35 protein-coding genes, 1 tRNA gene and 2 rRNA genes (1 of these 38 running past the window's edge) are annotated in these 57,671 nt (G+C 64.5%); 20 read left to right on the top strand and 18 right to left on the bottom strand.

Going from position 1 to position 57,671, the window contains the following annotated elements; genetic code table 11:
• From KF688_00190 to KF688_00170, 5 genes are all read left to right on the top strand, one after another.
• Positions 1–2,399 carry the 3' portion of an aminotransferase class I/II-fold pyridoxal phosphate-dependent enzyme gene (locus KF688_00190; protein MBX3424069.1) on the top strand. 1,111 nt of this gene lie to the left of the window's left edge, so the window shows 2,399 of its 3,510 coding nt (coding positions 1,112–3,510); its start codon lies beyond the left edge, outside the window; it ends in the stop codon at positions 2,397–2,399.
• Positions 2,400–2,629: 230 nt separating this feature from the next.
• Positions 2,630–2,902 (top strand): WXG100 family type VII secretion target, encoded by a 273-nt coding sequence (locus KF688_00185; protein ID MBX3424068.1) that lies wholly within the window; start codon positions 2,630–2,632, stop codon positions 2,900–2,902.
• A gap of 157 nt (positions 2,903–3,059) precedes the next feature.
• Complete coding sequence (locus KF688_00180; protein MBX3424067.1) at positions 3,060–3,605, top strand: hypothetical protein; 546 nt, start codon at positions 3,060–3,062, stop codon at positions 3,603–3,605.
• Positions 3,606–3,774: 169 nt separating this feature from the next.
• Positions 3,775–4,011, top strand: coding sequence for a hypothetical protein (locus KF688_00175; GenBank protein MBX3424066.1), 237 nt, complete (start codon positions 3,775–3,777; stop codon positions 4,009–4,011).
• A 48-nt stretch (positions 4,012–4,059) separates the two neighbouring features.
• Positions 4,060–8,016 (top strand): AAA family ATPase, encoded by a 3,957-nt coding sequence (locus tag KF688_00170; protein MBX3424065.1) that lies wholly within the window; start codon positions 4,060–4,062, stop codon positions 8,014–8,016.
• A gap of 21 nt (positions 8,017–8,037) precedes the next feature.
• Here the strand turns inward: KF688_00170 and KF688_00165 are convergent, their stop codons facing one another.
• Entirely contained in the window at positions 8,038–8,868 is an 831-nt protein-coding gene (locus KF688_00165) for a hypothetical protein (protein MBX3424064.1), read from the bottom strand.
• A gap of 13 nt (positions 8,869–8,881) precedes the next feature.
• Here KF688_00165 and KF688_00160 point away from each other — a divergent pair, with 13 nt between their 5' ends.
• Complete coding sequence (locus KF688_00160; protein MBX3424063.1) at positions 8,882–9,046, top strand: hypothetical protein; 165 nt, start codon at positions 8,882–8,884, stop codon at positions 9,044–9,046.
• Positions 9,047–9,317: 271 nt separating this feature from the next.
• On the opposite strand, the gene KF688_00155 is transcribed toward KF688_00160, so the two are convergent.
• The 6 genes from KF688_00155 to KF688_00130 form a co-directional block, all read right to left on the bottom strand.
• On the bottom strand, positions 9,318–11,162 hold the full coding sequence (locus KF688_00155) for a hypothetical protein (GenBank protein MBX3424062.1): 1,845 nt from the start codon (positions 11,160–11,162) through the stop codon (positions 9,318–9,320).
• Positions 11,159–13,150, bottom strand: a complete 1,992-nt coding sequence (locus tag KF688_00150) for a hypothetical protein (GenBank protein MBX3424061.1) — start codon at positions 13,148–13,150, stop codon at positions 11,159–11,161. The genes KF688_00155 and KF688_00150 overlap by 4 nt, the downstream gene beginning before the upstream one ends.
• A 337-nt stretch (positions 13,151–13,487) precedes the next feature.
• Positions 13,488–13,596: ribosomal RNA gene (gene rrf, locus KF688_00145) — 5S ribosomal RNA — on the bottom strand.
• 151 nt (positions 13,597–13,747) lie between these two features.
• Positions 13,748–16,675, bottom strand: a 23S ribosomal RNA gene (locus KF688_00140).
• Positions 16,676–17,571: 896 nt separating this feature from the next.
• Positions 17,572–18,036, bottom strand: a complete 465-nt coding sequence (locus KF688_00135) for a hypothetical protein (protein MBX3424060.1) — start codon at positions 18,034–18,036, stop codon at positions 17,572–17,574.
• Between the two features lie 161 nt (positions 18,037–18,197).
• The gene (locus KF688_00130; GenBank protein ID MBX3424059.1) at positions 18,198–19,691 is read right to left on the bottom strand and encodes a GGDEF domain-containing protein; all 1,494 of its coding nucleotides are present in this window, start codon (positions 19,689–19,691) and stop codon (positions 18,198–18,200) included.
• A gap of 402 nt (positions 19,692–20,093) precedes the next feature.
• Here KF688_00130 and KF688_00125 point away from each other — a divergent pair, with 402 nt between their 5' ends.
• The 3 genes from KF688_00125 (at position 20,094) to KF688_00115 (ending at position 25,846) form a co-directional block, all read left to right on the top strand.
• Entirely contained in the window at positions 20,094–22,370 is a 2,277-nt protein-coding gene (locus tag KF688_00125; protein MBX3424058.1) for a polysaccharide biosynthesis tyrosine autokinase, read from the top strand.
• Between the two features lie 99 nt (positions 22,371–22,469).
• Positions 22,470–23,255 carry a hypothetical protein gene (locus KF688_00120; protein MBX3424057.1) on the top strand — a complete coding sequence of 262 codons (786 nt, stop codon included), beginning with the start codon at positions 22,470–22,472 and terminating at the stop codon, positions 23,253–23,255.
• Between the two features lie 35 nt (positions 23,256–23,290).
• A complete protein-coding gene (locus tag KF688_00115) occupies positions 23,291–25,846 on the top strand; it encodes an O-antigen ligase family protein (protein MBX3424056.1) in 2,556 nt (851 codons plus the stop codon).
• Positions 25,847–25,958: 112 nt separating this feature from the next.
• Here the strand turns inward: KF688_00115 and KF688_00110 are convergent, their stop codons facing one another.
• From KF688_00110 to KF688_00085, 6 genes are all read right to left on the bottom strand, one after another.
• The gene (locus KF688_00110) at positions 25,959–27,953 is read right to left on the bottom strand and encodes a PEP-CTERM sorting domain-containing protein (protein ID MBX3424055.1); all 1,995 of its coding nucleotides are present in this window, start codon (positions 27,951–27,953) and stop codon (positions 25,959–25,961) included.
• Between the two features lie 598 nt (positions 27,954–28,551).
• Entirely contained in the window at positions 28,552–30,183 is a 1,632-nt protein-coding gene (locus KF688_00105) for a TIGR03790 family protein (protein ID MBX3424054.1), read from the bottom strand.
• A gap of 47 nt (positions 30,184–30,230) precedes the next feature.
• Entirely contained in the window at positions 30,231–32,048 is a 1,818-nt protein-coding gene (locus tag KF688_00100) for a tetratricopeptide repeat protein (GenBank protein ID MBX3424053.1), read from the bottom strand.
• Between the two features lie 162 nt (positions 32,049–32,210).
• Positions 32,211–32,933, bottom strand: coding sequence for a hypothetical protein (locus KF688_00095; GenBank protein ID MBX3424052.1), 723 nt, complete (start codon positions 32,931–32,933; stop codon positions 32,211–32,213).
• A gap of 425 nt (positions 32,934–33,358) precedes the next feature.
• Positions 33,359–34,714 (bottom strand): polysaccharide biosynthesis/export family protein, encoded by a 1,356-nt coding sequence (locus KF688_00090; GenBank protein MBX3424051.1) that lies wholly within the window; start codon positions 34,712–34,714, stop codon positions 33,359–33,361.
• Positions 34,715–34,783: 69 nt separating this feature from the next.
• The gene (locus tag KF688_00085) at positions 34,784–35,638 is read right to left on the bottom strand and encodes a hypothetical protein (GenBank protein ID MBX3424050.1); all 855 of its coding nucleotides are present in this window, start codon (positions 35,636–35,638) and stop codon (positions 34,784–34,786) included.
• Between the two features lie 355 nt (positions 35,639–35,993).
• Here KF688_00085 and KF688_00080 point away from each other — a divergent pair, with 355 nt between their 5' ends.
• Positions 35,994–37,016 carry a hypothetical protein gene (locus KF688_00080; GenBank protein MBX3424049.1) on the top strand — a complete coding sequence of 341 codons (1,023 nt, stop codon included), beginning with the start codon at positions 35,994–35,996 and terminating at the stop codon, positions 37,014–37,016.
• A gap of 141 nt (positions 37,017–37,157) precedes the next feature.
• Here the strand turns inward: KF688_00080 and KF688_00075 are convergent, their stop codons facing one another.
• Both KF688_00075 and KF688_00070 read right to left on the bottom strand, forming a co-directional pair.
• Entirely contained in the window at positions 37,158–38,594 is a 1,437-nt protein-coding gene (locus KF688_00075) for a Gfo/Idh/MocA family oxidoreductase (protein ID MBX3424048.1), read from the bottom strand.
• A 247-nt stretch (positions 38,595–38,841) separates the two neighbouring features.
• Entirely contained in the window at positions 38,842–39,654 is an 813-nt protein-coding gene (locus KF688_00070; protein MBX3424047.1) for a hypothetical protein, read from the bottom strand.
• A gap of 530 nt (positions 39,655–40,184) precedes the next feature.
• Here KF688_00070 and KF688_00065 point away from each other — a divergent pair.
• The gene (locus KF688_00065) at positions 40,185–40,976 is read left to right on the top strand and encodes a hypothetical protein (GenBank protein MBX3424046.1); all 792 of its coding nucleotides are present in this window, start codon (positions 40,185–40,187) and stop codon (positions 40,974–40,976) included.
• A gap of 201 nt (positions 40,977–41,177) precedes the next feature.
• On the opposite strand, the gene KF688_00060 is transcribed toward KF688_00065, so the two are convergent.
• Complete coding sequence (locus KF688_00060) at positions 41,178–42,587, bottom strand: hypothetical protein (GenBank protein MBX3424045.1); 1,410 nt, start codon at positions 42,585–42,587, stop codon at positions 41,178–41,180.
• A 1,083-nt stretch (positions 42,588–43,670) separates the two neighbouring features.
• Here KF688_00060 and KF688_00055 point away from each other — a divergent pair.
• Entirely contained in the window at positions 43,671–45,497 is a 1,827-nt protein-coding gene (locus KF688_00055; protein ID MBX3424044.1) for a PQQ-dependent sugar dehydrogenase, read from the top strand.
• Between the two features lie 59 nt (positions 45,498–45,556).
• Here the strand turns inward: KF688_00055 and KF688_00050 are convergent.
• Positions 45,557–45,629: transfer RNA gene (locus tag KF688_00050), tRNA-Ala, on the bottom strand.
• A 784-nt stretch (positions 45,630–46,413) separates the two neighbouring features.
• On the opposite strand from KF688_00050, the gene KF688_00045 reads away from it, so the two are divergent.
• From KF688_00045 to KF688_00025, 5 genes are all read left to right on the top strand, one after another.
• Complete coding sequence (locus KF688_00045) at positions 46,414–47,958, top strand: arylsulfatase (GenBank protein ID MBX3424043.1); 1,545 nt, start codon at positions 46,414–46,416, stop codon at positions 47,956–47,958.
• Between the two features lie 243 nt (positions 47,959–48,201).
• Positions 48,202–49,128, top strand: a complete 927-nt coding sequence (locus tag KF688_00040) for a haloacid dehalogenase-like hydrolase (GenBank protein MBX3424042.1) — start codon at positions 48,202–48,204, stop codon at positions 49,126–49,128.
• 145 nt (positions 49,129–49,273) lie between these two features.
• Entirely contained in the window at positions 49,274–50,611 is a 1,338-nt protein-coding gene (locus tag KF688_00035; GenBank protein ID MBX3424041.1) for a SpoIID/LytB domain-containing protein, read from the top strand.
• Positions 50,612–50,995: 384 nt separating this feature from the next.
• Positions 50,996–53,893 carry a hypothetical protein gene (locus KF688_00030; GenBank protein MBX3424040.1) on the top strand — a complete coding sequence of 966 codons (2,898 nt, stop codon included), beginning with the start codon at positions 50,996–50,998 and terminating at the stop codon, positions 53,891–53,893.
• Positions 53,890–54,588 carry a hypothetical protein gene (locus KF688_00025; GenBank protein ID MBX3424039.1) on the top strand — a complete coding sequence of 233 codons (699 nt, stop codon included), beginning with the start codon at positions 53,890–53,892 and terminating at the stop codon, positions 54,586–54,588. Before KF688_00030 ends, KF688_00025 begins: the two co-directional genes overlap by 4 nt.
• 184 nt (positions 54,589–54,772) lie before the next feature.
• Here KF688_00025 and KF688_00020 read toward each other — a convergent pair whose 3' ends face one another.
• Positions 54,773–55,189 carry a hypothetical protein gene (locus KF688_00020; GenBank protein MBX3424038.1) on the bottom strand — a complete coding sequence of 139 codons (417 nt, stop codon included), beginning with the start codon at positions 55,187–55,189 and terminating at the stop codon, positions 54,773–54,775.
• A 2-nt stretch (positions 55,190–55,191) separates the two neighbouring features.
• Here KF688_00020 and KF688_00015 point away from each other — a divergent pair, with 2 nt between their 5' ends.
• The 3 genes from KF688_00015 to KF688_00005 form a co-directional block, all read left to right on the top strand.
• Complete coding sequence (locus KF688_00015) at positions 55,192–55,596, top strand: adenylosuccinate synthetase (GenBank protein MBX3424037.1); 405 nt, start codon at positions 55,192–55,194, stop codon at positions 55,594–55,596.
• 631 nt (positions 55,597–56,227) lie between these two features.
• A complete protein-coding gene (locus KF688_00010) occupies positions 56,228–57,304 on the top strand; it encodes an ATP-binding protein (GenBank protein ID MBX3424036.1) in 1,077 nt (358 codons plus the stop codon).
• 178 nt (positions 57,305–57,482) lie between these two features.
• Positions 57,483–57,671: DDE transposase (locus KF688_00005; protein ID MBX3424035.1), on the top strand; the 189-nt coding region annotated here is incomplete at its 3' end.

The raw sequence follows: 57,671 nt of genomic DNA, 5'->3' as shown, positions 1-57,671 counted from the left end.
CGCGGCAGTTGGTCGGCAGCGGCGGCAATCTGCTCGACCAGACGATCGTCATCGCCGATCCCGACACGTTCGCCCCGCTGGGACAGGACCAAGTCGGCGAAATCTGGGTCTCCGGGCCCAGCGTGGCCGTCGGCTACTGGAAGCGGCCCGAGCAGAGCCAGGAGACCTTCGGCGCCAAGCTGCGCGACGGCCGCGGGCCGTTCCTTCGCACGGGCGACCTCGGCTTCTTGCGCAAGGGGGAGCTGTTCGTCACCGGGCGACTCAAGGACCTGATCATTCTCCGCGGGGTGAACTACTACCCTCAGGACATCGAGCAATCGGTGCAGGCGGCTCACGAGGCGATCGCCCCCGGCGTCGGGGCGGCGTTCGCGGTCGGTCCCGAGGGGGCGGAGCGGCTGGTCGTCGTCAACGAAACGATCCGCCGGCGCGATCTCAACTTCGCCGAGATTATCGCCGCGGTCCGCAAGCAGGTGTCGCGAGACCACGAACAATCGGTCGCCGCGGTGGTGCTGCTCAAGGCGGGCAGCATCCCCAAGACCTCCAGCGGCAAGATCCAACGTCACGCGTGCAAGGACGGGTTCGTGGCCGGCACCCTGGCCATGGTCGCCAGTTGGTCGGCTGAGACGGGGGAGGTGGTGATCGCCCCCTCGCTGCGGCGCCGCACGCGCGAGGAAGAAGCTCGCCTCGACAGCGACGGCATGGAAGCTGCTCTCGACGGAGACGATTCCAGCGTGCTGGCCGAGGAAACGACGCTGGAAACCCAGGCCGCCGAGGACGCCCTGGCCCGCGCCTCCGACCGCACCGCGGCGCAAGGCAAGCTCGCCGCGGGCCAACTCGCCGAGATCGTCGACGTGGTTTACGCCAAGGTTCGCGAGATCGGCCGCGAGCGCGTCCAGGAACTCGAGTGGGACACGAACATCGTCGAGCTGGGGCTCGACTCGCTGGAACGGATGGAGATCATCGCGGCGCTTGAGGACCACTTCGGCGGACGGTTCCCCGACCACGTGCTCCCCAACATCGAGACATGCGGCGAGGTCGCCGAAGCGATTCGGTTGCATCTGGGAGGCCGGATCGAGCGGACCGTCGGCGGTTCCGACGCCGCCGAGGTCCCCGCAGAAGACTACCAGTTCTCCAAGAGCCCGGAGTACCTTCGGCTGCTGGAAAACAAGTCGCTGACGACCAAGGCGGGGCTCCCCAACCCGTTCTTCACCGTCCATGAAGGCCTGACCAACGATCGCACGACGATCGCCGGGCAGGAGTACGTCAACTGGTGCAGCTACAACTACCTGGGAATGTCAGGCGATCCGGCCGTGGTCAAGGCGACCCAGGACGCAGTCGCGCGATTCGGCACCAGCGTCTCGGCGAGCCGAGTCGTCTCGGGCGAGAAGACAATCCATCGCCAATTGGAACGGGCGATCGCCGACTTCATCGGCACGGAGGACTCGATCGTGATGGTCGGCGGTCACTCGACGAACGAGTCGATCATCGGCCACCTGTTCGGCCCGGGAGACCTCATCTTGCACGACGCACTGTCGCACAACAGCATCATGCAAGGAGCGATTCTCTCGGGCGCCCGCCGCCGTCCGTTCGCTCACAACGATTGGCGCGAGTGCGGAAGGATTCTCGACCAGATTCGCCACGAATACCGCCGCGTGCTGATCGTCGTCGAGGGCGTGTACAGCATGGACGGCGACTATCCCGACCTGCCGCAGTTCGTCGAACTCAAGAAGAAACACAAGTGCTACATGATGGTCGACGAGGCCCACTCGATCGGCACGATGGGCCTGCACGGCCGAGGAATGAGCGAGCACTTCGGCATCGTCCCCCGCGACGTCGACATTTGGATGGGCACCCTGAGCAAGTCGATGGGAAGTTGCGGCGGATACATCGCCGGCTGTCGCGAACTGGTCGAGTATCTCAAATACACCGCCCCGGGGTTCGTGTACTCGGTCGGCCTCTCGCCGGCGAACACGGCTGCGGCGCTCGCGTCGCTCGAACTGTTGCAGGAAGAGCCGGAGCGCGTCGCTCGGCTCGCCGAGAACTCGCGGTTGTTCTTGCGGCTCGCCAAGGACGCGGGTCTCAACACGGGCCACAGCAACAACACGCCGGTCGTCCCCGTGATCACCGGCAACAGCGAGCATGCCCTGCGACTGTCGCACCAGTTGTTCCAACGCGGAATCAACGTGCAGCCGATCCTGTACCCGGCCGTTGAGGAACGCGCCGCCCGGCTGCGATTCTTCATCACGGCCACCCACACGCCGCAGCAAATCCGCACCACGGTGCGGGCCGTCGCGGAAGAGTTGGACCGGATCGACCCCTCCTGCCGCGGCGCCGATCGGCCGCTTCCCCCGCTGGAAGAGCGCGTACCGGCCCCGGAGACAAGCCTGCCGCCTCGTTAGGTGCGCAGAAGCGGGCATCGAGCGAACGAGCGCGACTGCCGGCGCGGCGGGCGACCGTTTCTTTACCGCCGCCCCATGCGCGATTAGAATCAGTTGCAGCGGGGGGATAGGCAATTCGACGCGGTCGGCGCCCGGAACCGGCGGCTGCGGGGCGGGTTGCATAGAATCGGACGACGGCGTCGCGCGTCCGGCGCGTCCGTCGTGCCACACTCCTGCGGAGGCCCGCACCTATGTCTCAGGCGATCGTCGACCCCGCCGAGCTGCGTCGGTTTGCGCACCAGCTCAAGACGTTCAACGCCGAGCTGGAGGAGCGCATGAGCGCGCTGTGCAATCAGCTCCATTCGCTCAGCGTCACGTGGCGCGATCAGGAACAGAAGAAGTTCGCCGAGGAGTTCGAGCAGCACCTGAAGCTCATCAACCGCTCGATCGAAGCGACCAATCAATACGCCCCGTTTCTCTTGCGAAAAGCGGAGCGGATCGAAGAGTATTTGCAGCAACGGTGATCGCGGCGTTTCGGGCGAGCGCGCTGCTCGACAAGTGGGACGAGAAGCCGGCAAAAAGACGACGCAACCGAGCCTGCTTGCCCCGCGGCGAAATCCCCCTGCCTAGCTCTCGCGGTCCCGTAGTCCCATCGTCCTTCAGTCCCCTCGCGAGTCGATCGTGGCTGGTCCCGCACAGGTTCGCTCGATCGAAGCCGTCGCCCGGTTTCGCGCGGCCTTGGCGCGGTTCATCGAGCGCATGCAGGGCGCGGTGGAAGGGCTCGACGGCCAGTTGCGCCGTGCGGTCGATTGGATCGAGCACGACCAACCCGCGTATTGGAAACTCAAATCGCGCGAGGCCGAGGACGCGGTCCACAATGCGAAGCTCGATCTCGAGCGATGCCTCGCCTTTCCGCTGGTCAGCGGCGAACGGCCAAGCTGCCGGGCCGAGAAGGCGCTCCTCAATCGTTGCAAGGCCCGGCGGGAGTTTTGCCGCGGACAGGTCGATAAGGTCAAAAACTGGAAGCGCACCCTCAACCATGAAGTGTTCGAGTATGAAGGACGCCTGGGCGCGCTCCGCACGCTGCTCGAATCGGACCTCGCCCTGGCCGAAGCGGCCCTGGTGAACATCCTGCGTCGGCTGGAGGACTATCAAATCGAACAAGCCCCCGTGACCGAGGACCTCCCCCCCGTCCTGGGCGACGCCCCGCCGACTACGCCGGAGTAGCGGGGGCGAAGACCGTGGAGTGACGGGGCTTGGGGATGATGGGGCAGACGAACAAAGCGGGGAATCGTGCGGGAACAGCCTTCTCACTGCTTGATCTTTGACTCTCTCGACTGTTTTCGTCCTCTTCATGCCTCCGTGGTAGAATCGCCCGCGTTCTGAGACGTAGCCCATGCGAACTTGCGATCTCGACACCGACGCCGCTCGATTGCGCGACGCCGCCGACGAACTGCGGATCGCCTGGGCAGAGGTCAGCGAGTCTTGGAACGACTCGGTCAGCCAAGCGTTTTGCGAGCGATACCTCGAACCGCTGGGGCCGGCGCTCAAGTCCGCCATGGACGTGATCGCCCACATGCGGCAATTGGTCGATTCGATGGAACGCGATTGTCGCGACGAGTTTGAAGGCTGATTTCGTTTGCCTCCCTGGCCGTTTCTTTCCCTCCAATCCCGAACCGCCGTGCCGCACACGCCGCTGTCCACCCGCCGTCAGATGGAGTTGCTGCACGAACTGCAGCAACTGGCCGACTGGCGCGCCACGGAGGAAGCGAGAATCGCCGCGGCGCTCCGCAAGGAATCGGCGGCGGCGGCAGAAGAGTTCGAGTCGACGGCTCAATCGCTCCACAAGCAGTATTCGACCCAGCGGCGTGACTTGGAAACTCAGTTCGCCGAAGCGAAGCAGGCGGTCGAGGCGGGATTGGAACAAGACCGAGCCCTCGCAACCCGAGAGTTGGCTGCGGCGATCGACCGACTCGACGCCGAGGAATCGGACGCGCTCGCCGCCGCCAAGCAGCGGGCCCAAGAGGCTCAATGGGAGGCAATGGCCGTCTTCGACGCCTCGAAGGACAAGCCCGAGCAACACTGGGCCAAGGCGAGCAAGCTCGTCGCCGTCCAGCGGCAGCAGTTGGAGGGTCTGCAGCGAGACGCCGATGCGCTGCTGGGGATGCGGCGGCTTAAGCGGCCTGAGGCGTCGTTCGAGGAAGCCCCCGACGAATCCGCAGACCAGGACCCCGCGTCCGACGCCGCCGAGCGACTCCGCGCCCTGCTCTCCGAACTGCGCGAAGCGGTCCTCGCGATGCAGGGGCAGAAGCTCCCTACGCTGTTCTTGGAAGGGGGAGGCCCCTGGGGCTGGCTGGTCGGCGCCGTCGCCATTGGGGCCGTCATCGCGGCGTTTCTGGGCGAGTCGTTCTCCGCCGCCGGCATCGGCGCCGCGCTCGGCGGGCTGGTCGTCGCCGGGATGCTGTGGGGCTGGCTCCTGCCGAAGAGCCGCCGGCAAACCTACGACAAGTACCGCGAAGTTGTCCGCGGGGTCGCCACGGGGCTGACCCTTGCCCAACAGGCCCTGGCCGATGCGAAGGCCGCCTCTCAGGCCGAGGCTGCGGCCATTGTTCGCCGCCGGGACGAGGATGTGCGGACCGCCGACGTGGAGCGCGATCGGGCCGTCAACGCCTCCCGAACGCACCGCGCTGACGAGGTCGCCCGACTCGAAGCGGAGACTGTCCGGCGAATCGCCGAGTTGGAGCAGAAGTGCGAAGCCGATCTGGCCGCCGTCGACGCCAAGTATCCCCCGCTGCTCGCCGCGAACGAAGCCGACCGCGACGCCGCCGAGCATGCCAACAACAGCCAGTACGAAGCCCGGCGAGCGGAGGCCCAGCGGCTGCACGACGCCGAATTCGCCGCGTTGGCCGAACGCTGGCTCGGCGGGTTTCGACAGATCGCCGACGAGTTGCGCGGCATGGCCGCCCGCGCCGCGGAGCTGTGCCCCGATTGGAACGAGACTCGGTGGGACGACTGGAACCGCCCGACCGTCCCCCCCGAGGGAATCGCGCTCGGGCGGTTCGAGTTGCCGTTGTCGGTCGTCAAACATGGCGTGCCGAGCGATCCCGCGCTGGCCTTGCCGACCACGTGGCTGCCGCTCACCGCGGCGATTTCGATCGCCGAACATCCGCGGCTGGTCGCCACGGCCGACGGGCCGGGGCGGGCTGCGGCGGTCAAGGTGCTGCAACTGGCGATGCTGCGAACCCTCGCGGCGCTGCCGGCGGGGCTGCTGCGATTCACGCTCATCGACCCTGCGGGACTAGGCGAAAACTTCGGCCCCTTCATGCACTTGGCCGACTACGACGAGCAACTCGCTCCCAAGCAGGTGCTCACCGAGCCGAAGCGGATCGAGGAGCGGCTGACCATCGTCACGGCCCACATGGAGAAGGTGCTGCAGAAGTATCTGCGGAACGAGTTCGCGACCCTCGCCGAGTACAACGCCCAGGCGGGCGAAGTCGCCGAGCCGTACCACGTGGTCGTGGCGGCCAACTTCCCCGCGGGATTCAGCGAGATCGCGGCGCGGCGGCTCCTGGCAATCGCCGAGGCGGGCCCGCGCTGCGGCGTGTATGTGCTGATGAGCGTCGACCGCTCGTTGCGGCTGCCGTACGAGATCAAACTCGAGCCGTTCCTGCACAACGCGATGCACCTCGATTGGCACGAGGGCCGGTTTGTGTGGCAGTATCCGTTGTTCGAGAAGCTGCCGCTGGAGCTCGACGAACTCCCCGCCCCGGAGCGGCTGAACGAAGTGCTGCGGCGGGCGGCGCAGGATTCGAAGACCGCCAGCCGGGTCGAGGTCGCCTTCGACCGGGTCGCCCCGGCCCCCGAGACCGTCTGGACCGGCGACACGGGGCGCGAACTGGTCGTCCCCATCGGCCGCGCCGGCGCCAAGGAGATGCAATCGCTGCGGCTGGGCCGCGGCACCGCCCAGCACGCCCTGATCAGCGGCAAGACCGGCTCGGGCAAGAGCACGCTGCTCCACGCGCTGGTCACCAACGCGGCGCTCCACTACGGCCCCGATCAGGTCGAGTTTTACCTGATCGACTTCAAGAAGGGGGTCGAGTTCAAGACCTATGCCGCCGAGCGGCTCCCCCACGCCCGGGTCATTGCGATCGAGAGCGAGCGGGAATTCGGCGTCAGCGTCCTGGAGCGGCTCGACGCCGAACTGCGCCGCCGCGGCGAGCTCTACCGGGCCCACGCGGTGCAGGATCTAGGCGGCTTCCGCGCCGCGGCGCCCGACGTGCCGATGCCTCGTACGCTGTTGATCATCGACGAGTTCCAGGAGCTGTTCGTCGCCGACGACAAGCTCGCCCAGGACGCGGGGCTGCTTCTCGACCGACTGGTGCGGCAAGGGCGAGCGTTCGGCGTCCACGTGATCCTCGGCTCGCAGACCTTGGCCGGGGCCTACTCGCTGGCGCGCAGCACATTGGGACAAATGGCCGTGCGGATCGCGCTGGAGTGCAGCGAGGCCGACGCCCACCTGATTCTCAGCGACGAGAACCCGGCCGCTCGGTTGCTCACCCGTCCGGGCGAGGCGATCTACAACGACCAGAACGGCCTGACCTCCGGGAACCAGCCGTTCCAGGTCGCGTGGCTCCCCGACGACCAGCGGCGACAATACCTCCACGAACTGCGCGATCGCCCCGTGCCGCGCGCAGCCGCGCTCGAACCGGCAATCGTGTTCGAAGGGAACATGCCGGCCGACGTTCGTACGAACTCGGAGCTCGCCGCCGCTGTGGCCGGCCGGGTCGAGGCGCTTGAGCCGACGTTGTGGCTGGGCGCCGCGGTGCGGATCGAACCGCCGACCAGTCTCGTGCTGCGCCGGCAGAGCGGCCAGCATCTCGCCATTCTCGGCAACGACGAGGCCTCGGCGCTGGGGATCATGTCGACCGCCGCGGCGGCGATCCTCGGCCAACTCGGCGACCGGGGCGCCCAGATCGTCGTGCTCAACGGCGCCCGTCCCGAAAGCGATCATCGCGACGCCTGGCGCACCATCGCCGCTGCGCTCGGCGCTCTCGGGGCGGGCGCCAACGGCGCGGCAGTCGACGCCGCGACGACCGGCGGCTCGCCGTTGACCGGGCAGGCGATCCAGGTCGTCGCGCCCCGCGACGCCGCGGCCGTGGTCGTCGCCCTGGCCGACGAGGCCCAACGCCGCGCCGCCAGCAGCGAAGAATCCCCCCCGGCGCGATTTCTGTTCATTCACGACGTATCGCAAATCCGCGACCTGCGGGTCGTCGAGGACGACTTCAGCTTCTCCAGCGCCAAGAAAGCCCCCGGCGCCGATCGCCGGTTCCGCGAATTGCTGCGCGAAGGTCCCGCGGTCGGCATCCACGTCGTGCTGTGGTGCGATTCCTACAACGCGCTCTCCCGAGCGATCGACCGGATCACGCTCCGCGAGCTCGACTTCCGGATCGCGCTGCCAATGAGCGCAGCCGACTCGACGAGCTTCATCGAATCCCCCGCCGCGGGCCGGCTGGGGGAACACCGCGCACTGCTCTACCGCGACGACTTGGGGACCCAGACCAAGTTCCGCCCCTACGGCGCCCCGACCCCCGAGCGATTGGCCTGGCTGGCCAAACGCAGCGGCTTGGCGGTGGGGTGAACGGTCGGAGCAGAAGCTCCTTCAAATATCGTCGCTCCGCTGCGGCGCTCGGCCCATCGCCGAGCGGTGGTAGGCGTGGTGCACGGCGTGCAACAGCGAGGGTTTGCGGGGGCGGATCGCTCCGCGCACCAGTTGCAGCGCGCTGACGCCGTTGTCCCACACGTGCGCCGCCGGTTCTTGCCGCTCGCTCGTCGGCGGGCCGTACTTCTTGACCAGCGCCTCGCGGACGAGATGGCACTCCTCGGTGTCGAACATCGCCGTGATGCGAAACAACCGTCCGTCGACGAACTGGTACAGCAACAGCTCGGTCTTCACCCCGGCGATCGTCGGAGGATCCCCCTCCGAAGGAAGATCGATCCGCCCGTGGACCAGTCCCGCGGCCGAGTACCACCGCTCGACCCGGAGCGCCTCGATCGCTTGCCCCGGGGAGCTGTCGGAGCAATACGGCAGCTGAAACGACCCGACTTTGCGGGCGTACTTGGCCTTGAACTCGTCGAGGGTCGAACCGAGACGATCCCCCTTGAGCTCGAACGGCGTCGGGCCCCCCTCCCCTTCCAAGTGGAGCCCCCCCTTGGCGTCGCGGACGCCGCGGGTCATGGCGCCTGTCTCGGCAAGGACCTGCAGCATCTGGTCGTCCGACATGTCTGGCGTGCGGTAGCAGCGGACGTTGGCGCCCTCCTGGCTGCTGAGGCGGTAATCGCCGTCGGCGGGGGGCTCGAACACGACCAATACGGCGCTCTTGCCGCGGCGAGCGAGCTCGGCCAGCATCTCCGCAGCAGGCGCTTGCGACAGCGGCAGCGTCCCGGCCGCCGAGCGCGACGAGGACCCCGCGGCGCCCTTCAGCCCGATCATCGACGGCGAGGCGATGATCGTCGAAGACGACCCTGAGAACGATTCCGGCGGCGGGGGAGCCGAGGACGCCGCAGGCGACGCGCTCGTCCCGGAGGCCGGGATGGCCAAGGTGGCGCCGCATTTGGGGCACCGCCCCTGCATGCCGGCCAGTTCGGCCCGTACCTGGAGCACGGCCTGACACCCGCTGCACTGCAATCGCAACATCGACATCGCGGCGATCCCGGCGACATAGGACGGACGCTGACTATTGTAAGCGGCGACACGTCCCGGCGCCTCGGCAATCAACCACGGGAACCGAAGAACTGAGACGCCTGCTGGCGGAGAAGGAATCTCACGCAGAGGCGTCGAGTACGCAGTGCAGGCGGGGAGGATCGCTTGCCGCTTGCCCCTCCGCCTCTCCGTGGCAAGAAACGGAAGCGCCGCCGCGATGGGGGGGGCGGCGGCGCGCCTCACGGCGTCGCGTTGACCGTGGGAGCCGATGTCGACTGCCGGAGCGAGTACTTCAGGTGGACCCAGTGGTCGGCCAACTGGGCGTCGGCGGCCTCGAAGCCGGCCAGCCCGTCGAGCTCGCCCCCCGCGGGGAACTGCAGCCCCAGCAGGTGGTACGGCTCGTCCAGCGGACGGGCGAATCGCGATTGCAGCAGCTCGACGACCTCGCCTGGGACCGGCCGCTGCGGGTCGACGCTTTCGACCACGACCGGCCCGCGACGGCGCAGTTCGTGCCCCAGCGGCGAGACCGCGACCGTCATGTCGATGCAGACCCGACAGGGGACGTCGAAGCGGCGATTGCCGACGTCGACGCGCTGGAACTGGTACGCCAACTCCGCGCCGTCGGGGCGGAACCGCAGGCGCACCGGCAACCGCCAGCTCCATTGCACTCCCCAGCGGGGCGGATCGAGGCCGATCATCAGCGGTTCGGTCACGGCGCCGGTCAACTCCCGCTGGAGCTTGGAAAAATCGAGATCGCGCCACTCGGCGCCGGCGACCTGGGCGCCGAGGATCCCCTCGATCGCCCCGTCGTGGAACGACAGCCCCGCCATCTCGGCGCCGACAAGCGGAGGGAGCTCGCACGACAACGAGCCCAGGCCGCTCCCCGAGGGGGGGCGATAGCCGATGGCGACGGCCGTCTCGGTCTGCAGCGTTCGCCACTCGGCGGCCGGAATCCCCGCGCGGGCCAGGAACCCCAAGAAGTTCGCGGAACGCCGGTTGAGATTGTCGACCGCCGTCGTCAGCCGTGCGTTCATCGACTCGGTCACCTGCCGCGCAATGTGGGCCGCCGAGTCCTGTTCCATCTCCTCGCGAGACTCGTTGACTCGCTTGACGGCTGCATAGCGAATCGTGCCCGGGGCGTCGACCTCGTGGATCGTCGCCGCGGTCTTGGCCTCGACCTGGGGTTCCGTCGAGGCGAAGCTGGCGCCGTCCCAGTACAACTCGGCTTGGCCGCTGAAGTGCGACTTCGACGCGCTGGTCACCTTGACGCTCCCCTTGTACGAACGGTTCTGAGGCGCGTCGACCGTGCCGGCAATCGTCACCTGCATGCGGACTTCGCCCGGAGAGCCGCCGAGCCGAGCGCGCGTCTGAGACTTGACGGTCGCCTGTCCCACGACGGTCGCCCCCTGCACGCGCCGGCGGGTCTGGCGGACCTCCTCGGTCTCGTTCTCAAAGTCCGCCAGCTTCGTTTCGACAAGACCGCGATGGATCTGGCCGACGATCGCCGGGCCGTTAAAGCGGCCCCGGACTTGCGCGACCAAGTCCGGCGCCTCGCTCGTAGCCGCTAGCCACCAAGCGGCCGCTTCGACGACGGCAAAGTCAAGAACCTCGGCAGTTGCCGCAGGGCCTGCGGGATCCGTCGCCAAGGCGCGCTCGAGCGCCGCGACATGGCGGACACGAGCTTGTTCGTAGCCGGCCCCGGCCAGCCGCTCGGCCTCGTCCAGGTCGAGATACGCGACCAGAGCTGCGCGCAGTTCGACGACCGGCGGGGCGTCGAGCCCGTCGCGAGCCGAGACGAACTCGCGGGAGATGCGCTGGAGAATGAGCGCGTCGACGTCGCCGGCATCGATCAGCCGCGGCGCCCAGGACGCCCAGACCAGACGGTCGCGCCACTCGGAACGGTCGTCGTGAATACGGGACGACGGGTCGGAAAGCGCCGCATCGAATGCGATCGTCGCGGCGCGAAGCCGCTGCAAACTGGCCGCTCGTCGCTCGCTCGCCGACTCGGCTCCCTGCAACTGCGACGCCGTCGCCAAGAACAAGGCCATGCCGATCAGGCTCGGCAATCCAGAGTGATTCTTCATCGCCGCGCCTCCGCAACGGCCTGCCCGACGGCGCCTTGCGCTCGCGGGTCGTCGGGATCGAGCGGCTCGTACAGCAAGAGCGTGTTGAACATCTCCTGGATTGTTTGCTGTCCCCACGGGGCGTCGACGTTGGGATCGGGGTTGCGGGGATTGTGCCGCGTGTTGTCCCAGTACGCGGTGGCCAACAGCGCCTGATCGGGACGCACCAGGATCGGCTCCTCGAACTGGTAGAACCGCTGCCAGTTGAAGTCCCACACCGGCACCGACAGGACCGTCTCCCCCCGCACCAGACCGTGCTGGGAAAAATCGTGGAGCACCTGTTGCGTAAGCCCCCGGGGATCGACCAACTCGACGCGAAAGCTCTTGCCGCGGGAGTGCATGTGAGGGCGAATCGCGTGCACCAGCACCGCCTTGCCGTCGGTCGCCCGGCCGAAGTGGTACAGGTCCTGCAAACTGTGGTTCTGCAAGTTCGCAGGGATCAGCATGTCGGCCCGGCTGCGAAAGGGAAACCACGAATCGAGCTTCACGTCGGGCTCGCGATCGGCGAACCGGATCGCCACCTCCGACTGATCGATCGTCGCCTTGCCGTTGGTCGTGTAGTGGACCTCGAACATCAGGTTCGCGCCCTTGGAGAGCTTGATCCCCGCGGTCTTGCCCTCGGCCGCGGCCGCGGGGCTCAAGTACCGGTTCAGCCGCAGGTTGTTCCCCTCCTCGTTGCCGGGGGTGTACCCGCCCAGCAGCCGGGCGCTCTCGATGCCCAAACCGTAGATGAGTATCTGGTCGAGCGCCGTCGGATCGCGATCGATCGGGCCGAAGTACTCGTGGACCTGGACGTGATGAACGACCTGCGGGTCGCCGGGATGCGTTTCGATCGCCTCGATCCACCGATCCTCCGGAAAACCCTTTCCGCCGTTGACCGGCACGGCGATGTAGTAGTAGTTCAGCACGCCGGTCGCGGGGATCTCCAGCGGCTTGGGCATGCGGAACACGAAGTCAGGCTCGCCGATCTGCCAGCGATCTCGGTCGGGCCAGCCGAGCGGCGCCGGCGCGTCGGCCGGATCGCCCGCCGCTCGTCCCCCCCGCAACCAATCGAGGAGCGTCCGGCGTGCGGCGTCGGGCAGCCGCTCGTCGTGGGCGAACCGACGGGACGATTCGCCGGGGAACGGAGGCATCCGCTCGTGAAGAACCACCTCTTCGATCATTCCGGCGTAGGCGTTCACATCGGCGTACGTGAGGAACTGCATGGGGGCGACCTCCCCCTCCCGGTGGCACGCTTGACAATGCTTCTGCAGGATCGGCAGCACGTCGCGGTGAAACGTGAGGTCCGCCCCTTGCGGCGCCGGCGGATCGAGAGCGATCTTGCAGCCGACCGCCGGCCGACGACCAATCGTCGGGGCGCCCCCGGCGAGAACCGCGTCGATCGCTTCAGCCAGATAATGGGCGGTCGCCCCAGGCCGGCTGGCCCCCTGGACGTTTTGGTCGTCAATCGGACCGCGATAGTGAACCTGCCAATCGCGATCGAGAACTGCGGTCTCCGAGAGCCGCGTCAGGCCAAGTTGCTTGACAAGCGCAAGCTGCGAATCGTGGAGCACGCGAAACGGGATCCGCATATCGGACGCGTGGCCGGCCATTCGCTTGGCGCCCATGTCGGGTTTCACGTAGACCCCCAAGAACAACACCCGATCGCCGGGGTGCTTGGCAAGCTGCGTGGGCCGGCCGAGGCCGTCGCGTTCGAACCCGTTGTAGCGCTGGTCGAGTTCCCGCAGCGTCGGCACAATCTGCTGAACGACCGGGCAGGAGTCGTCGAGCAAGACGACGACGATTGCTTCAGTCCTGGGCTCGACAAAATCCTCCGGGTAGTGCGTCACCCCGAAGATGTCATAAAGCTCGGCCGCGGGAGGGACGGCGTTCGCAGGCGAAGCGACCAGCCCCAGAGCCAAGAGCGCGACTGCCCAAAATTGCCGGCACGCAAGGACATGTAAGTGCATCGGCTCCATCCCGCGGGCTCGAGCGATGAAATCAGACGCAGCGCGACAAAGTGCGCCGCTTCCGCACAGTATAGAGGTGCTGGCGCTGAGTGCCAAATAATCGGCGCTGTGACGCAGGACAACTGCGAAGGCCGGGAAGACTTTGGCGCTTCCGCAACAGAGACGCCAGAAGCGATTCAGAGGACCAAATCGGCACGACGAGGCGCCGAAGCGATTTGGATGTGACGTCGCGTCAGTCGTGTCGTCGTCGTGAGAAAATCCTCCCCTGACGCAGGACACCTCAGACGCAACAAAAGCCAAGAGCCTCGTGGAGTTGTCTCCACGAGGCTCTTGAAAAACCTGGCGATACCTACTTTCGCGAGTGATCTCACTATCATCGGCCCGAAGTGCTTAACTACTGTGTTCGGAATGGGAACAGGTGTTTCCACTGCGGTATGGTCGCCAGAAGAAGCGTCCGGGACCTGTCGACCCGCGGACGCTTGACGTTTTGGCAAGTAGCAAGAGCGGGGCCGGGCTCCGCACGGGAGCCGGCTCGCGAGACGTCGCAACGACGCGTCGCGTCTGTCTTTGTCTTCAACGGGAAAGCGTTGAATAAATGTGGCCAAGCGTTCGACCCATTAGTACCGGTTAGCTGAATGCATTGCTGCACTTACACATCCGGCCTATCAACCTGATCGTCTTTCAGGGGGCTTTCGGCTATTAGCCTACGAAACCTCATCTTGGAGCGGGCTTCACGCTTATATGCCTTCAGCGTTTATCCGTTCCGGCCTTAGCTACCCAGCCGTGCCGCTAGCGCGACAACTGGAACACCAGAGGGCCGTCCTTCTAAATCCTCTCGTACTAAAGAAGAACCTCCTCAAGTTTCGTGCGCCCACAGTAGATAGGGACCGACCTGTCTCACGACGGTCTGAACCCAGCTCACGTACCACTTTCATTGGCGAACAGCCAAACCCTTGGGAGCTTCTCCACCCCCAGGATGTGATGAGCCGACATCGAGGTGCCAAACCGCTCCGCCGCTATGGACGCTCGGGAGCGATAAGCCTGTTATCCCCGGAGTACCTTTTATCTGTTGAGCGATGGCCCTTCCATACGGGACCACCGGATCACTAAGCCCTGCTTTCACACCTGCTCGACTGATAAGTCTCGCAGTTTAGCACACTTCTACCTTTACGCTCGATGCCTGATTGCCAACCAGGCTGAGTGCGCCTATTGGGCTCCTCCGTTACTCTTTGGGAGGAGACCGCCCCAGTCAAACTGCCCAACTGACACTGTCCGCTGCCTGGATTCACAGGAATCAGCGTTAGAACTTATGCATTAAAAGGGTGGTATTTCACCAATGGCTCCCCCCGACCTGGCGGCCGGGGTTCAAAGCCTCCCACCTATCCTACACAGTCAATACACGAGCCCAATATCAGCCTACAGTAAAGGTTCACGGGGTCTTTCCGTCTAGCTGCGGGAACGTGGCATCTTCACCACGACTACAATTTCACCGGGTTGGTGGTTGAGACAGTTTTCCTCTCGTTACGCCTTTCATGCACGTCGGAACTTACCCGACAAGGAACTTCGCTACCTTAGGACCGTCATAGTTACGGCCGCCGTTTACTGGGGCTTCGGTCGTGAGCTTCGCACTAACGTACTAACCCTCTCCCTTAACCTACCAGCACCGGGCAGGCGTCAGTCTCTATACATCCTCTTACGAGTTAGCAGAGACCTGTGTTTTTGATAAACAGTCGGAGGAATCGATTTACTGTGGCCCCCAGCAGCGTGAACCGCCAAGGGCACCCCTTATCGCGAACTTACGGGGCCATTTTGCAGAGTTCCTTAACCACCATTCTCCCGAGCGCCTTAGACTACTCGTCTCGCCTACCTGTGTCAGTTTTAGTACGGTTAACTGTGCTTCAACCCTTAGAAGCTTTTCTTGGACGCCCTGCTGATGACTTCGCGAACGTAAACGCGCTCGACCCGGTCGCTTGAATTCCGCAGGCGGATTTTCCTACCTGCCATCTTGCAACAAGGTACGGACATTTCTAGTCGTACCGCTCACCTTTCGGGCGCCGTCCCTCCATCGGTCCACACAGTTAGCGCAGGAATATTGACCTGCTGTCCATCGTCTACGCCTTTCGGCCTCGACTAAGGCACCGGCTAACCCTGGGCGGAATTACCTTCCCCAGGAAACCTTAGGCTTTCGGCGGGCAGGATTCTCACCTGCCTTATCGTTACTCATTCCGGCATAATCACCTGTACGCCCCGACACGGCTCCTTACGGTACCGCTTGTATCTGACGTACAGCGCTCTCCTACCAATTAGATCACCCGAAGGATCACTAATTCTACTGCTTCGGTGTTACACTTACTCCCGTTCATTATCGGCGCAGAATTGCTCGACCAGTAAGCTGTTACGCACTTTTTAAATGGTGGCTGCTTCTAAGCCAACATCCTGGTTGTCACAGCAATTCAACTTCCTTAGTGACTGAGTGTAACTTCGGGACCTTAGCAGATAGTCTGGGTTGTTTCCCTCTCGACCGCGAAGCTTATCCCTCGCGGACTGACTCCTGAGATAGTCGCACCGGTATTCGGAGTTTGGCTCAGCAGGGTACCCCGGGAAGGGCCCCAAACCAAATCAGTCTCTCTACCCCCGGTACGTAGTGGCTCAAGGCTAGCCCTAAAGCTATTTCGGAGAGAACGAGCTATCTCCAGGTTTGATTAGACTTTCACTCCTCCCCACAAGTCATCCCCTCGGTTTTCAACCCAAGTGGGTTCGGTCCTCCACGCGGTATAACCCGCCCTTCAACCTGCTCATGGGTAGTTCACCTGGTTTCGCGTCTACCGCCAACGACCAATTGTCGCCCTATTCAGACTCGGTTTCCCTGAGGCTTCGGCCCGGAAGGCCTTAACCAAGCCGCAGACGGTAACTCGCCGGATCATTATGCAAAAGGCACGCCGTCACCCATTCCCTTGCGGGCATAGGGCTCCGACCGCTTGTAAGCGTATGGTTTCAGGTTCACATTCCTCCCCTAGCAGGGGTTCTTCTCATCTTTCAGTCGCCATACTGAGTTCACTATCGGTCATCAGGGAGTATTTAGCCTTACGGGATGGTCCCCGTCGATTCAGTCGAGATTCCACGTGGCTCGACCTACTCAGGTATCCTTCGAGAGACTGCCGACTTTCGCGTACGGGACTGTCACCCTCTGTGGTCAACCTTTCCAGGTTGTTCTGCTAGTCAGCAATTTTGTGACTCTCATGTGAAAGACCCTACAACCCCGCGGGGGAAACCCCCACGGTTTGGGCTATTTCGCTTTCGCTCGCCGCTACTGACGAAATCGATTTTTCTTTCTTCTCCTGCAGGTACTGAGATGTTTCAGTTCCCTGCGTTTGCCGCATATGGCTATGGATTCACCATATGCTGATTCGGGAATCCCGGGATCATCACTTGTTTGTCAGCTCCCCCAGGCTTTTCGCAGACTTCCACGCCCTTCATCGCCTCCTGATGCCAAGACATCCCCCATACGCCCTTCGTAACTTGGCCACATTTATTCAAAGCTCTCGCCTTGGACAACTGTTGTCACGAAGCGAAGTCTTGCGGCTGCCGGAGTCGAGAGCAATTCGGCTTACGCCGAACTGTCCTCCACCTTGGCAATCGCGAGGCTGCAACCCCTCGCGACGATCGCCGCAAGCTTCCGAGTAACGCTTGATCCAATCTAAGACAAAGAAATTACGCACAGGTCGCCTGCTCGCCTGCCTGACGAGAGACCAAAGTCTCCCGCAAGCCGCGCGGCCGACTTCCCGTGCGGAAATCAGATGCCACTCTTGCTACTTCACCAAATTGTCAAAGATCGCCGACCGACGACAGCCCGCGAGGGCGACGCCGACCGCGGCCCCAGAGGGGCCATTCCGCTCCTGCGAGCAGAGGCTGAACGAGGGCCGTCGAGAGCACTCGCACAGCCTGCACTCGCGAGCAGGCGGGAATCCTAGATCTTAGCGATTTCGAATCCCCTGTCAAAGGGCGGCTGGCAAATTTTTAGAAGCGATTTTGATCGCTCCGCCAGTCGCTTCCCGCCTGCTGCAGACCCTCTCGGATTGTCCGCTAGCAGGAGGTCCCCCTGACATCGGCCCGAATTGTAAGCCCGCTTGAATCGACGACAAGGGGGCGTTCGACGACGAACTTGAGAATTCCATCCATCGACCGCCGCAACCGATTCGCTCGACCGAATCCGGGGATTTTGCTCAGGTCGCGGCGGTCGTCCGTCCCGTTGGCTCCGGACGATCTCTCCCTCTTCCCCGTCGCCCCCCTGCTCCGATGTCGCTTGGCGGCACGTATGCAATCCCGCGACTTTCCGCCAGGACGCATAGGAGAAGGAGCCCGCCAAACCGGCCGAGGCCCTGGCCTCGGCGAAACCCGCAAGCGAACTCACAACGACCGCCTCACCGGGTCTGGAAGTAGCGGCGCGCACGAACGCCCAGCCAGCCGTTGGCCGCCACGGCCAGGGTCACGATTGCCAGTTCCAGCCACGCCGTTGTCGGGGTCCCTAAGTCAAAGGCTCCCCAAGGACGAAACAGCATCCGCACCCCTTCCAGCATCCGCCCGCCGGCCTGGGTCCACATGCTCAGCACGACGACCGAGCCGCCGATGCAGAAGGCCTGAACGTCTCCCCGTGCAAAGACGACTCCAGCGGCAAGCCACCCGGCGCCGACGATCCACAGCGCTCCGGTCGCCAGCAGCGTGAGCGAGTACGGCAGGACGACCGCCGCGCCGCAGGCAACGGCCGTCAGGGTCATCGCCTTCAGCAGAGTGAGCAAGCTGAACTGCCAGCGAGCCGCCCCAACCGGCCGCGAATCCCCCGGGGGAGGCGCGACGGGAGGCGGCGGGGGTTGAGGGATCTCAGCCATGGCACCGGCGAAAAGGCAAGCGACTCCGCAGAGGGGCTTGCGGCCTCTCGAACGGAGTCCTGACGCTGCAGGGGCAGTTCCCTGGTCGAGGATACCGGCACGAGCGCAACCCGGCCAGTCGAGCAAGTCCGCTCCGGCCCGCCGGCATGGCCGACAAGCCGTCAAACGCCCGCGGGAACGAGCGTCTTGGAATCCATCGCGAGCGCAGCCCGGTCGAGCAGCGACGCCGCGTCGTCGCCGGCTTTGGCGTTGGCGATTCCCGACTTGAGTTTGAGCACCAACTGCTTCCCCCCGATGGGGACCGGGGCCGACGCCAAGACGGTCGCCACGCGGCGTACGACATTGGCCGCTTCGTCTGTCCCGCTGCCGGGCAGCATAATGGCAAACTGCCCGCGTCCCATGCGGGCCAGCAGGTCCATATCGCGAAGATTCGAGCGGATGAACGCCACGACGGAGTCGAGGATGAGGTCCCCGACCGCCTCGCCGTACGAGCTCTCCAGGCTGTCGAAGTCGACGACCTCCATCCGGGTCAGAGCGAGCGGAACCCCGAACCGCAGACTCTCGGAGATTCGTCGCCCAAGTTCGTCGGCCATGACGCGATGGTCCGGCAACTTACGGAACCGATCGCCGAAGTCGCCGACGGGGGTCGCCAAGATCGGTTTCTTGTCAACCGGCTGAGTCACGGGAATTTCAACCGGCCGAGCGTCCTGATCGAGCGGCAGGCACTCCGTTCCGGCGTGCCAGTGGCCGGCGTTACGTCCCGCCTTCTTCGACGCATAGACGGCGTCGTCGGCGCGACGGATCAATTGGGCGGCATCCTGCAGCGGCGCAATTTGGGCGACGCCAATGCTGGCCGTCACGCTCAGGCGGCGGCCCTCGAAATCGACCGACATCACCTCGATGGCTCTCCGTACGCGGTCGGCGGCGACTCGCGCCTGCTTGGCGTTCGTATCGACCATAACGACCGCAAATTCTTCGCCGCCGTAGCGACATGCCAAGTCGCCCGACTTGACGACCGATCGCAGGGTCAAGCCGACGGCCCGCAGCACCTCGTCGCCGGCCTGATGGCCATGCGTGTCGTTAAATTTCTTGAAGTGGTCGACGTCGAGGATCAGCAGCGAAAAAACTCGCCCCTGAGTTGCAAACGCTTTCAACAGGCGCCGGACTTCGTCATCGAACGCTCGGCGATTCGCCAGCCCGGTCAGCACGTCGGTGCGGGCCTCGAACTGCTGTGTGCGGATTTCTTCGGCCTGAGCGGCGATCTTTCGTTCCGCCTCATCGAGTCGAAAACGCAACTGCGAATTGGCCGACAAGATGCGGGCGACGGCCGAGTTGACGGCCAGGCCGTCCCCTTCGTTTAACTTCAGTGCGCCGAGTTCCGAGGAAATCCCGTCCATGACCTGACAATGGGCGCCGACGTCGCTGGCCATTTCGTGGGCCAAGCTGCGCAACTGCTGAGCGGCCATTGCGGTCCGTTCGTTGTCATTGGCTTGAACGAGTTGGCGTCGTTCGTCGGATGGCTCACTCGCCGTCCGGGATCCGTGCGCATGCCGAGCGTAGACAAGCGCAGCGACGAACCCGACGACGAGCGAGGTCAGCCCCAACGCAACGTCGATGAGGATGTACGACAAACTGAAAGCAAGGAGCGGAATCATGGAGGTACCGAATCAAGCACTGCGTGACGAATCGGAGCGATAGCAAACTCGGGCAAGCGCGCAATTCCGGCCTTGGAAACGCAAGCGTGCCTGCCGAACGTCGGAAATCCAGCCGCACTAACCTAGGTCGCTCGGGGGGGGAGTCAAACGCCCAAGGTCGTATGAAAACGACTTGCAATTCCGGGCCGTCCGTCGCTTGAGCCGGCGCCAGCGGTCGTCGTCGTAACGACCGTTGCAACCGTCACGTTCGGGCGTTTTGGGGCTGAATTCGGGGCCCAATACCGGCCGGTCGTTTGTCGGTCTTGCAGCGCGTGTGTAGACTGCGGAGTAAGTCCGTTTGCGGTCGTCGGCGTCGGCAAGCCGCAAGCCGCCCTGCCGCTAGAACTCCGATTCGTGGGCCGCATGTCCTCTACGTCGCTCGTCCAGACTGACCCGTTCGCCCTGACGCCGGAACCCGTTCACGGCGACTCGCGTGCGAACGCGCCGCGAAGCGAGGTCAACCTGCTGGCGCTCGCGTGGCGCAGCCGGTGGCTCATTCTGACGTTCATGCTGCTGGGCGCCGGCGTCGGGTGGATTCTGCTGGAGCGCGCCGAACCGCGCTACACGAGCCAGTCCGACATCTACGTCGAACGGAACATGCCGCGGATTCTCGACAACGACCTAAGCATCGGTCACTCGTCCTCCTATCTGTTCACGCAGGCGGAGATCATTCGCTCGACGTCGGTCATTGCGGCCGCGATCGACGCCCCCGAGATCAAGCAACTCGAGACGATCCGCACCGCCGATAATCCCATCGGGCTGATTCGCGAAGCGTTGCGGGTCGTGGTCGGCGCCAACGACGAAATCATCCGCATCGCGATCGAACTGCCGAGCCGCACCGACGCCCCGCAAATCGTCAACGCGATCGTCGACGCGTACATCTCCAAGTACGCCGAGGATCGCAAGAACAACGCCGTCGAGATCCTGGGGCTGCTGCGTTCCGAAAAGCAGCGCCGCAGCGAGGACCTGGAAGCGCGGCGAAAGGCGCTGGAAGCGTTCCGCAGCGATCATCCGGAATTGGCCGTCCAGGTCCGCAGCGGCAACGTGGTCAACGACCGCTTTGCGACGCTCAACGACGAATTGAACTCGACTGAAATCGAACTGCTGGAAGCCAAGGCGTTGTACAGCCGGGTGCAACGAATGTACGAGTCGCCGGCGCTGCGCCCGCTGCTGGCCGAAATGGCTCAGAAGTCCGAAGGGGTGAAGGAGCAAGTCCTGCTGGGGCTGCAAAATCAGATTCAAAGCGTCGAGATGCAGATTGCGGCCGAGCAGTCCCGGTGGGGAGACGGACATCCGCGCGTGCGGCTGCTGACGGAATCTCTCGCCACGTGGCAGAAACGGCTGGAGGAACAGACGCAAAAGCTTGCCGAAGATCGTGCGGGAATGATCGCCGCATACGTCGATTCGGTAAAGCAGCAATTCGAACTTCTGGAACACAAGTACGCCGAGTTGCAGCGAAGCTACGATCGGCAATTCGCCGAAGCCAAAGAGGTGAGCGGACTGGCCCTGCAATTGGCGTCGTTGCAGGAGGCCCAAGCGCGATCGGAAAAAGAGAACGACGTTCTGGACGATCAGATCAAGAACCTCAACCTCACCGAACAAGTCGGGGCCATCAACGTTAGCCGGATGGAAATCGCGCGACCCGCGCTGCTGCCCAGCTACCCGATCCCCAGCCGGTTCATCGGGATCGGCGGGCTGCTGGGATCCCTGGTCGGCTTCGGCCTGGGCTGGCTGCGAAATCTGCTGGATCACCGCCTGAAGTCGGCCGACGAGATCGCCGACGCGTTGCAGTTGCCGGTGCTGGGGGCGTTGCCCCTGGCCCCGGGCGTCAAAGACCGCGCCGAAGCGGGCATGATCCTCGTCAATTCGCCTCGGTCGTCGCTCAGCGAATCGATTCGTACGCTGCGCACTGCGTTCCACTTTGGACTGGGGGGCGCCGACGCGCGAGTGATTTGCATCACCTCGCCCTCGCCCGGCGACGGCAAAAGCACCGTCGCCAGCAATCTGGCGATCGCCATGGCCCAGGCGGGCCAGAAGGTGCTGTTGATCGACGCCGACATGCGCAAACCGCGGCAGCACGTCATTTTCGCCGCCGAGGCGGCGATCGGGCTGTCGACCGTCTTGGGCGAACGCCGCCCGGCGAGCGAGGCGATCGTGCCGACCGAGGTGGATCTCTTGTCGCTGCTCCCCTGCGGACCGATTCCTTCGCATCCGGTCGAGCTCTTGAACAACGGCTTCTTCGGCGACTTGGTGACGCAGCTCAGCGAGCACTACGACCGCATTCTGATCGACTCGCCCCCTGTCATGCCGGTCGCCGACGCCCGTGTCATCGCCGCAATGAGCGACGCGACGCTGCTCGTGCTGCGGGCCGAGCGGGCTACGCGGCGTCTCAGTCAAGCCGCTCGCAACGAATTATGGCAAGTGCGGGCGAAGCGGCTGGGCGTGGTCGTCAACGGCGTGCCGATCCGCAAACCCGGCGGTTACGGGTACGAGTACGGCTACGGCAATCCCTACGGAGGTTATTCCGAGGGGGGCTACGGCGACGGCGGAGAAGCCGGCGACAGACTCCCTGCCTCGCGGCGCAAAAAAAGTCGGGCACGCCTCGCCGCCGAGGCCTCGGCTGCCGCACCCGAGGCCTAATCGCGTCCGGCGAGTCGCCGGGGTCCGGGGCCTCGCGCCCGATCCACGTGCAGCGCGACCCGTTCGCCTGCGGCACTCGCATTTTGCTCCTGAGCAGCCGTGCCCTCCGACGAACGACCAGCCAGTTCGCCCCCTGCCGAGCCAGATGCGCCCCAGCCGTGCGCCGACGTTCATTGCCACGTTCTGCCGGGGGTCGATGACGGACCGACCGATCTCGCCGAGTCGCTGGCTTTGTGCCGGATGCTGGTCGCCGACGGAGTTGTCGACGTCGTCGCGTCGCCCCATCAGCTTGGGCCGTATGAACTTGACAATTCCGGCCCGGCGATTCGCGCTGCGCTCGCCGCATTGCAGGCCGAGATCGACGCGGCAGGCATCTCCCTGCGATTGCACGCGGGGGCCGATGTGCGGATCGACGAACGCCTCGTGCGGCTGATCGACGAGGGGACCGTGCTGACGATCGGCGATCAGCGGCGGCATCTGTTGCTCGAACTGCCCCACGAAACGTTCGTCGAGCCGCTGCCGGTGATCGAAGAGCTCGCGGCCCGGGGCGTTCAGACTGTCATGACGCACCCCGAGCGGCACCGGTATCTGGCTGGCTCGCGCCGCAGGATCGCGGCTTGGCTCGACGCTGGAGCGGTGCTGCAGATCACCGCGGGGAGCCTTGTCGGCGACTTCGGACGGCAGGCTCGTGACGAAGCATGGCGATTGGTCGACGAGGAACTGGTCGATCTGGTCGCCTCCGACGCCCACGATTCCCGCCGCCGCCCCCCGCGGATGCAACAGGCCCGCGAGCTGCTGGCCGCGAGATACGGCATGGAATACGCTCGGCGGCTCACCTACGATAATCCTCGACAAGTGCTGGCCGGCCGCCGACTGGGGGATTAGGGTTAGGCGTGGACGCCCAGGACTGCCTTCTCATCATGCCACGACGACGGATCCAACTCGACGCCCTCTCGCCCCCCCCCGCGTCGCAAGTCGACGTGGCGTTCGAGGGGATCGTATACGCCCTGCTTCTCTTCATGCCCGCGGCATTCGGAGCAGTCGAGGCCTGGAGCGAGTTGATCGTGAGCGCGGGGGTTGCAGCGGCCGTACTGGCGGCGGCGTTTCGATCCGTGCAAACAGGCAGCTGGCGCCCTCCCAGCCGTGCCGCGTGGATCGCCCTGATCGGCGTCGCCCTGCTGCCGACGTACGCCTTGTGGCAGTCGATCCCGCTGCCGCAGAGCGTGGTCTCGACGATCGCCCCCGCGACCGCTGAGGCTTACGCCGAGCAGTTGGCGGACGTGGCCGCTCCGCCCGCGGAAATCTCGCTGAGTCTCAACCGCGGAGCGACGGCGCGGCGCGCCCGGTTGCTGGCCGTCGCGGCCGCGCTGTTCGCGATCGCCGCGACTCTGCGCAGCGAGCCGGCCGTCAAGCGGATGCTCGCAGCGATGTTCCTGGTCGGGGTCGCCGAGGGAGTCGTCGCCCTGCTCCACATCGTCACCGGGGCGACCCAAATCTACGGCGCCTACGGCTCGCCGGGGGGACGCGTCACCTCGGGCAGCTTCGTCAACTACAGCAACTTCTCCCAATTCATGAATCTGGCGATCGGCGCCGGGGCGGCATTATGGACGATGCAACTCGCGCGGAACTCCCGCAACGGCGATGCAGGAGTTTCGCTGACGACCGTGCAAAACGAGCTCCGCCGACACGGCTGGCTGGTGGCGGGGCTCGTATTAACGGCGATCGCAGTCCTGACCTCGCTGAGCCGCAACGGGGCGATCTCGCTCGCCGCGGCGACGGTCGCGGCAGGCTCGCTTATGTGGCGCCGCGGGGCGCTCAGCTGGCGCGGCTGGGCCCTGGCCGTCATCCCGGTTGCGGTGTTCGGCGTGTTGACCCTCACCGCGCTCGACGTCGTCTACGAGCGGATGGCCACCCTCCGCGACGGCGAGCAAGCGCTCGGCCGATGGGAAATGACCCTCGGCGCCCTGCGGGCTTGGCAGGCGTTTCCGCTGTGGGGCGTCGGGTTCGACGCCCATGCCGTCGTGTTTCCCCTGTTCGACTCGGCAGTCTCCGCCTCGATCGCCGAGCATGCCGACAACGACTGGGCCCAATGGCTCGAAGAGACGGGTCTGGTCGGCGCCGCGCTGGCGGCGGTGCTGCTGGCTGCGCTGGGAACCATCGCCTGGCGGTTGATGTTCCGTGGGCGACGCAGTTCGTCGCATGCGACGTTCGGACTCGCTCTAGGATTGATCGCCGTCGGAATTCACAGCGCGACCGACTTCGGGCAGCGACTTCCGGCGGTCTTCGCAATGACCGCATTGTCATGCGGATTGCTGGTCGCGCTCGAGCGCTTGGAACGACGCCGCAACGGCGAGGGCGCCACGGACGAGATGTTCACGGAACTCCCCTGGCCTCGAGCGCTGAGGTGCTCCGGACCGCTCCTGGCCGCCTTGGCGCTGGCCGCGACAGGCGTCGTCTGGGGGGCGTACCGCGCCTATGTCGCAGAGCGCTGGTGGTGGGCCGCGACCGGGTTCGAAAGTCGGATTGCCGCGGCCGAGGACATCGTCGCCCCTGAACAATACGCCGACCTGTTGGCCGCCGCGGAAAACGCCGTCGCCTGGGCTCCCGACAACGCGGAGTATCGGTTTTGGCTGAACGCCTATCGATGGCAAGCGCTGCAGGGCGCGTTCGCCGCAGAAGAGGACGAAGCGGTCGATCCTGAGGCCGTCGTCGCTGCGCGTCAGATCGCCGACGACCTGGCCGCCGGCCGAGCGCTGGCGCCGACCTACGGGCCCCCGGTGGCGCTCGAGGGGGAGTTGCGGCTGTTCGTGCTCGGCGAAGAGCGGGGGGCCGATCTGATCCGCCGAGCCGTGCGCTTGGCGCCGTACGATCCGACTGCGGCTCTGGTGGCCGGCCAACTCGCGATCCGCGACGGCCAAATCGATGAGGCCCGCCGGCAGCTTGATCGGGCGGTGAAGCTCGCCCCCGGTTCGTACCCCGACGTGGCGCGAGCGTACCTGCTCGACTTCAATCAACCGGACTGGGTTCGTGCGCTCGCGGGAGACGACCCGGGACGACTCGCCGCGGCGGCTCGGATCGCCGAGGAAGAGCCGAGTCTGGCCGAGATCGCCGCGGCGCTGGGAACCGAGGCGGAAGCGGCGCTGCGAGCGAGGGTCGCCGCCGATCGAGCGGCCGCCGGCGAACTCGCCGCGCTCGCCGCGCTCGACGCCGCCCGAGGCGATTTCGCCGAAGCTGAGCAGCTGTATCGCCGAGCATTGGGGCTGGAGTACGGACAGATCGGCTGGCGATTGGAACTGGCCCGCCTGCTCGCGTCTCAAGAGCGTTACGACGACGCGGTCCGCGAGGCGAAGATCATCCTCCGCCTCCGCCCGAAGCACCCTCAGGCGGAGCGTCTCGTGGGCGAGTGGAGCGTGAAGGTTCCCCCCGTTCCCGAGACGATTTTTACCCCGACGCAACCGTCTCACGACGACCTGTGAGCTCTCAAGCCGAGATCGAGCGACGCGAAGCCCGCCCCCTGCCCCGCAGCGCATCGTTCCGAGGCGAGGAGTCTGATCGCCGATGAACCCACACAAGTGCGCTCCGCCGGCTTCAATCCAACCGGCGTCTCTGCGACCAGCATCCGAGCGCTGCGACTCCGATCAACATCAGCGCCGCCGGTTCCGGGACGATCCCGATGACGTTGAACGCCGAACGGCCGACGACGTCGATGGCTCGGACAAACCCAAACGAGTCGAGAGTCTGACCTGGAATGACGAACCCGCCGCCGAAAGCGCCGTTGGAATCCGTCATCGCGGTCAGCAGCAACTCGTTCTCAAAAAAGAGATCGAACTCAGTGTCGGGCGTCAGCCCGCTGACGGTCACCGGAGTAAACTGCCCGGGCTGACCCTGCGGAACGCCCAAGTCGAGCGTCGGCTGGTTGTTCCACCAATTGAGGTCCAAGTCGGCGAGCAACTCGTCCGCCTCCGAGAGCCCGTCGCTCGAAACTAGCCGAAACGGGATCGGCGATCCCGGACTGACGGCGCCGAGCAGCGTCTTGTCGAACGAAAACTGCAACTGGTGCTTGGCGTAGCCCCGGTCTTCGTCGAGATCGAGCGCGTGTCGCGACGCCAGGACCAGTACGTCGGGGAGCGAGATCGGATCGCTGCCCAGACTCGTCAAATCGAACATGTGCGCCACGGCGTCGATCGATCCGCCCAAGGTGGTGCGCCCGACGTCGATTTGCAGTCGACGTTCGGAGCCAACGCCCGGCAGCGAATCGAACTCCAGGCTGTAGCTTGCCGAAAAGGAATCAACGTCGGGAAACAAATCCGCAAGATCGATTAGCCCCTCCATAACGTCGTCGTCGGCCAGCGAGTAGAGCGATACGCCCGTGAGATCAAGATAATTCGGCATCAACGCAAGATGGTCGCCGAGCGGGTCGGCGTCGCCCCCCTTCTGCATCGGAATCTTGGCGCCGATGGCGTCCTTTGCGGGCTTGTCGACCTGCTTGCCCCACCTGCCCGCGATTCCGTCGTTGAGGATCTTGACGATCTGCAACGGTTGAATGTGCGTTCCCGCGCGATAGTTGCTGGGCGCCATGATGTTGCCGTTGCCCGACTTGCCGCCGTCATTGTTGTTGTTCGGTGCGTGGCCGTGATCGTCGCTCTGATTCGTGAAATCGAGATTGTATTTCTCGGCAAGCGTGAGCGTGTGCAGGATCTCGTGAGCCATCGTCTCGGCGGTTTGCTGGGCGGTCGCTCGCTTTTTCCCGACCACAGCCGGAACGCGATGAAAGCTCCAGCCGGGGGTCGTACTGCCGACATCGGGCGTCCGCGCGAAAATGAGATTCAAACCGTTGACCCCGTTTTTGACCTCTTTGGCTCCTTCCGCGACGGCATTTCTCCCCTCTTTGTCGGTGAAGTCACCGTCGTTTGCCGTGCCGCCGTCCGAGCCGTCGTCCCCTGCGGTGGCGCCGATCTTGATGCGATCGGCCGCGAGATTGAGAACGATCCGCGCCGGCCGCAGGATCTCGTTAATACGCTTGACGTAATCGATCGCGTCGGCCTTGACGACTCCGGAATTGTTGTAGCTGTTGACGGTGACGTCGAACGTGGTGAAAGGCAGTTCCTTCTCAACGATGGAACTGTCGACCTTGAAGCCGCCGACGTTGAAGAAGTCCGACTCGGCGTCGATTCCGCTGCTGCCGTTGGTCGTCGAGGAAAAGGCGGACAGACTTCCCAGGATCTTGTAGTCGCCGCCTCCGGCGATCCAGGCCGTCTTCGAACGAACTCCAGTCGCCACGGCGGCGACGACTCCCGGCGGCAACTGGGGATTGAGAGGTCCTCCTCCGTGATGAACATAGCTCGCCGGAAGACCGCTGGCCAATCCCAACAGCGCTTGAGCCTGAACGGACGTCTTGTTGGCGCCGCCGGCGTTGTTAATCGTCTGCGAACCCGTCAAGTTAGCCGACAACGTCACCTGATAGTATTTGTTGGCCGCAGGTTTGAACGTCCGGTTGAAATCAAGCCCAGTGGACGCAGAATCGGACAGAAACGGAAACGCGTCGGCTGTCGCCCGCACGTAAGCGTCGGCGACGTTCGCCATGGTGTCGGCGACTTGGCCGTTTCCGGTAATGCTCGCACCGAAAGCACGGACAGAGTTGCCGCTCGTCGCTCCAAGGTGGACCGTCCAGGGACCGGTCCAAGGCAGTTCCGCCGAGATCGCCGTGAGAGCTGGAAGAACTGCAACCAGTGCGGCCGCAGTGCCGAAAGGAAGCCGACTAGCCGCCCGAGACAAGATTGCGTTCATGAGGCCCTCCGTCTGTACGAGACTACGGGATGGAATGCCTTTTCTCAGTCGTCTCCGCTCGGATCAGTCGTTCAACCGACGCAGATATCGATCAGCCAGATACGGCGGCCGACGCCCGCGCCGACCGCTGTGCCTTACGGCTCGTAAGAAGAGTAAACTGCCGTGATTGTAGGAGGGCCCGCGTAACCGTCAATCTTGCGACTCCGGTTTGCAGACTTTTCTCACGCAGAGACGTATCGTCAGCGGAGACCCCGCCGCGCGGTATTTCGGATTCTAACCCGACGGGAACACGGCAACCGCTTTCGCGGCATCGGGTCTTGCCCAAAAGGGGAGTGGCATTGCTGCTCCCAACCTTCGGCATGTCGACCGCACGCTTGCGGCTCGCCCCGCTCGCCTATCGCGGCCTGCGTCCGCGGGGGATAAACGGTCGGTACAACGGGTCGCCGATCAGGGTCATCATCCAACTGTTGTACGGGTTCGTCAGGTAGTAGCACTCGACGAGCGTGTGCTCGCCCTGAAGCAACAGCGCGAAGAATTCGTTCGGTCGGGGAAAGGCCATCAGGTACGGTTCGTAGACCGGCCCCAGCGTGGCGCAGACGCCCTCCTCGAGCATCCGCTTGCACCAGACTTCACTGTCGGGATTGCGAAGGGTCTTCGCCTCGCTGCTGGCCAAATGATAAGCCACCGCGCCGGGGACCCACTCGAAGGCGTCGACGTACTTGGCCAGACTGTACCACCCGCAGTAGATCGCCGCTTCGGGGCAATCGCCCCCCTGGAAGAGCGCCGGCTGCTCGTCGAGCTTCACTTCGAGTCCGAACTTCTCCCTCACTCCGTCGGCCGTCGCGAGCAGCGCCCGGTCGTAGTCGGCATAGCTGCCGGGGGCGACGTTTTCCTGCTCGCGCGTGCCGATGCCGCGGGCGTCGAAATACGCCTTGCCGGCAAGCCCTTTCTTCTCGACCTCGACGGCCGTGTCGATCAGCCCCTTGGCCAAGGCGAGCGTCGGGGCGTCGATCCGCGCCACCATGAGCGTGGGATGGACCCGCCGCAGTTGCGAGCCGTCGTACGTGTTGCGAAGGTAGTTCGGCTGCCACCGCAGCAACTGGTACTCCTCGGGCCACAGGACGAGCGAAAGTTCGCTGTCAAAGCTGGCCATCGTTTCGTTCTTGGCGACGGCGGCCAACTGCTCCTGCAACCACTTGGCCGAGCCGAGCCACCCCGCGGCCCGGTCGAGCACCGCCAGACGAATTGCGTCCCGGTCGATCCCGGGGGCCTGCTGCTCAAGCAATCCTTGGATCTCGGCCAAGCCGATATTGCGACCACGGAGAGCATGGAACTCGACCTTGAGCGGCTCCGCCGAGTCCGGCGCGGCAGTGAGTTGATTGTTGAGCGCCTGCAGCAGGATGTTGGCCCCCCCGATGGCGCCCGCCAACTGCTGCACCTCCATCTGCCGCTCGCGCTGCCGCGCGGGATCGGGGATTTGCTTGTTCTCGGCTTGAGCGGCCTGCAGGGCCTTTTCCAAGCTCTTCTCCAACGCGGCCAAGTCCGTGGATTCGTCCGAGGTCGACTCGGGGGCGGCGACCAATTTGGTCGCGTCCGACCAATCGCGGAACGTCCGTTCCGCCCTGCGGAGGCTCTCAAGTCGCACCTGATACTCGCCCGTCAAGAACTCCCGGTAAGCCTGCAAGCGCTCGTCCGGCTCGGCGGCGCCGATTCGCAGCGGCACGTCCCAGACGGTCGCCAAGCATTTCAACTTGCGGTCGGGATCGTGCTCGGCAAGCCACGACCTGATCGCCGGACGAATCGCCTGTTGCCATTCGTCGCGAGGGCAGGTCTCGCCTGCAGGCATCGCCACCGCGCAGATGTTCTCGACCGGCACGCCGCGAACTTTGCAGTAGTACTCGGCCAGCCGCTGCGAGTCGCGGCTCCCCTCGGCGACGACCAACGCGATCTCCTGCGGCTGCAGAACCGCCCGGCACGGCGCCGCAACGAACCAGAACGCCAACATCAGTCCCGTAATCGTTCGCACGCCAACTCCTCGTCGGTAATTCAAAGCGGAGGGCCGCTGGCCGGCCGTCATTTCGCCAGTTCTTCGTGGGCCGCGGCCAATTCAGGTTTGCCGAGCTCGCGATACGCCCGCGCCAACGCGGCATGGGTCGGCTTGGAATCGGGAAGCCCGTTCAGAGCATACTCGAGATCCGCAGCGGCGGCCTCCCACTCGGACAGCTTCGCCAGCACCTGCCCGCGCGTCTCGCGGAAGCTGGGCGAATCGGGATCGATCGTCACGGCGCGATCGGCCGCCGCGCGGGCTGCGGTCAGCCGGTCGCTCCCCTCCAGGTTCATCAGCACCCAGGCGTAGTTGTTCCAAGCCGCCCCGTTGCCCGGGTCGTTCGCCACCGAACGCTCAAACAACCGCTCGGCCGAAGCCGCCTCGCCGATCTGGGCCAGATGCGTGCCCACCAACAGCATCAGCGAAGCGGGGGGGTCTTCGGCTTCGTTGAGGCTCTCGGCCATCGCGCGGAGCAGTCGCGGTCCGTCGTCGCGCAAGGCGATGGCGGCGACCGCGTCCCCCAGCGGGGTTTGCGGCGGCATGAACCGGACCGCGTCGGACAGCAATTGGGCCAACCGCGCCCCGTCGGGTCGTTGCGAGAGGATGGCGACTCGCAATTCGTTGAGCGAGATCTCCCCCAGGGCCGCCCGCGGTTCGGGGCGCTCGGGATCGACGGCGATCCATTGGCGCAACGCCGCTTCGCAACCGCGGACGTTGCCCAACAACTGTTCAGCGACCGCCAGCAATTGCATCGACTGGGGCGTGGGCTGCGCGCCGCGATTCTGTTCGTCCAGGAGATAGGTACGGACTCGCGCCGCCTCGCGGCGCGCGTCCTCGGGCCGGCCAAGTTCGACGCTGACCAACATCAACTGGGAAGCGGCCATGGGATTCTTCGGGGCGAGCTTTTGGAGCGCCTCGGCGCCTTCCTCACGCTTCCCTGACTGCAGCAGCCACAGCGCCCGGGCGAAGTCGACCGACTCGCCGCGGATGCCCGCTTTGCGAAGTTGCTCAAGGTGCGCATCGACGAGCCGCAACCGCTCCTCCGGACCGTCCCCCATGGCGCCCCCGAGGTACTGCTCGACCAGCCAGAAGTGGGCCGGGGGGTATCCGGGCGAATCGACGGGCGCCAGCGACTGCATCCGTTGGCGGCCATCGGCTTGCTTCGCTTCGTCGGGATCTCTCACCAACGCCAACGCCGTTTCAAAGGCCGGGCCGTTCGTATCGACCTTGAGCTGGGCGAGTTTCCGCTCCCACAACCTCATGGTCGTGTAGTCTTCGTCCTCGCGAGCCTGTTTGACGGCGACTTGGTAACTGGCGGCGACGCTGCTGGGGCCCTTCCACAACCACCACCCGCCGGCGGCCAGGATGGGGGCCACCAGCAGCAAGGCCGGCAAGCCCCACAGCATCTGCCGATAGTGCCGCGTCACCACCCAGGCGTAGGCGAACCCCAGAATCGCTGCGACGGGGCGCCACGCCGGCTGGGTCAACCACGCGAGCCACCGCACCGCCCCGTCAAGGTTCAGTGCGTCGACGAGTCGCCCCGCCCCGCGCCCCAGCGCCGCGACGAACCGGAACCATGCGTCGCGAACCGGCTCAGGGAACAAGACTCTGCCGCAAGCCGCGAAGCCCCGCATCACGAGTCGCACGGGCCATGTCAACGCCCGCAGGAAAGTCGCCAGTCCGCTGTCGACGCGGCTGAAGCCCCCGCCGGAGTGAACGAGCCGCTCGCCAAACCAACCGACGATCCGTTCGAAGGGATAGGTGATCGCATGCCCCAGCGCGGCCAAGCGTTCGCCGATCCGGGCGAAGAATTCGCGCAGGCGATATCCCAGCGGTGCGGGCATGGCGATCGGACGGCAAGCGGGAGGGCGAGGAGGATTGGCCGAAAGGGTCCGTGAACCAATCGAGATTCAGCCTCCCAGTCTACTCGGCGACTTGCATCCTCGCGAGCGAGCGCCCCCTGATGCGGCCGCCGAGCGAATCCGCCCGGGCCGCTCGTCCCGATTTTACCGATTGGTGCGCCCGAATCGCGCCGCCCCCCAAGCCGCGACGACGGCCGCCCCCCCCATCGCCCAGGCCGAGGCCTCGGGCACCGACGCTACGGCGGTAAAGACGGCGCGGACGTCGTCGATGCGGATGTTGTTTTGTGTTACAGGACCTGAACCGCCGTAGCCGTAAAGGCGAAACTCGGCAACGCTGCCGACAGGAAGTGACAGCGTCAAGTCGGTATGCGATTTGTAAAACCAACTGCTATTTGAACTTGAAATTGACCCGCTCGCGGCTTCGTCAGTAAACCCCCCGATGCCGTTAATGCGATAGCGAAGACTGTAAGTGGGCGGCCCGGAACCGCTATTGCGAATTCCAAACGCGAACCCCGTCAACTGCACCGGCGAGACGCTGTCGTTCGTTACCGTGAAACCAATCGAGCCACTGGCATTAGCCGAGAAAGCGATTTTGTTCCACTGAGTATCAAGATAAGGCCCCTTGGATGCATCGGGGTAGGAAGGCACGGGGGTTGTTGAGGACCCTGTAGTTGTAGACATCCAGGACGGCGAAGTGACCGAGATGTTTCCGATGAGCAACCCCGCAATAGGCGTCCCCGTTATCATCGGTGCGTAACTACTGCCCGTGAAGGGCCATGTCGCGACGACGTCGGCGACGGCAAATCTTGAATCACAGTTGCCGCTGAGGGCAAACGCGGCAAGCCAGCAGACCATTCGACGATTCATAGCAGAGGCTCAAGGGGCAAGGGGATCGTGACGCTTGCCTCCTTGCCCGCTCGGGGCGACCGCGTTTGACGGCCGGCCCGGGGATCCTTCGTCCTGGCGACGGCCCGCAAGAAGCCTCGCCTCGCTGCGGTCGCCGCCTCAGTCGAGACCGACAGCCTACGGTGAAAAGGCTAACCCATCGCCCGATCGATTGCCACAAATATCCTGAGTTTTTCACCCCAGCGCTACGCGACGCCCCCTCACCCGAGCGAGGGGGGCGCGACGCTTGGCGGAGGACATGCCGCAACGAGAGGCAAACACCCCAGTGCTTCGGCCGAACGGCGCCGGACGATCCGCAGCGACGTAACCGGTTGGCGGGAAAGGAGGATACGTCGCCGCCGGCCCCAATAGGCAGACCTCTCGAGACGCCCGATTCAGCCGCCTCGCTACGGCGCCGAGGCGGAGACCGAGCCTTGGGCGTCGGACCGATTGATCAGGCGTCCGAAGAAGTTGAACTGGAACACCTGCGTCATGTACCGGGTGATCGCCTGATCGGGGGTTTCCTGCAGGATGAGGACGTCCTCGGCCTGCACCAGCAAGTCCTGCCGCGGATCGCGGAGGGCCTCGTCGATGTCGACGCGGATCATCGCCTGTCCGCCCCCGGGCATCCGTCGCAGCACGGTGATGAGATTCGGCGAGGGATTGCCGATGCCGGCGCCGACGATGGCGCCGTTCAAGTTGTTCGTGTTGATGCCGCCGTTGAGCAACGGCCCGCGCGCCTTGAGCACCGCCTCGACGACCGTCAGGTCGTAGTTGTTGGGAAGCGGATACTCGCCGGAGACGAGCAGACCGCCGGTGTAGTAGAACTCGGGATCGCGGCCGCGGACCGAGACGATGTCGCCGGTCTTGAGGATGACGTCCTCGGGCCGAAACGGCAGCGGCTCGCCCGGGCGGATGCGAAGCGGAATGCGAATCGTGCGGCTCGGTTCGCCGCCGCGGGTCGAATCGGCGAGCAGGGCGGCGGCAGCGTCGCCCCCCTGGCTCGGGGCCCAGTATCCCCGTTGGATCACGACTTCCTGGTTCGATTCGAGCCCGGGCAGGCCCCCGGTACGCGCAAGCGCACTCAGGACGTCGTTCTGATAGGCCGGCAACTCGACGACTTCGCCGGAAGAGCGACGACCGCCGCCGATGGTCGTCGTCGTGGTGCCCAAACCGAGCAGCGACTGGTTTTGGAGCGAAACCTGATTGTTCGGCGAATCCTCGCGCATCACGAGCACGCGAATCGTGCGCGACCGCAGCAGGCTCACCAGGATGCGCTGATCGTCCGGACGGAGGATCTCTTTCTTGAGATAGGCATCGACCACCTGCTTCTCAGCGTCGGCGACCGGCATGCCCGCGACCTTGATGCTGCCGACGTAGGGCAGCGAGATCGTACCGTCGGAGCGGATCGGAAACGGGTAACCAATCGACGGCGGCAACTCGGGCGCGTCCGGCAAATTCACCGGCGGGGGAGCTTCCGCCTCGCCCAGAATCCCCTCGACGTACACCCCCAGCGTGTCGCCGGCGTCAAGCAGATACTCGTCCGGCGGCGCCTGACGCAACGCGGTCAGCGGCGTTTGCTCGAACCCCTCGCGCGACGCGGCTTTCAGCTCCTCCGGCAGGATCCGCACCGGAATGCCGTGGGCCACCGGATTGGTCACCGCCGCACACCCTGCCGCAAGCACGACGACGCCGATCGCGAGCGCGCTGAGCGCAGCTCGCGGCGATCTGGTCGAATGCGGCGTGTTAGGAGCGACGGACATGAGCATTGAAAAGTAGAGAATCGAAACGTGCGAAGCGGCGACGGGCAAGCGGCCGGACGACGACGAGGCTTAGCGGAGAAACTCCAACGTGGACGCGGGCGCTGCCGGCCGGAGCCGCGCGGACGACGATCGCCCCGGACTCGCGACTGGCCAATCCCCCTGGGACTCGAACACCGGCGGGATGACATGGACCTCCAACGATTCGCCTGGGAATTCTTCGACGCCGTCGGGCTCGGGCAGGTCAGGCCCCCGCGGCGTTGATTTGGGCGCAGGATCGACCCGCGGTGCAGGAAGCGTCGGCGCCGCGGGGAGCGGTGCAGCCGGCAGAGCCGGAACGTCCTCGCCCGGCATGCCGTACGGCGCCGAAAGCGGAGATCCTGGCGCCCCGTGGTAGTCGTACGGCAAGGCCGAGGAGAATTCGAACGACGATTGGACGATCGCCTGCTGGCGATACCCCCCGTCGCGAGCCGCAGCCGCGCCTTGTCGGTAGCCTGCAAACCAGTCGTGCGAGGCCGCGTGGCCGGCAGGATTGCGGTGAGCGACGTTCCAGAATTTGCGCGGGGGGAGCGGCGGCGGCGCGCCGTCCCCCCCGGCGTAGACATAGTCGACGAACCCGTCGCGAAACCCGGCTCCGAATTCCCCGCCGTCGACGCCGTCGCCGCAACGTCCGGCGCACTGCTGCCATTCGTACTCGGCCCACTCGCGATAAAGATCGATGCTGCGGCGCCGATCGCGTCGAGCCGAGAACTCGGCCGGTTCGTCAAGCAAGGTCCGCTTCGCGTGCCGGCAGACTGTACAGCCCGAGACCACGGTCCCGGCAAGCACGGCTCCCAGGACGATCGCGGCCCAAGCCCGGCGGGGCAACTCCGGCTGGAGTCCCGCCTGCGCGGGGCGCTTCAGATTGCCGGCTCTGGCGGATGCCATACGCGATTCAAATGAGTCTGGGCGATTTCAATCCGACGAGTGCCCGCGGCCCGCAGGCGCAGACCAAGCGGGCAGGCGAGTTCCGCTGACTGTCGTATCGACCGTAGCGGTTCCCCCGATGAAGGAGATTGGGGGGAATTTAACGCCCTTGTTGAAATCCTCCCCCCAATCGCGAGAAGATGGGCAATTTGACCTGACGACGGCAATTTTATTGCCCGGCGGCCCAGCCCCGACTAGACTGCGTATCAACGATCGGACCGGGCGAAAGCCGGTCCGCCCCGCCCGCCCTCTCCCACAAGATTCTCCCCTCGCCCGCCTCCTTGGCTGCGGCGAACTGCTCGGGGAGCCCCCGCCCATGAACGCTCGCGAGAAACTCTGTTCGCAGCGAGGCGGTCGCCCTCGCTGGCGGCAAGCACTCCTGGGAACCTTAGCGCTCGCCGCCCTCGCGGGTTCGGCCGGAATCGCCTGTGCCGGCGGACCGATCGTGGACACCGCAGGGTTCGAGGGATTCAATAACGGCAATCTCGCCGGGCAGCAGGGTTGGGTGACCGCCGGCGGCGGGGCCAGCACGGCGACCGTCCAGACCGCCGTGAAACTTGAAGGCGACAAGGCCCTCCGCGTGGATCGAGGTTCGTTTTCCGACGACCGCTGGGCGGTTCCCGTCGACAACTATCCCACGGGCCGATTCGTTCGCATCACATGGGACATGCGCGTCGAACAGGCCGTGGGCGCCGGCTTCGGGCCGTTCTTCGGGGTCGACACCTACGACGACGACGATACGCTGGCCGTCATCGCTTCGTTGGGGGTCGACGCCAAAACCGGCGAGGTGCAGTTTCAGTTGCAGAACTCAGGCATCCTGACCGGCTCGGGCGTGTTTACGCAACTCGGCTCATGGAACCGCTACGACCTGCTGCTGGACTTTCAGACGAACAGCTCCCGGAGTTACGTGAACGGAAACTTCGTCGTCCAGACCGGGTTCGTCGATTTGGGCTTGGGAATCAACGAATTCACCGACGCTGACATCGCGACGTTCTCTTCGAGCGGCGATACGGCGTCGCGAATGATGACCGGCACGGCCTACTTCGACAACTTCAAAGTCACCGACGGCGTGCTCGGTGACTTCGACCTCGACGGCGACGTCGACGGCGCCGACCTGACGGCCTGGAAGAGCGCCTACGGCGCCGGGCCCGGGGCCGACGCAACCGGCGATCTCAAGTCCGATGGCGCCGATTTCCTGGTGTGGCAACGGAACTACGGAACAAGCATGTTCCCGCCCGTTTCCCTGGCGGCGAGCGTCCCCGAACCGGCAAGCGGCCTGCTGCTGGTCGTCGCGGGGCTGGCTGGGCTGCGGCAGACGCGTCGCCTTCGTAACGTGTAGGCGAAGCAGTCGTAACGCTGCACGGGTCCGGTCCGGACGTTCATCCCGCTCTAGGCGAGCCGTCCCGACGGCTGCTCTCGTGCGATTCTCAATCGCTCACCGGCGCCGGCAGGCCTGCGGCCCGCCAGGCTCGCTTTCGGCTCACGACTGAATCGCGTAGGCCGACCGCTGCGGTCGATCGACAAAGGCGTTCGCAACTGCGTCGCTGCCGAAGGTCTCGGCGGCCGTGTCGAACTGGACCTTGCGTCCAAGCCGCAACGCGACGTTCACGGCATGGCACAGCGAAATGGTGCGGTGGTGCGAAGCGGCGTCGGAAACCGGCGTTTCGCGGGTCCGAACGCACTGTACGAAGTCGGCCATGTGCGACGCCGGCGGCTCCTTGCCCATCAGTTTTCGCAGGGCGTCTTCCGGCAGCGGGTTGGTCGCCAGTTCATCGACCGCGGCGCCGGTCAGCTTGCCGCGGTTGACGAAGATCCGCCCCTTGTCCCCCTCGAACATGATGCCGTTGTCGAACCCCATGTCGTACGCCTCGTCGCGAACTTCCAGCACGACGCCGTCCGCCAGGGTGCAGCGCACATGGAACGACGTGGCCGTGTTGAACCGATCGTCCTGGGTCGGCATGCCGCACTCGTCGAGCTTGACCGGGTGTTCGACCCGCAGCGGATCGACGTCGACCACGCCGTAAGGGCCGCTGTTCTTGCCGAGCGTCCACAGGGCGATGTCGACGTGGTGGGCCCCCCAGTCGGTGAGCTTGCCGCCCGAATACTCGTACCACCAGCGGAAGTGAGCGTGCCCGCGGCCATAGGGAAACTCGGACCCGTAGCCGCCCTCCGCGGCAGGCTTGTCCATGACTCGATACGGCGTGAGCGGCGCCTGCCCGAGCCACATGTCCCAGTTGAAGTGCTTGGGGGGCGTGGCGACAGGCACCGGCACGGCTCCGGGGGAGCCGCCGATGGCGCACGTCACGCGACGCACCTCGCCGATGCGACCGTCGCGAACGATCGCGGCCGCGCGCGGGAACAACCGATCGCACTCGGTCCGTTGTTGCGTGCCGACGAACAGCAGCTTGCCGGTCTCCTCGGCGACCTTGAGCAGATGTTGCCCCTCGCGAATCGTGAGCGTGAGCGGCTTCTCGCAGTAGACGTCCTTGCCGGCGCGCATCGCGTCGATCGCGATCTTCGTATGCCAGTGATCGGGCGTGGCGATGACGACGACGTCGACGTCGTCCCGCTTCAGCAAGTCGCGATAGTCCTCGTAATGGTCGACGATCACCCGGCCGTGTCGGCCGTTGTTGCGATTCGCCGATTCGAGGGCCCGCCCGCGCTGCACGGCGTCGACGTCGCAAACCGCCAAGCAGGGGCCGAACTGGCAACCGTCGTGGACCAACCCGTGGTAACGGATTCCCGTGCCGATGTAACCGAACCGCAGCGGGTCTTGCTTCGGCTGCGGGGCGTCGTCGCCGGGGGCGACCGAGGCGGGAGCGTCGGCCGCACCTGCCGTTCCGGCCAGCAAAGCGCCGCTGGCGACTCCGGCCGTCGAGGATTGGAGGAATCGACGCCGTGTGAAAGCCTGCCCCATAACAAGATGCTCCGTACCAAATGACGCTGACGGCGGGGCCGTCGTAAAGAGTTTCCGAGACGCCCACGGGAGCCATGCTGGCCCCCCACGGCGCAGGCGTCAAGGTGCGACGCCAATACCGGTGTAAGCCGGATTCCCCGCCGGATCAATTGGCCCGCCGCCTCGCGGGCGCAAAAAAAGCGGGACGACTGTGAAGTCGCCCCGCTTGAAATTGACGTCTGCCGCAACCGAACTGCCGCCGAGAGGGCTACTTGCGACGAATCGCAAACCCGCCGAGGGCCAGAGCGATCAGAGCCGAGACGATCGAACTCGGCTCGGGGATCTCCTCGGTCTCGATGGTGATGATCAACCCGTCGGCGTCCTTCTTCTGGATGAAGGAGGAGGTATTCGCCGAAGATGCGGCCGTGAGGGTGTTGTCGAGGCTGACAAAGATCTTGCTGACAAAGCCGGTGATCCCGTTCGCCGCCAGCGCGGGCCCGAAGTCGATGAACGCATCGCCGAACCAACCCGATTGGTAGAAGCCTGGAAGCGACACGTCGTCGACGCCCAGTGCGTAGTCGCCGTCAGAAGGCGTGAACGCCATCGACGTCCCGGTCGGAGGACCGACGTTGATCGAAACGGGGGTATTGCCGTTGACCTCGGTGATCTCGACGAAGATGGTCGTCGTGACGGCGGCGAGACCGAAACCTTGTCCCGTCAGGGTCACGTCGCCCGCCTCGCTGAGATACAGGCCGCTGATGCCGTTGCCCGTCTTGGCCATGACGCCAAAGCGAAGGTTGCTGTCATTGATTCGGGTCGACCCGCCGTTTGCGCTGGCCGAAAAGCCCTGGGGATTAAAGTCGAGCGCGTCGCCGGCGATCGTCGGGGCGCCAAAGAGCCCGTTGCCCGGATCGACGATTTCCTCGACCCCAAGGTAGTCGACGGTCGCTCCGAAGAAGTTGCCGTAGGGGATCGTCACGGCTTGAACCGCGGCAGCCTGAACTGCCACGGCGACCCATGCCAGGGCCGCGAAACGTCTCAGCGAGACAAAGAGATAAGAACGCGTCGTTGTGCGATTCATGAGACAGTGCCCTCCCGCAGGCAATTCAGACGAAAACTGCGTCGACTCTTGATGGATGTCAGTAGCAGAGGTGTCAGCAACAGGTCGTGACGAGCTATGACAAGTGAGACCTGCGGCCGGCGGGCCGCGGACAAGCAGGCTCTGCCCCCCCCGGCTCCCCGCAGGTCAGGCCTGATCGTACCGCGCCACAACCGGTTGAACCACACTTTTCTGAGAGAATTTCCCAAACAACCGGCATATTTCGACGAGGCCCGAATCATGCAAAATTCCAGCCCGAAACTGTGAGAATTCCCCTCGCCCTCCCCCGCACCCCGCTCCACCCCCCAGGGGAGTTCTCCCCCAGCCTGCAGTACCGCTGCCCGCTACTGACCTTGGGCTCATGCTTTCTGGCCGAAAACGTGGCAATTCGCTGGACACCAGACCGGTCGCTTGGTGGAATAGCCGATTGAGCTCACCCACGCTGCACCGCTCGGCTCCCGGCTTTATGCCGCAGGGACCGTGGCCGTCGGCCTTGCTTTAGCGAGCCTCACGTGCCCCGTTTTTCGTCGTTGCTACTCTTCTTGGCCGCATTCGGCTGGTTCGGGGATTGGGGGGCCGGCTGGTCGGTCCCGGCGGCCCGGGCCCGGCTCGTCTCGATCGAATACTACGATCGCGGGGTGATCAATCCCGAATACGGCGGGGGACCGCTTTGGACCGGCGTCGTCGATACGACGGCCAACACGCTGACGATCAACACCTGGATCGAGTTGCCGCTCCACGGCGCCGAATTCTGGGTCCCGCAGAATCTCCCGCTAGTCTGGCCCGCGAAGCACTTCAACGACCTAGGCGAAGCCGCCGACTACGACGTTCCCGACGACTTCGACGGCACGATCGATCAAACCTGGGCATTCATCAGCGACCAAACGTTGCGCGAGATGGCTTGGAAGGCCCCGGTGTTCAACTACAACCCGACTCCGCCAATCTTGGTGGACCTAGTCGACGCAACCTTCACTCTGAGCACCATCGATTTGCGCCCCGGCTGGGGGGGATTTGCTATTTCGTTCGCAGCAGACCCGACGGAGTTCACCTACTTGTTCGCCAACCCTAGTCACACGACCGATCCCGACAACTCGGCGACGCAACCGCCGTTTGACGAACGGATTATGCCCGTCCTGCCAGTCGGCCCGACCGATTTCACACGGTCGTCCGAAGCCACCGTTTCGATCATTGCTTCAACTCCGACATCCGTTCCCGAAGCCCAGGCGTGGCAGTTTGCCGCGCTAGCCAGCCTCGCGGCATCGGCCAGTTGGCTCCTTCGGTCGGGACGACGAAGCTCGCCTTGATGCCCGCACTTTTGTGCGAATCGCGCTAATCGCTGGAGCAAAGCGAACGCTCGACCGGCGCTCGTTCGCGTTCGTCTGCGAACAAACTGCGACGACGCCCGGGCGACCCGAGCCCCCCAGATCCGCCTCGCCGTCCAACAAGACCTCCCTTTCTCTCCGGTCGGGCCCGACCGGAGAGAAAGGGGCTTGTCACCCAAGCCTTCAGCAGTCGCTGCGGGACGACTTGCGACGGACCGCCAGCCCCCCTGTCGCCGCGAGCGCCGCCAGGGCGAGGACTCCCGGTTCGGGCACGCTCGTCGCCGTAATAACGGCCGCCGCGAACGGCGTCACGTCGGCGTAGGTGGTGCCGACGCGAAGTTCGTCGACCAGCCAGTCGGCAAATGCTCGATTGCCGCTCACATTCCCGGCGAAGAGCCGGATCCGGTCGAAGCTGAGCGTATTGGAGTCGCTCAACTCGCGGTAGGCCGAGCCGCGCGCATAAGCGTCGGGGTTGGGTTGCGTGTCTGAGAAGCCGCGGTCGACGCCGTTGACGATTCCGCCGCCGTTGATGATCTCGAGAGCCCGGTCTTCGATTTGCTGGAAGTCAATAATGACGTCCGCGTCGGCGACGGAGGGTTCGGCATTGAGATTCGGGTTCATCCAGATCACGACCCGGTCAGGCTTTTCGACGCCGTATTGCGAGCCGTCGCCGGAGGCGCCGTAGTGCTCAAAGCGGGCGACCATCAGACTCGTTTCCCCGGCGAACGGGGTCCGGCTGAAACGTTCCCCGAACCGTCCGGTGTCGGGGCTTTCCTGCCAGTCGACGTTCCTGGTGATCTCGCCGTCTTCAGGGTCCGTGTAGAACACGTTGTTCCGGGTCGCGTTCACGTCGATATGAATGCGCGGCGCGTTAAACATCCAGTAGTCGACGTTCGTCTGCGCCGCAACGCTCGATTTGCCGTAGCCGGCCTGCCAGTCGCCAATCGTCACGCCTCCGGTCAGGAAAGGATCCGTGTGGGTCCCTCTCTGGATGTCCAGAAAATCCGAACCGGTCGTGAGCGGGGCCTGCTTCGAGGTGTTCTCGCCCAGGTTCAGCCGTTCTAAATCCCCAGCCCCGCAGCTGACGCAACCTCCGTCGAACAGCGAGACGTTGGCGCCTCGTCCGTAGGTTCCGTCTTCTTTGCTGCCGTTGGGAGTGTTGAGGTCGCCCTGACGGACGCCGAGGAAGGAGAAGTAAGTAAAGACAGGAGCGCCGGCCGTGGCGCCCAACGACTGGCCGTCGCGGCGGAAGCTAAAATCGCGACCGGGGGTGCTCGTCCCCGTGACGCCCGTATTGATCAGCATGCCGCCTGTGGTCACAAGCGAATTGCCCAAACGATCGGTGTACGACAGGCTGCCGCTTTGCACGGCGGACGAAAACGACGCCCCCTGGGCTTCGTCCCACGGACCGGCGAATCCCGTCCCGCCGTTGAGGCCGATGATCGCGCCCGGAGCATAATTGAACGGCTCATACGCAAGCAGCACCGCGCGAGCGTTGCCAGCCAGCCCGACGCAACATGCTGCCGCAAGCAGGGCGGCAAGCCCTGGCATGACGCCGACGAACCGACCGAATCTGACCAACTGCGACCTCATTGCGTTCATCCCTCTCGATTTGATGCCTATGGTGACAAGTACGGCCGAAGGTCTTCCTCTTGCGTCGTCACGCCCGTCAAGCTCCCCGATCGACAGTTCCGCAGCCAGACGGCGGGCCGCCATGCCGGGCCCCCGCCTGCAATTCGCCCCGACTGTCGCTCGCTCAACTAGCGCTGAAGACGCTTCCGAGGCGCCCTTCTCGCCTTCGCGGAACGGATGCTTCGACGTTTGCGAATGCAACCGCGCCGCGGCAGCCCCACAGGCAAAAAGGGCGCATCGGAACAGTCTCCCCGATCGGGTGCACAGGCAAACCCTATGCAACGCCGATGTCAGAGCCGGATTCGCGACGCAACGCCGCATTGCGAACGCGCCAACAACGAAAAGCCAACACGAGATAAGCGACAAGGCGTCGGAGACCGTCTCCGCCGACGGCGCGGAGGGGGCAGTCTGCAACATGCACGCGACGGAATTCGCGGCGCTTGGGGCCCAAGTGGCTCGAGCTTATCAAGTGTGCTCGAGCTTATTGAGCCTCATCCGCGGGCCCAACTGCCCGCGCCATCAACCAAGTGCGCCGCTTGCTCACTAACGTAAATCAGGACAACGAACATAAGAAAGTCGCTTTGTCGCAAAACGATACGCTATCTACGCAAAGTCGGCGGCGAACGCACCTCCGCTCATCTCGAGGCGACGGCCTCTCGCAGCGGCCGAAGGAATGCCGTCGAACCGATCGTCGCCAGCCGGCGTGAGCGACCAGTCGCGCCAAGAACGTGAGGGAGTTCACGACACGAATCCCCGAAGCAAGGTCGAGGGCCGCACCCGCTTGGCGCTTGTCGCGGGACGCATAGGGCTGGAATCCGACGCCGAGGCGAGCCTTTCGATTCCTGACCGATTCGCTCTCGGGCCTGATGGCAGTCTGAGCCCCCGACTGGCTGAACTTGCGCGGGCCGAGTGCTGGCAACTCGTTGCGTCGCCTGCCACAATTGCTAAAAGTGTCGCAGCCGCACGTGCCCTCTCGCCGCCGCCAGCGCGACGCGTAGCCGCAACGGCGTGGCGCGCCCCCCTTGTCTTGCCGGAACCAGCCGCATGAGCTCAGTGCTTCGATTTCGCCGCGCCGCCCTGCCGCTCCTCTTGAGCATCTTCGCTGCGCAAGCCGCCGGGGCTCAGGACCTGCTCAATGATCTGATCGAGGACTCCCCCTTTCGCCTCGAGCTGCGGCCCTACGTGACCTTGCCGTCGTCGCGCAACGACGTCATCTCCATGACCACGCGGCCGGGCGACGCCAGGCCGTACGTCACGACGCAAGAAGGCTACGTCTTCGTTCTCGACGACAACAACGACGGCACGGCGACCGCGACGCAGTTCTTCAACTTCGCGTCGGCCTTGAGCGCCGCCGGACGAAGCATGTCGGGCAGCTCAGGGCAGCAGGGGCTGCAGTCGATCGCGTTTCACCCGGATTTCAACCGCGTCGGCCAACCAGGCCACGGCAAGCTGTACGCAACCTACCTGGAAAATCGCCCGGCTAGCGCCGCAGGACTCAATTTCCTCGGCGCAAGCACAAGCGGCAGCGGCGTGAACGCCGACGGCGTTCTGTCGGAGTGGACGTTCGATTTCCAGACGCAACAGGTCGCCTCCTCCTCGTTTCGCGAACTGTTTCGCGTGAGGATGCCGCGGTACGACCATCCCATCAAGCAAGCGCGGTTCAACACGTGGGCCGTCCCCGGCGACGAGGACTACGGCCTGCTGTACTTGACGCACGGCGATTCGAACGTCAAGCATTCGCCCAACGACGACCCGCAGCAGTTGAACAACGCCCTGGGCAAGATGCTGCGAATCGATCCGCTGCCGGACGGGGCGAATCCCTATTCGATCCCCGCCGCGAATCCGTTCGCCGGCAGCGCCGACCCGAACGTGCTGCCGGAGATCTACGCCTACGGATTTCGGAATCCGCACACGTTCTCGTTCAATCGCGACGACGCCGGAACCACGCACATCCTGCTCGGCGACATCGGGCGCAACAACGTCGAGGAAGTCAATCTGGTCGTCCCGGGCGGCAACTACGGCTGGACGAAGCGCGAAGGCACGTTCATTCACCGGCAACTTCCCGATTCGGATCCGGACGCCGGGTACGTCTCGGGGCTCGCCCCGTTGCCGGCCGACGAAGCGACCCTGGGATACGTCTATCCTGTCGCCCAATACGACCACGACGCAACGTTCAGCGAGGTGTCCTCCGGCAGTTCGATCGTCACCGGATTCGTGATCCGAAACGGCAGCGATCCGAATTTCCATAACCAACTCGTCTTCGGCGATCTGAGCCGCCGAACCGTCAACAACATGTTTCACGCCGACTTCAACGAGATGCTGGCGGCGGTGACGCAACTCGATCCCGACGACCCGACGCGCGACGAACCGAGCGAATTGACGCAGGCCCAAGTGCACTCGCTGCAGATCGCCTTGGATCACGACAACGATCCGGCGACGCCGCCCCAAACCTACGACAACTTTCTCGCCATGCTGCAGTCCACGACCGGCACGACGCGCACCGACGTGCGATTCGGCGAAGGGGCGTTCGGCGAGCTGTACGTCACGTCAAAGGTGAACGGGACCGTCTACCTGGCGACCAACACCGTCCCCGTGCCGGGCGACTTCAACGCGGACCGAAGAGTCGACGGCGGCGACTTCCTCCTCTGGCAGCGCGACTTCGCAGCGCTGGGGACCAAGTCGCCGGCCGACGGCAATCGAGACGAGCTCGTCGACAGCCTCGACGGAGAGCTCTGGCAAGCCCGCTACGGCCAGTCGTTCGGCAGTCCCGCGCCGCCGGTCGTCGCCGTCCCCGAGCCGGCGACTCCGGCTCTGATCGCGTGGGGCGGATTCCTCGCCGCGACAATGCTCCGGCGAAGAAGGCCGAACTGACCCGCATGACCAGCGGCTCTCAGAGGAACCGAACATGCGACGGCGGGTCAAAAGCCAAGTGGAGCCGGACGGGATCGAACCGACGACCTCCTGCTTGCAAAGCAGGCGCTCTCCCAACTGAGCTACGGCCCCGAGGGAGTGACGAGGGGAAGGAGGTCGGCAAGGCGATTTGCTGCCCTTGCGACGGTCCGTGACTCTCACTCGCGGGAGTCGCGCCGACCAGACCCCGCGCTCGGCCTGAGAGCGGCGCTGATGCGGCAAGACTCGAAGGGAACCGAATCAACTTCGGGGCGTTCGATCGCCGGCGCGGTCGTTCCGCTTGGCAGGCGAACAAGACCGCCTCTGCGTGCCAGTGCAACTGCCGGAGTTGCCCCGACCGAGCCTAGAGGTCGATTCTGCTTCCTTCAGGGGCTCGATTCTAACGGGATGCCACAGGCCTCGCAACGGCCCGCTCAGCGGGGTCGTGATCCCATTTGCGCCCATCAGTTTGGCGATTGGCGTCACGACCTTCACTCGAGCGAGGTCGACTGAACAGTCACTGAACAGTCATCGCTAAGGCCGATCTGCTCCCCAGAGCGCAGGAGACGCCAAGCGGCGGATCGACGGAACCTCGGGGTCCGGCGGGCGGACGCGGTTCAGGGGCCTGACAGGCGCGTCACTGTCCGTTTCTCTCCTGGAATTCTCCCCGAACAATGCCGGCGGCGTCCGGCAATGCCCCCTCGCTCCGACCAGCAAATCGCCCCGCAGCGCATCGCCGGCAAAACGCTTGGCATTGGCCATGAATCCCCTAGAATCGGCGGAGCGGAATGTCGACCGACGTCGGCAGCACGCTGTCGCTTATCCTCATTAACTTTCCTTTTCCGAACTCGGAGTCGATATGCACCGTCGTCCGCCTATTCATCTTCTTCTCGTCGCTATGATCGTCGCCTGGTTCGCGACGACCGCAGCCGAGGCCCAGCAGCCGCAAAAGCGTCCGAACATCCTGGTCATCTGGGGAGACGACGTCGGCTATTGGAATATCAGCCACAACAACCACGGCATGATGGGCTACCGCACGCCGAACATCGACCGGATCGCCCGGGACGGGGTCGCCTTCACCGACTACTACGCCCAGCAAAGTTGCACGGCGGGGCGCGCGGCCTTCATCGGCGGTTGCGTGCCGGTGCGCACCGGGATGACCAAGGTCGGCATGCCCGGCGCAAAAGAAGGTTGGCAGAAGACCGACGTCACCATGGCGACCGTCCTCAAGAGCCTCGGCTACGCGACAGGCCAATTCGGCAAGAACCATCAGGGGGACCGGGACGAGCATTTGCCCACGATGCACGGCTTCGACGAGTTCCTCGGCAACCTCTACCACCTCAATGCGGAAGAGGAGCCGGAGAACGAGGACTATCCGGGCGACATGATGCTCGCCAACGGAAAGACCTTCCGCGAGGTCTTCGGTCCGCGGGGCGTGCTCCACTGCAAGGCGGACGGCAAGGGAGGGCAGACGATCAAGGACAGCGGGCCGCTGACCAAGAAACGGATGGAGACGATCGACGAGGAGACGCTGGCCGCCGCCAAGGATTTCATCAAGCGGCAACACGCGGCCGGTCAGCCGTTCTTCTGCTGGTGGAACGGCACGCGGATGCACTTCCGCACGCACGTCAAAGCCGAGCATCGACACAAGGGGAACGACGAATACACCGACGGCATGATCGAGCACGACATGCACGTCGGCGAACTGTTGAAGCTGATTGACGAGTTGGGAATCGCCGACGACACGATCGTCCAGTACTCGACCGACAACGGCCCCCACTTCAACACGTGGCCGGACGCAGGGACGACGCCGTTCCGCGGCGAAAAGAACTCGAACTGGGAAGGCGCCTATCGCGTCCCGTGCTTCGTGCGCTGGCCGGGACGGTTCCAGAAGGGAGTCACGCTCAACGGAATCGTCTCGCACGAAGACTGGCTGCCGACGTTCGCCGCCGCCGCCGGCGATCCGACCGTCCAGGAACGACTGCTCAAGGGAGCCGTGCTCAACGGTCGCTCCTACAAGAATCACCTCGACGGCTGCAACCTGCTGGATTATCTCGGCGGCAAGACCGACCAGTCCCCGCGAGACCGATTCATCTACGTCAATGACGCGGGCGAAGTGATCGCCATCCGCGTGCTGGACTGGAAGGCGGTCTACCACGAAAACCGCGCTCATCAGCTCGACGTCTGGCGCGAGCCGTTCGTCGATCTGCGGTTGCCGCTGTTGTTCAACCTGCGACGCGATCCGTTCGAGAAGTCGCAGCACAACTCGAACACCTACCACGACTGGATGATCGACCGGGCCTACGTGCTCGGCCCGATGCAAGTCGTGGCAAGCCAGTTCCTGATGAGCCTGAAAGCGTACCCGCCGAGCCAAGCGCCCGGCGACTGGAGCCTGTCCACGCTGGAAAAGCAGATCAAGTCGATGACCGTCGACGGTCGCTGACTCCCGGCGAAGCGCGACAAGGCCGTGCCGGACGGGGCCTTGCGTCTCCCCGGCGCCGCGACGGCCCGGTTGGACTTGCGATTCTTCCGCAGTTTCGTCTGGCCCCGTTTCGCTTGCCATGAAGGTCGCCTCGTGAAGACCCCGCGTGTCCTCGCCTCGACGTTTGCCTTGCTGCTTGTCGCTTCGGTGCAAGCGGCCGATCCCCTGCCCGCTTGGAACGAAACGGATTCCAAGCGGGCGATCATGGCGTTCGTCGAGCGCGTCACGCGGCGCGACTCGCCGGAGTTCGTGCCGGCGCCGGAACGCATCGCCGTGTTCGACAACGACGGCACGCTGTGGGCCGAGCAGCCCGTCTACGTGCAGTTGCTGTTCGTCGCCGATCGAGTGAAGGCCCTCGCGCCTCGCCATCCCGAATGGAGCGACGCCGAGCCGTTCGCCGCGATCCTCGACGGAGACATGCAGCGAGCGGCCGCCAGCGGCGAAGCGGGGATTGCGGCCCTGATGGCGGCCACCCATTCCGGCATGACCACGGACGAGTTCAGCCACACGGTCCGCGAATGGCTCGCCACGGCCCGACACCCGCAAACCGGCAAGCCCTTCGCCAGCATGGTTTATCAACCCATGCTCGAGCTGCTCGCCTACCTGCGGGCCAACGGCTTCAAGACCTTTATCGTTTCCGGCGGGGGAATCGAGTTCATGCGACCGTGGACCGAACGCGTCTACGGCATTCCCCCCGAGCAGGTCGTCGGCTCGACCGGCGGCTTGAAGCTCGAACTGCGCGACGGGACGCCCGTGCTCGTCAAGCTGCCGCAGCTTGTGCTCAACGACGACAAACAAGGAAAACCAGTCGGCATCCAACGCCATATTGGCCGGCGCCCGGTGATGGCGTTCGGCAATTCGGACGGCGATCTCGAAATGCTTCAGTGGACGGCCGCGGCCGACGGTCCCCGGTTCTGCCTGTTCGTGCGTCACGACGATGCCGAGCGGGAGTGGTCGTACGACCGCGAGTCGCGCGTCGGCAAGCTCGACCAGGGGCTCGACGTCGCCCTGAAGCAAGGCTGGACGGTCGTCAGCATGAAGCAGGATTGGAACACGATCTTCCCGGACGAATCGGCTGCCAGGCATGCGGTTGGCGAACGCGTTCGCTGGCCCTCTGAACCGGCGCCATAGCGCGGCGCCGTTGCCGTCGCCGTTCAATCTCGTCGAATGCGTTCAGCCGCAGGCCGGCTCGTCCTGACACGATGGGCGCCGAATGGCATAATCCGTTCGTGAGACCGTCTCGCCCTGGGGCGGTCGCAGGGCGAATGCGACGACGATGTCAGCACCAATCGAACCCGTGATCGGCGTCGGCCTGTTGGACCGGTGCGCCGGGACCAGCATCAGCCTCGACGGACCGTACCAAGACGACTCGGGCCGCGTCGTCCCCGCGGGTCGGCTCGACGTCGAGTGCCGCGCCGGCGTCCTGCGTTGCCAAGGCGTCTGGCACGGAGAGACGCGCCAGCTGCGCCTGGCGCCGCTCGACGGCCACCGCAGCCAGTTCAGCCTCGCGGCCACAATCGGCATCGACTTTCATTGGCAGCAGCGCGAAACGCAATCGTTTCAGGGGGAGTTGAAGATCCTCGCTCAACCCGACGATCGACTCGCGGTCGTCAATCGCGTCGCCCTGGAAACCTACGTCACGTCGGTCGTCTGCTCGGAGATGAAGGCCGCCTCGCCGCCCGAGTTCATCAAGGCGCATGCGGTCATCTCGCGAAGCTGGCTGCTCGCCCAGCTTGAGGCCCGCGGAGCAACTAGCGAGGCCGACGACCAAGTTCCCGTCGACCGACCGGGGGAACGAATCCGCTGGACGGACCGCCAGGCGCACCGCGATTTCGACGTCTGCGCCGACGATCACTGTCAACGATATCAGGGAACCGCGCGGATCGACTCGCCGGGAGTCGTCGAGGCGATCCGCACGACCCGCGGCGAAGTGCTCGCCTGCGAAGGACGCGCCTGCGACGCCCGCTTCAGCAAAAGCTGCGGCGGCGTGATCGACCTCTTCTCGACCGCCTGGGGAGACCAGGATCCGCCGTATCTGGCGGCGCTGCGCGACGCTCCCGGCCCGAACCGCAGCCCTCCGTGCTTGGTCGACGACGCGGCGCTGCGCGCGTTCCTCGCCAACCCGCCGGAATCGTACTGCAACTGCGCCGACAGCTCGATCCTGCAAAACGTGCTGAACGACTACGACCTGGCGACCACGAACTTTTTCCGCTGGCGCGAACGGCTGACGGCCGACGATGCGAGCCGACTGGTCCGAGAGAAACTGGCGGTCGACCTGGGCCGACTGCTGCGCCTCGAGCCGGTCGAGCGAGGCCCGTCCGGACGGCTCAAACGATTGCGGTTCGTGGGCGACAAGGGCTCGTTGGTCGTCGGCAAGGAGCTGGAGATTCGACGCGCCCTCTCAACGTCGCACCTGTACAGTTCCGCCTTTGTCGTCGACGTCGAGGGGAACCCGGAGCGACCCGACGCGTTCCTCCTCGCCGGCGCCGGCTGGGGACACGGGGTGGGGCTGTGCCAGATCGGCGCCGCAGTGATGGCGCATCAAGGACTCGGGTATCGCGACATCCTCGAACACTACTACCCGGGCGCCCAACTCGAGCGCCGCTACGAGTAGACCTCGACACATGAACCGAGCCGCGCTCGCCGCGGGCGCAATTCGCCAGCGACGGCGGTTCAAGAAACCCGGAACTGGCGACCGCAGCCCAATGGCATGGTCGGGGGCAAATCCAATTCCGCGAGCCAGTCTCCTTGCACGATGGCCTGTTGGCGTATTCTTGCCTTTCCAGGCCGTCGGGCTTGGCAACCGCTTATTCCTGGCCGGACTTGCCATCACACCGCCTCCCAGGCGGCCTCGGACGTCCACCCTGGCGCCCCTGCTTAGCGAGCGACCATTTAGGGGAAAATAGTCAGCGGTTTTGAGTCAAATAATTGACACCAGATGCGGATTCATTCACATTTGTCTCATCTGTCTACCGAGGCCCTGGGGGGAGGACTTGGAATGAAGCCGCTATCGCGATGGACACGATTGCGATGGACTTGTCTCGCTGCTGCGTTGTTGTCAGCGGCGCCGGCGCTGGCCGACCCGCTGGATCCCAATGCGTTCACGTCGCTGGGAACGCTGAACGTCTCATCCGGCAGTTTGACCATCAACACGTCGACGCTCCAAATGTCGGGCGCCGCGTCGTTCACGGGGGTCAATTGGCCGCAGCCGTCGGGGCCGCCGATTGCCGTGTTCGTGTTCGACGCCATCAACGTCACGGGCGGTACGGTGTCGATCGTTGGCGACCGACCGGTCGCCCTGCTGTCTAAGGGCAACGCGGTCGTCACGCCGACATTGTCTCTCAACGCGACGCAGATCTCCGGCGTTGAAACGCGTCCTGGACCCGGCGGTTATAGCGGCGGTTTTGCCTTCGGCGCCTCGCCGGCGCATGCCGTGCCCGGTGATGGTCCGGGCGGCGGCGTTTCCTTCGCCGGATTTTCCGCGGGCGGCTCGTTCGGCGGCGCAAGCGGGTCATGGACATCGATCCCCATGATCCCCGGCGCAGCGCCCTACGGCGGGCTGCTCACGACGCTCGAAGGGGGCAGCGGCGGCGGCGTCTACGCGCCGTTCAACGGCGGCAACGGCAGCGGCGGCGGCGGCGGCGGAGCCATCGAGATCGGCGCCGTCGGCAATCTGACCATCGGCTCTGTCTTCGCGAATGGCTTCTTCGGCACGGGTAGCGTCGCCGGTGGCGGAGGGGCGGGCGGGGGAATTCTCCTCCACGCCGGCAACGGACTCATCTATACAGGCAGTCTCCAAGTTCCAGGCGGCGGTGCAACTGGGTCCGCTGGTCCAGCCTCTGGCGGCGGCGGCGGTCGCATCGCCCTGCTCGGCCATCCGACCTTGACGCTGGGATCCTTGGCCGGACCGTCGGTCAGTCTCATCGGCGGATCGGGCAGCGGAGGAACGTCCGGTCGAGCCGGCGTCCTGACCGTTTCAGCCAATACCACCACCGTCCCCGCCGGGTTCTCCGCGGTCCTCGACGGCACGCCGATCGTCTCCGTTCCCGGTTCGCACAATCAGAGCCAGCACACCATCGAGGCCCTCATCGAGCGGAACCTCACCATCAACCCCGGCGGCACGGCGACGCTCGGCAAATCACATGTGCTGCGCACGGATTCCGAGCTCATCGTCAACGGGCAGTTTCACACCGATAGCTACTCCCAGATCGTGGAGAAGCTCAGCGGCAGCGGCCAGGTCCACCTGGGCCACGGCGGCGAGCTCACCGTCGGCGCCACCGCGGGATTCGCCACAAGTAGCTTTGCCGGCTCTCTGGTCGGCCCCGGGCGCCTCAAGAAAATCGGCGCCGGGCTGTTCGAAGTGGACACGATCTCCCACACCGGCGGCGTCGACGTCCAGGCCGACACGCTCCGCGTCACCGGCACGGCCAACCCCAGCACGGGGATCGTGAAAACCGGACCCGGCACGCTGGAAATCGCCGGCACGCTGGGCGCCGGCCCGACGCACGTGCGCGAAGGCGAGCTGCTGATCCCCTTCGCCGTCGTGCCGGGGGGCTCGCCCGTCGTCATTGACGGCGGCGCCCAGTTGACGGTCGTCAACTCCACGCTCCCCCGCGCCATCAACGGCGCCAGCAGCACCAGCGTCATCGCCTCCTCGGGGACCAGCAGTCTCGGCTTCGGCGGCAGCCTCTCAGGCTTCCGCCACCAGGGAGTGTTGGATGTCTCCGGCCAGTTGACGCTCAATTCCGCCGCCTACGCCACGCTCGGCTCGGCGACCGTGCTGAACGGCGGCGCCACGCTCGCGGCCCCCAACGGCGTCGCGCTTCCCCTCGGGTCCAGTCTCGGCGGCACGGGCGTCGTCGACGCCAAAGTGGCCGCGGGCCTGGGCAGCGTCATCGTCGCCCTGGGCGGCGACCTTGATCTGGGCGTCGCCAGCTCCACCGTCGGATTCGCCAGCGAAGGCGAGCTGCGCACGGGCGCCCACGCGGTCACCCTCTTCGACGCCAACGAAGCCGTGCTCGGCGCCCTCACCGCGCTGGGCGATGGCGTCAATGGCGGCACGCTGGTCGCCGGAACCGCTTCGCCCGGCGATACCGATCTCCACTTCCTGATCAGCGAGGGCAAGAATCTCGTCGGCCGCGGCAACGTCGTCGGCAACGTCAAGGTCAACGGCCATGTCGTCGGCGACGGCGTCGCCCCCAGCGAGCGGATTGTGTTCGACGCCGGGTGGACCGTCTCGGGAATCGGCGACTTCCAAAACACGCTGTTCAACGGCACGTTCGCCCCGGGGCTCAGCCCGGGGGTCGTCGCGGGAACCGATCTGGCGATCGGCGGGACGCTCGCAATCGAACTGGGAGGCGCCGCCCCGGGAAACGGCCCCGGCCACCATGATCAGGTTAACGACGCGGGGTCGTTCACGATCGCCCCCGGCGCCTCGCTCGCACTGCAGGCCTTCGGCGGCTACCTGCCGCAGATCGGCCAACAGTTCAACATCCTCAATTCGCTGGAATCGATCGTCGGCGAGTTCGCCGCAATCGAGGTCGACCCTTGGTTCATGCAGCGCGGGATCGGCTTTACGCTGCAAGCGAGCGAGACGAACCTTGTCGCCACCGCCGTGGCCGTGGATGGCGACATGAACGGCGACGGCATGGTCGACGGCGGCGATTTCCTGGCTTGGCAACGAGCGGTCGGCCTGCCGAACGGCAATTCGGGCGACGCTGACGGCGATGGAATTGCGACCCCGATCGATTTGGCGATCTGGAATGCCAACTACGGGATCGCCGCGGCAGGGCCGACGTACGCCGCCGTCCCCGAGCCGGCGGCCGGCGGCTTGGCAATGTGCGCCGCGGGGGCTGCGCTCCTTCGCACGCGCCGCCGGGAGAGGACCCCGTCATGAGGCGTGCATTCCTCGCTGCCTGTTGTGCGATGCTGGCGGCGTTCGCGCCGACTCCGGCGCTGGCGTTGGTGGTCGAGGTCGGTGAAACGGTGACGCGCCCCGTGCTCGACGCGACTGTCGTCAACCATGGCCTCCTCAGCGGCACGATCGAAGCCCCGTTGGAATTTGGCGCGCAAGCGACCGTCTCGGGAAGCGGTCGGTTCGACCACACGCTGGTGCACGGCGTGTTCGCCCCCGGCAACAGCCCGGGGATAACGAGCGGGACGAATCAGGCGTTTGGCGCCACGGCCGTGTTGGAGGTCGAACTCGGCGGCCCCCTTCCAGGGTTTGGAGCAGGCCGGCATGATCAGGTCAACGACAGCGCTTCGGTGTTCCTGATCGGCGGGCCGACGTTGTCGGTCCTCCCCTACGGCGGATACGTGCCGCCGCTCGGGACGACGTTCAAAGTTCTCACATGGCAAACGGGGCTCGTCGGCACGTTCGGCGCCCTGCAGATCGACCCCCACTTCACGACCAACGGCGTCACCTTCAAGCAGCAGATCACCAACCCCGGCGGTCCCGGAGATCTCACCCTCGTCGCAGTCGCCGTCCCTGAGGCGAACGCATGGCTTCTGACAGGTGTCGTCGCGACGACGGGCCTGCGGCGCCTCGGTCGCTGCCGCAGTGCGCAAACTCGCCGACCGGGCCGCTCCTGATCAGAGCCGCTCCTCATTCGCGTCGATGCGCCGCCTCGATGGCTTGAGCCATGCCGTCGAAGCCGTGCTCGGCGAGCAGTTGGACTATCGCGTCGAGTTCGGTAGATTGCGTCAGGCGGGACATGCGCGTTTCCTTTCATTGCCTAGCGAACAACGAATAGGAAACCGTGTTGACCTGCCCCTTTCATGCCATCCGCGACGCGTAGCCTTCGCTTCCGCTACAGTCGCTGCGGTCCAGCGATCGCCTCGCGTGGCTTTTACAGAAAAGGGGTTGCTCTATCGCCTTCCGCAGGTACGGCGGCAGAATCTGCGACGTGAACTTCTCCCGCGAGGCGTCCGTCCGGCGGTCGTGCACCCGCGGCTGACGCACGACGAGTTCGCCCAAGCCCGTGACGATCGTCCGTTTGGGAGGGTAGCCGTTGCGGACCACCTGCCGACGGCCCTGCTCGTCCGTCACGCGGGCCCGGCCGTCGATCCACTCCGCGACCTCCGCTTCGATCGCACAGCCAAGCATCCGCTGAGCCCCCTGCTTGAGAATCTCCGAGAGCGCGTCCCGGGACGAGCCTGGAAACGGCAACGATTCGAGGGTAACCTCGGCCATGGCTGGCGTGCTCCTGGGAAGAATGGGGTGGTCAACAAACCCAATTCAAACCAAGCACGCCGCCTTCTTCAACTCATACCCGTCCACAAGATTCGGTTATATCTCGTCTTCCCCTAAAGGAGATTAAGACGACGGAGCGAACCTCTACTACGAACAAGACCCGAAGAATCGGCGAATTCGACTGGGAACTTTTCAAGAAGTCTGTTTTTCTCAACGCTCCCACAGACATAGCATTGACCTTTGTCGATTACATTTCTGACAAGAATCAGAACGCCCGCCGTTTTGACCAGTTGTCTCCCGAAACACTTCGGTTCATTGAAGAAGTTGAACGCGTCGCAAATGCTCCTGTGTCCTTGATTTCCACGAGATTCCATTACAGAAGCGTTATTGACCGACGAAGTTGGTGAGTGTTTGGAAAGGAATCCCTATGGCATTTACTCTCACCCAATTCTACTCGACTCGGCCCTATCTTTACCATTTAACCAGCCCTCGCAATTTGGATTTATTACTCGAAACGCGGCTAATGCGAAGCACTGCACAGCTTTTGCACTCCTCTGGAGACGGCAAGTGGAAAGGAACTAAGCGTCCGCAAACTATTACCGTGAACGTCGACGGTCGTCTGGTCGACCTTCGCGACCAACAGCCACTCTACGATGGAAATACCAGTTTACAGGGTGGATGGGGTTTCGAAGACCTAATTCGTGCATTGAACGACTTTGTCTTTTTTTGGCCAGGTTGGGCCAGCGGACCTATCGACTATGGAACTCGCCACTTTGAAAGGTACGAAACAGACGGCCCGATTATCATGCGTGTTAGCACCAGGGAATTATTCGACGCGAATGGGGCGGAGCCATACTTCTGCAAATACAATTCCGGCTCTCCCAGAACGACTCAGGGGGCTAGCAGCCCTCGCGGACCAGACACCTTCGTTCGCTGCAACCAGGCCTCGTATACGGCAAGCAATGTCGTTGAGGTCGTTTTCAAGGATGTAGCTACTCTGCCTGCAATAGTCGAATCCTCTACGAGTCCCTTCGGTCCATGGACTCAGCACTGAGTACGCCAAGTGCACCGGTGAACGCGATGAATGATGAGGAACAGATAATTGAATTCCTTCGGACGAAAGAGTCCGGGCACTTGCACCATCGTGAAGGCCAAGAACTTGAATTCAAAGAGCAATTCAATCTAGCGGGACTGGCGGACTATTTCAAAGACTTTGCAGCGTTTGCCAACAATCGAGGCGGAGTTCTGATATTTGGCGTGAAGGACAAGCCACGCGTTCCTTTGGGCCTTTCCGATTCGGCGTTAGAGCAATTCGAAAAAGTAGACCCTGAGAAGATATCCGGCTATTTGTTAGAGATTTTTTCGTCAGACATCCGTTGGGAGCAGAATACGGTCGAAGCTCACGGAAAAGCGTTCGGATACTTTCGTATTTGCGAAGCAACTGTCAAACCTGTAATTGCTCGAAAGGACGAAGGCAAAGACAATGTCATAAAGAACGGGGAGGTGTACTTCCGATATGGAGGCCGCTCTCAGAAGATTCAATTCGCTGAACTCCAGGCGATAATAAATCAACGCATCGAGCAGACGAACGAGCATTGGCTTGACTTGATGAAGAAGATTGCTAAAGCGGGTCCGGAGAACGCTGCCATTCTGGACACAGAGAAGGGACTTCTCGAAAAGGGCGATAATAAAGTGTTCGTCCTCGACGAAGAGCTAGTAGAAAAACTCAAATTCATCCGGGAGTGCGAATTCGTCGAAGAGGATGGAGCGACGGCCTTGAAACTCGTTGGCGATGTTGTGCCAGCTAACAAAGTTGAGGTCGTTCAAAAAATTTATGAGACGCGATTGAAGCAGTACCCGTATACGGCCACACAGGTTGCCGAAGATGTCGCAAGACAGTTGCCCACAGTTGGGCGAAACGCGATTTGGGAGGCCATACGACAGAACGGAATGAAAGACAACATCGAATATGCTATTTATAGCTTTGCTAACAAGAAGCAGGAAGATGCGTATAAGGAAACGGGTAATCCTGGTTCCGCTCCGAGTATTTACAATCAGAATGCAGTTGACTTTCTTGTCAATGTGCTTCGTTCAAACCCGGAAACCCAAGAATAGCAGAGAACGTCGCGTTCTACGCTCTCACCAGTTTAGGCACACGCTTGCTTCTGTCCTGGTTCAGCGTGAACTGGAATTCTGACCTTCGGACGTTAGCCGCCCGTTGAAAAACTCAAGCTTGACGCCCGTGTTATAACGGTCGTCGTTGCAGCGATCGCCCCCAGGAGGAGTTGGGATTATGGCGTTGGGCAAGCGGCCGGATAACAGGGAGCAGGAACTGTTCGTTGCGACGGCGGAACTGGCCAGGGCGCCGGGTCACGCGTTCTACGAGCGGCTGGGCAAGCTGCTCGCGGCGGCAAGGTTCGACCGCTGGGCCGAAGACGAGTGCCGGCCGCACTACGCGGACGGCGGTCGTCCGGGGATTCCT

It is taken from the genome of Pirellulales bacterium (assembly GCA_019636345.1).
Taxonomy (GTDB): Bacteria; Planctomycetota; Planctomycetia; order Pirellulales; family Lacipirellulaceae.
Note: the sequence above shows the minus strand (reverse complement) of the source record. Positions and strands in the feature narration are given on the sequence as shown.

Excerpts from the sequence above, each read along its gene's own strand:
- KF688_00185 (MBX3424068.1), top strand. The coding sequence starts at position 2,630 with ATGTCTCAGGCGATCGTCGACCCCGCCGAGCTGCGTCGGTTTGCGCAC.
- KF688_00175 (MBX3424066.1), top strand. The coding sequence starts at position 3,775 with ATGCGAACTTGCGATCTCGACACCGACGCCGCTCGATTGCGCGACGCC.
- KF688_00165 (MBX3424064.1), bottom strand. The coding sequence starts at position 8,868 with ATGATCGGGCTGAAGGGCGCCGCGGGGTCCTCGTCGCGCTCGGCGGCC.
- KF688_00160 (MBX3424063.1), top strand. The coding sequence starts at position 8,882 with ATGATCGTCGAAGACGACCCTGAGAACGATTCCGGCGGCGGGGGAGCC.
- KF688_00155 (MBX3424062.1), bottom strand. The coding sequence starts at position 11,162 with ATGAAGAATCACTCTGGATTGCCGAGCCTGATCGGCATGGCCTTGTTC.
- KF688_00150 (MBX3424061.1), bottom strand. The coding sequence starts at position 13,150 with ATGCACTTACATGTCCTTGCGTGCCGGCAATTTTGGGCAGTCGCGCTC.
- KF688_00135 (MBX3424060.1), bottom strand. The coding sequence starts at position 18,036 with ATGGCTGAGATCCCTCAACCCCCGCCGCCTCCCGTCGCGCCTCCCCCG.
- KF688_00130 (MBX3424059.1), bottom strand. The coding sequence starts at position 19,691 with ATGATTCCGCTCCTTGCTTTCAGTTTGTCGTACATCCTCATCGACGTT.
- KF688_00125 (MBX3424058.1), top strand. The coding sequence starts at position 20,094 with ATGTCCTCTACGTCGCTCGTCCAGACTGACCCGTTCGCCCTGACGCCG.
- KF688_00115 (MBX3424056.1), top strand. The coding sequence starts at position 23,291 with ATGCCACGACGACGGATCCAACTCGACGCCCTCTCGCCCCCCCCCGCG.
- KF688_00110 (MBX3424055.1), bottom strand. The coding sequence starts at position 27,953 with ATGGCGAACGTCGCCGACGCTTACGTGCGGGCGACAGCCGACGCGTTT.
- KF688_00100 (MBX3424053.1), bottom strand. The coding sequence starts at position 32,048 with ATGCCCGCACCGCTGGGATATCGCCTGCGCGAATTCTTCGCCCGGATC.
- KF688_00095 (MBX3424052.1), bottom strand. The coding sequence starts at position 32,933 with ATGAATCGTCGAATGGTCTGCTGGCTTGCCGCGTTTGCCCTCAGCGGC.
- KF688_00090 (MBX3424051.1), bottom strand. The coding sequence starts at position 34,714 with ATGTCCGTCGCTCCTAACACGCCGCATTCGACCAGATCGCCGCGAGCT.
- KF688_00085 (MBX3424050.1), bottom strand. The coding sequence starts at position 35,638 with ATGGCATCCGCCAGAGCCGGCAATCTGAAGCGCCCCGCGCAGGCGGGA.
- KF688_00080 (MBX3424049.1), top strand. The coding sequence starts at position 35,994 with ATGAACGCTCGCGAGAAACTCTGTTCGCAGCGAGGCGGTCGCCCTCGC.
- KF688_00075 (MBX3424048.1), bottom strand. The coding sequence starts at position 38,594 with ATGGGGCAGGCTTTCACACGGCGTCGATTCCTCCAATCCTCGACGGCC.
- KF688_00070 (MBX3424047.1), bottom strand. The coding sequence starts at position 39,654 with ATGAATCGCACAACGACGCGTTCTTATCTCTTTGTCTCGCTGAGACGT.
- KF688_00060 (MBX3424045.1), bottom strand. The coding sequence starts at position 42,587 with ATGAGGTCGCAGTTGGTCAGATTCGGTCGGTTCGTCGGCGTCATGCCA.
- KF688_00055 (MBX3424044.1), top strand. The coding sequence starts at position 43,671 with ATGAGCTCAGTGCTTCGATTTCGCCGCGCCGCCCTGCCGCTCCTCTTG.
- KF688_00045 (MBX3424043.1), top strand. The coding sequence starts at position 46,414 with ATGATCGTCGCCTGGTTCGCGACGACCGCAGCCGAGGCCCAGCAGCCG.
- KF688_00040 (MBX3424042.1), top strand. The coding sequence starts at position 48,202 with ATGGCGTTCGTCGAGCGCGTCACGCGGCGCGACTCGCCGGAGTTCGTG.
- KF688_00035 (MBX3424041.1), top strand. The coding sequence starts at position 49,274 with ATGTCAGCACCAATCGAACCCGTGATCGGCGTCGGCCTGTTGGACCGG.
- KF688_00030 (MBX3424040.1), top strand. The coding sequence starts at position 50,996 with ATGAAGCCGCTATCGCGATGGACACGATTGCGATGGACTTGTCTCGCT.
- KF688_00025 (MBX3424039.1), top strand. The coding sequence starts at position 53,890 with ATGAGGCGTGCATTCCTCGCTGCCTGTTGTGCGATGCTGGCGGCGTTC.
- KF688_00020 (MBX3424038.1), bottom strand. The coding sequence starts at position 55,189 with ATGGCCGAGGTTACCCTCGAATCGTTGCCGTTTCCAGGCTCGTCCCGG.
- KF688_00010 (MBX3424036.1), top strand. The coding sequence starts at position 56,228 with ATGGACTCAGCACTGAGTACGCCAAGTGCACCGGTGAACGCGATGAAT.